The 57,671-nt window shown below is 40.3% G+C and carries 50 protein-coding genes and 1 other RNA gene (2 of these 51 cut by a window edge); 15 read left to right on the plus strand and 36 right to left on the minus strand.

The genetic code is table 11. From position 1 onward, the window contains the following. Both J3L16_RS08035 and J3L16_RS08040 read left to right on the plus strand, forming a co-directional pair. Positions 1-1,851, plus strand: partial view of an EAL domain-containing protein gene (locus tag J3L16_RS08035; protein WP_207612431.1) — the 3' portion only. 420 nt of this gene lie to the left of the window's left edge; the window shows 1,851 of its 2,271 coding nt (coding positions 421-2,271); its start codon lies off the left edge, out of view; its stop codon occupies positions 1,849-1,851. 369 nt (positions 1,852-2,220) lie between these two features. Beyond that, the gene (locus J3L16_RS08040) at positions 2,221-3,027 is read left to right on the plus strand and encodes a PEP-CTERM sorting domain-containing protein (RefSeq protein ID WP_207612433.1); all 807 of its coding nucleotides are present in this window, start codon (positions 2,221-2,223) and stop codon (positions 3,025-3,027) included. Between the two features lie 37 nt (positions 3,028-3,064). Here J3L16_RS08040 and recD read toward each other — a convergent pair whose 3' ends face one another. From recD to recC, 3 genes are read right to left on the minus strand one after another with little or no spacing between them, the layout of a single operon-like run. Further along, a complete protein-coding gene (gene recD, locus J3L16_RS08045; RefSeq protein ID WP_207612435.1) occupies positions 3,065-4,885 on the minus strand; it encodes an exodeoxyribonuclease V subunit alpha in 1,821 nt (606 codons plus the stop codon). After that, on the minus strand, positions 4,885-8,394 hold the full coding sequence (gene recB / locus J3L16_RS08050; RefSeq protein WP_207612437.1) for an exodeoxyribonuclease V subunit beta: 3,510 nt from the start codon (positions 8,392-8,394) through the stop codon (positions 4,885-4,887). Before recB ends, recD begins: the two co-directional genes overlap by 1 nt. 25 nt (positions 8,395-8,419) lie before the next feature. After that, positions 8,420-11,674 carry an exodeoxyribonuclease V subunit gamma gene (gene recC, locus J3L16_RS08055; protein ID WP_207612439.1) on the minus strand — a complete coding sequence of 1,085 codons (3,255 nt, stop codon included), beginning with the start codon at positions 11,672-11,674 and terminating at the stop codon, positions 8,420-8,422. 352 nt (positions 11,675-12,026) lie between these two features. Between recC and J3L16_RS08060 the strand changes: the two genes are divergently transcribed. Further along, a complete protein-coding gene (locus J3L16_RS08060) occupies positions 12,027-12,677 on the plus strand; it encodes a dUTP diphosphatase (protein WP_207612447.1) in 651 nt (216 codons plus the stop codon). Between the two features lie 61 nt (positions 12,678-12,738). Here the strand turns inward: J3L16_RS08060 and J3L16_RS08065 are convergent, their stop codons facing one another. Together J3L16_RS08065 and J3L16_RS08070 are read right to left on the minus strand one after the other, a co-directional pair. Beyond that, the gene (locus J3L16_RS08065; protein ID WP_207612449.1) at positions 12,739-14,526 is read right to left on the minus strand and encodes an alkaline phosphatase D family protein; all 1,788 of its coding nucleotides are present in this window, start codon (positions 14,524-14,526) and stop codon (positions 12,739-12,741) included. A 29-nt stretch (positions 14,527-14,555) separates the two neighbouring features. Next, a complete protein-coding gene (locus J3L16_RS08070; RefSeq protein WP_207612451.1) occupies positions 14,556-16,883 on the minus strand; it encodes a TonB-dependent receptor in 2,328 nt (775 codons plus the stop codon). A 243-nt stretch (positions 16,884-17,126) separates the two neighbouring features. Here J3L16_RS08070 and J3L16_RS08075 point away from each other — a divergent pair, with 243 nt between their 5' ends. Then, a complete protein-coding gene (locus tag J3L16_RS08075; protein WP_207612453.1) occupies positions 17,127-18,833 on the plus strand; it encodes a lysophospholipid acyltransferase family protein in 1,707 nt (568 codons plus the stop codon). On the opposite strand, the gene J3L16_RS08080 is transcribed toward J3L16_RS08075, so the two are convergent. The 6 genes from J3L16_RS08080 to J3L16_RS08105 form a co-directional block, all read right to left on the minus strand. Further along, a complete protein-coding gene (locus J3L16_RS08080; RefSeq protein WP_207612455.1) occupies positions 18,830-20,497 on the minus strand; it encodes an AMP-binding protein in 1,668 nt (555 codons plus the stop codon). The two genes, J3L16_RS08075 and J3L16_RS08080, sit on opposite strands and share 4 nt — an antisense overlap. A 67-nt stretch (positions 20,498-20,564) precedes the next feature. After that, positions 20,565-21,872 carry a ribonuclease J gene (locus tag J3L16_RS08085; RefSeq protein ID WP_207612457.1) on the minus strand — a complete coding sequence of 436 codons (1,308 nt, stop codon included), beginning with the start codon at positions 21,870-21,872 and terminating at the stop codon, positions 20,565-20,567. Between the two features lie 65 nt (positions 21,873-21,937). Further along, on the minus strand, positions 21,938-24,097 hold the full coding sequence (locus J3L16_RS08090) for a S46 family peptidase (RefSeq protein ID WP_207612459.1): 2,160 nt from the start codon (positions 24,095-24,097) through the stop codon (positions 21,938-21,940). Between the two features lie 29 nt (positions 24,098-24,126). Then, entirely contained in the window at positions 24,127-24,456 is a 330-nt protein-coding gene (locus tag J3L16_RS08095) for a DUF2750 domain-containing protein (RefSeq protein ID WP_207612461.1), read from the minus strand. A gap of 29 nt (positions 24,457-24,485) precedes the next feature. Continuing rightward, positions 24,486-25,223, minus strand: coding sequence for a 23S rRNA pseudouridine(2604) synthase RluF (rluF, locus tag J3L16_RS08100; RefSeq protein WP_207612467.1), 738 nt, complete (start codon positions 25,221-25,223; stop codon positions 24,486-24,488). Between the two features lie 18 nt (positions 25,224-25,241). Further along, positions 25,242-25,814: a GNAT family N-acetyltransferase gene (locus J3L16_RS08105; protein ID WP_207612469.1), complete on the minus strand. Its 573-nt coding sequence runs from the start codon at positions 25,812-25,814 to the stop codon at positions 25,242-25,244. A 168-nt stretch (positions 25,815-25,982) separates the two neighbouring features. Between J3L16_RS08105 and J3L16_RS08110 the strand changes: the two genes are divergently transcribed. After that, positions 25,983-26,261, plus strand: a complete 279-nt coding sequence (locus J3L16_RS08110) for a hypothetical protein (RefSeq protein ID WP_207612470.1) — start codon at positions 25,983-25,985, stop codon at positions 26,259-26,261. A gap of 13 nt (positions 26,262-26,274) precedes the next feature. Here J3L16_RS08110 and J3L16_RS08115 read toward each other — a convergent pair whose 3' ends face one another. After that, a complete protein-coding gene (locus J3L16_RS08115; protein ID WP_207612471.1) occupies positions 26,275-26,856 on the minus strand; it encodes a paraquat-inducible protein A in 582 nt (193 codons plus the stop codon). A 166-nt stretch (positions 26,857-27,022) separates the two neighbouring features. On the opposite strand from J3L16_RS08115, the gene J3L16_RS08120 reads away from it, so the two are divergent. Together J3L16_RS08120 and J3L16_RS08125 are read left to right on the plus strand one after the other, a co-directional pair. After that, a complete protein-coding gene (locus tag J3L16_RS08120; RefSeq protein WP_207612472.1) occupies positions 27,023-27,199 on the plus strand; it encodes a hypothetical protein in 177 nt (58 codons plus the stop codon). Then, entirely contained in the window at positions 27,178-27,744 is a 567-nt protein-coding gene (locus J3L16_RS08125) for a hypothetical protein (RefSeq protein WP_207612473.1), read from the plus strand. Before J3L16_RS08120 ends, J3L16_RS08125 begins: the two co-directional genes overlap by 22 nt. Here the strand turns inward: J3L16_RS08125 and J3L16_RS08130 are convergent, their stop codons facing one another. The 8 genes from J3L16_RS08130 to J3L16_RS08165 all read right to left on the minus strand — a co-directional run bounded on the left by J3L16_RS08130 (position 27,745) and on the right by J3L16_RS08165 (position 35,348). Beyond that, a complete protein-coding gene (locus J3L16_RS08130) occupies positions 27,745-29,505 on the minus strand; it encodes a DUF885 domain-containing protein (protein WP_207612474.1) in 1,761 nt (586 codons plus the stop codon). 47 nt (positions 29,506-29,552) lie between these two features. Next, entirely contained in the window at positions 29,553-29,912 is a 360-nt protein-coding gene (locus J3L16_RS08135; protein ID WP_207612475.1) for a RidA family protein, read from the minus strand. A gap of 46 nt (positions 29,913-29,958) precedes the next feature. Beyond that, the gene (locus J3L16_RS08140) at positions 29,959-30,897 is read right to left on the minus strand and encodes a DUF808 domain-containing protein (protein ID WP_207612476.1); all 939 of its coding nucleotides are present in this window, start codon (positions 30,895-30,897) and stop codon (positions 29,959-29,961) included. A 53-nt stretch (positions 30,898-30,950) separates the two neighbouring features. Beyond that, positions 30,951-31,811 carry a YHS domain-containing (seleno)protein gene (locus tag J3L16_RS08145; protein WP_207612477.1) on the minus strand — a complete coding sequence of 287 codons (861 nt, stop codon included), beginning with the start codon at positions 31,809-31,811 and terminating at the stop codon, positions 30,951-30,953. Positions 31,812-31,963: 152 nt separating this feature from the next. Further along, positions 31,964-33,871 (minus strand): matrixin family metalloprotease, encoded by a 1,908-nt coding sequence (locus tag J3L16_RS08150; RefSeq protein ID WP_207612478.1) that lies wholly within the window; start codon positions 33,869-33,871, stop codon positions 31,964-31,966. A 1-nt stretch (position 33,872) separates the two neighbouring features. Beyond that, positions 33,873-34,382 (minus strand): hypothetical protein, encoded by a 510-nt coding sequence (locus J3L16_RS08155; RefSeq protein ID WP_207612479.1) that lies wholly within the window; start codon positions 34,380-34,382, stop codon positions 33,873-33,875. Between the two features lie 193 nt (positions 34,383-34,575). Then, the gene (locus tag J3L16_RS08160) at positions 34,576-34,920 is read right to left on the minus strand and encodes an RnfH family protein (RefSeq protein ID WP_207612480.1); all 345 of its coding nucleotides are present in this window, start codon (positions 34,918-34,920) and stop codon (positions 34,576-34,578) included. Further along, on the minus strand, positions 34,917-35,348 hold the full coding sequence (locus J3L16_RS08165; RefSeq protein WP_207612481.1) for a type II toxin-antitoxin system RatA family toxin: 432 nt from the start codon (positions 35,346-35,348) through the stop codon (positions 34,917-34,919). Before J3L16_RS08165 ends, J3L16_RS08160 begins: the two co-directional genes overlap by 4 nt. A gap of 81 nt (positions 35,349-35,429) precedes the next feature. Between J3L16_RS08165 and smpB the strand changes: the two genes are divergently transcribed. After that, complete coding sequence (gene smpB / locus J3L16_RS08170; RefSeq protein ID WP_207612482.1) at positions 35,430-35,909, plus strand: SsrA-binding protein SmpB; 480 nt, start codon at positions 35,430-35,432, stop codon at positions 35,907-35,909. A gap of 66 nt (positions 35,910-35,975) precedes the next feature. Beyond that, positions 35,976-36,335, plus strand: a transfer-messenger RNA (tmRNA) gene (ssrA, locus tag J3L16_RS08175). Positions 36,336-36,453: 118 nt separating this feature from the next. On the opposite strand, the gene J3L16_RS08180 is transcribed toward ssrA, so the two are convergent. The 5 genes from J3L16_RS08180 to J3L16_RS08200 form a co-directional block, all read right to left on the minus strand. After that, a complete protein-coding gene (locus J3L16_RS08180; RefSeq protein ID WP_207612483.1) occupies positions 36,454-37,629 on the minus strand; it encodes a hypothetical protein in 1,176 nt (391 codons plus the stop codon). Positions 37,630-37,716: 87 nt separating this feature from the next. Then, positions 37,717-38,292 carry a DUF1554 domain-containing protein gene (locus tag J3L16_RS08185; RefSeq protein ID WP_207612484.1) on the minus strand — a complete coding sequence of 192 codons (576 nt, stop codon included), beginning with the start codon at positions 38,290-38,292 and terminating at the stop codon, positions 37,717-37,719. Positions 38,293-38,439: 147 nt separating this feature from the next. Continuing rightward, positions 38,440-38,970, minus strand: a complete 531-nt coding sequence (locus J3L16_RS08190) for an outer membrane beta-barrel protein (protein ID WP_207612485.1) — start codon at positions 38,968-38,970, stop codon at positions 38,440-38,442. 1 nt (position 38,971) lies between these two features. After that, entirely contained in the window at positions 38,972-39,190 is a 219-nt protein-coding gene (locus tag J3L16_RS08195; protein WP_207612486.1) for a helix-turn-helix transcriptional regulator, read from the minus strand. Continuing rightward, entirely contained in the window at positions 39,190-39,750 is a 561-nt protein-coding gene (locus J3L16_RS08200) for a DUF2975 domain-containing protein (protein WP_207612487.1), read from the minus strand. Before J3L16_RS08200 ends, J3L16_RS08195 begins: the two co-directional genes overlap by 1 nt. Positions 39,751-40,083: 333 nt before the next feature. Here J3L16_RS08200 and J3L16_RS16535 point away from each other — a divergent pair, with 333 nt between their 5' ends. Continuing rightward, entirely contained in the window at positions 40,084-40,926 is an 843-nt protein-coding gene (locus tag J3L16_RS16535; protein ID WP_207612488.1) for a LytTR family DNA-binding domain-containing protein, read from the plus strand. Positions 40,927-40,976: 50 nt separating this feature from the next. Here J3L16_RS16535 and J3L16_RS08210 read toward each other — a convergent pair whose 3' ends face one another. Next, on the minus strand, positions 40,977-41,477 hold the full coding sequence (locus J3L16_RS08210) for a hypothetical protein (RefSeq protein ID WP_207612489.1): 501 nt from the start codon (positions 41,475-41,477) through the stop codon (positions 40,977-40,979). A 109-nt stretch (positions 41,478-41,586) separates the two neighbouring features. Further along, complete coding sequence (locus J3L16_RS08215; RefSeq protein WP_242698749.1) at positions 41,587-43,452, minus strand: YHYH protein; 1,866 nt, start codon at positions 43,450-43,452, stop codon at positions 41,587-41,589. 273 nt (positions 43,453-43,725) lie between these two features. On the opposite strand from J3L16_RS08215, the gene J3L16_RS08220 reads away from it, so the two are divergent. Together J3L16_RS08220 and J3L16_RS08225 are read left to right on the plus strand one after the other, a co-directional pair. Continuing rightward, positions 43,726-44,028 carry a hypothetical protein gene (locus tag J3L16_RS08220; RefSeq protein ID WP_207612490.1) on the plus strand — a complete coding sequence of 101 codons (303 nt, stop codon included), beginning with the start codon at positions 43,726-43,728 and terminating at the stop codon, positions 44,026-44,028. Between the two features lie 229 nt (positions 44,029-44,257). After that, positions 44,258-44,830 (plus strand): nuclear transport factor 2 family protein, encoded by a 573-nt coding sequence (locus tag J3L16_RS08225; protein ID WP_207612491.1) that lies wholly within the window; start codon positions 44,258-44,260, stop codon positions 44,828-44,830. Between the two features lie 63 nt (positions 44,831-44,893). On the opposite strand, the gene J3L16_RS08230 is transcribed toward J3L16_RS08225, so the two are convergent. The 9 genes from J3L16_RS08230 to J3L16_RS08270 form a co-directional block, all read right to left on the minus strand. After that, positions 44,894-45,274 (minus strand): DUF3461 family protein, encoded by a 381-nt coding sequence (locus tag J3L16_RS08230; protein WP_207612492.1) that lies wholly within the window; start codon positions 45,272-45,274, stop codon positions 44,894-44,896. 129 nt (positions 45,275-45,403) lie between these two features. Beyond that, the gene (locus J3L16_RS08235; protein ID WP_207612493.1) at positions 45,404-46,363 is read right to left on the minus strand and encodes a sugar-binding transcriptional regulator; all 960 of its coding nucleotides are present in this window, start codon (positions 46,361-46,363) and stop codon (positions 45,404-45,406) included. A gap of 3 nt (positions 46,364-46,366) precedes the next feature. Further along, positions 46,367-47,080, minus strand: coding sequence for an HAD family hydrolase (locus J3L16_RS08240; RefSeq protein ID WP_207612494.1), 714 nt, complete (start codon positions 47,078-47,080; stop codon positions 46,367-46,369). 24 nt (positions 47,081-47,104) lie between these two features. After that, positions 47,105-48,580, minus strand: a complete 1,476-nt coding sequence (locus tag J3L16_RS08245) for a mannitol dehydrogenase family protein (protein WP_207612495.1) — start codon at positions 48,578-48,580, stop codon at positions 47,105-47,107. Between the two features lie 76 nt (positions 48,581-48,656). Then, positions 48,657-49,664, minus strand: coding sequence for a sn-glycerol-3-phosphate ABC transporter ATP-binding protein UgpC (ugpC, locus tag J3L16_RS08250; RefSeq protein WP_207612496.1), 1,008 nt, complete (start codon positions 49,662-49,664; stop codon positions 48,657-48,659). An 11-nt stretch (positions 49,665-49,675) separates the two neighbouring features. Continuing rightward, a complete protein-coding gene (locus J3L16_RS08255; RefSeq protein ID WP_207612497.1) occupies positions 49,676-50,506 on the minus strand; it encodes a carbohydrate ABC transporter permease in 831 nt (276 codons plus the stop codon). Between the two features lie 2 nt (positions 50,507-50,508). Further along, complete coding sequence (locus tag J3L16_RS08260; protein ID WP_207612498.1) at positions 50,509-51,381, minus strand: sugar ABC transporter permease; 873 nt, start codon at positions 51,379-51,381, stop codon at positions 50,509-50,511. A 63-nt stretch (positions 51,382-51,444) separates the two neighbouring features. Continuing rightward, on the minus strand, positions 51,445-52,752 hold the full coding sequence (locus J3L16_RS08265; RefSeq protein ID WP_207612499.1) for a sugar ABC transporter substrate-binding protein: 1,308 nt from the start codon (positions 52,750-52,752) through the stop codon (positions 51,445-51,447). Positions 52,753-52,837: 85 nt separating this feature from the next. Next, complete coding sequence (locus J3L16_RS08270) at positions 52,838-54,253, minus strand: hypothetical protein (RefSeq protein WP_242698750.1); 1,416 nt, start codon at positions 54,251-54,253, stop codon at positions 52,838-52,840. 396 nt (positions 54,254-54,649) lie between these two features. Between J3L16_RS08270 and J3L16_RS08275 the strand changes: the two genes are divergently transcribed. The 3 genes from J3L16_RS08275 to J3L16_RS08285 form a co-directional block, all read left to right on the plus strand. Then, positions 54,650-55,543, plus strand: a complete 894-nt coding sequence (locus tag J3L16_RS08275) for an ROK family protein (RefSeq protein ID WP_207612500.1) — start codon at positions 54,650-54,652, stop codon at positions 55,541-55,543. Positions 55,544-56,010: 467 nt separating this feature from the next. Next, positions 56,011-57,084, plus strand: a complete 1,074-nt coding sequence (locus tag J3L16_RS08280; RefSeq protein ID WP_207612501.1) for an efflux RND transporter periplasmic adaptor subunit — start codon at positions 56,011-56,013, stop codon at positions 57,082-57,084. Positions 57,085-57,098: 14 nt separating this feature from the next. Further along, positions 57,099-57,671, plus strand: partial view of an efflux RND transporter permease subunit gene (locus J3L16_RS08285; RefSeq protein WP_207612502.1) — the start only. Its footprint extends 2,748 nt past the window's final position; 573 of the gene's 3,321 nt are visible here — the first part of the coding sequence; the start codon lies at positions 57,099-57,101; the stop codon falls past the right edge of the window.

Raw genomic sequence — 57,671 nt, forward strand, 5'->3', positions numbered from 1 at the left:
CTAGAATACATATATAACCAATCACAAGACTTACTACAAATACTCGATCAAGCGGTCTCGACATTTGAAAATGCAAGTATACTTTCCGCCAAAAGAATATTTGCGTATCGAATCATTTTAGCCTTGTTAACTGTAGGAATAATGTTCTTACTTTACTATGTGATTTTAGCAAAGGCATTACGCAGTAATACACACGACGTTTTGTTAAAAGATAAAACCATTTTGCGCTTTAAAAAACTGTTTGACTACAGCCACGAAGGCTTAGTTATTTTAGATGATAACTGGAATGTTCAACACGCAAATCAATCAGCAAAAACCATATTAATGGAACATAATCCAGAATTTACTATTGACAACTTTTTGCAAAATACACTCAGCGAAGAGTTAAAAATCGGCATTCTTGAAAAAGTAAAAAAGGAAGGTAAATGGGAAGGTCAGTTCACTTCGCCCATCCAACAGAATAACGTATTTTTCCTTAGTATTTTTCAAATAAAAGGCGAGCAACAGCAAGAAGATTTGTATGGCGCGACGGTACGAGACATTTCCGAGTTAAAACAAAAAGAGAATGACTTGCACAACCTAGCTTTATTTGACGGCCTAACAGGGTTAGCTAATAGGCCGAATATCATTGAAAAAATCCGACTTGCTTGCGTATCACCAGATGAAGACCAATTTGCAGTTTTGTTTTTAGACTTAGATGGCTTTAAGCAAATCAACGATGGCTATGGGCACGAAATAGGCGACCGTTTACTTGCAGAAGTCGCTAGTAGACTCAACCAAGTGGTTAAAAAAAGCGATCTTGTTGCACGCTTAGGCGGCGACGAATTCGTTATAATGGCAAAAAACATAAACGATAAGAACTGCCTTATATCAATGTCTCAGCGCATATTAAAAGCATTTGAAAGTCCGTTATCATGTGTTGATTATAAACTGCAAACAACTTTGAGTATTGGTATTAGCCTATACCCTGAAGATGCTGAAAATCCGATTGATTTGCTAAAAAAAGCTGACTTAGCGATGTACTCATCTAAACAAAAAGGTAAAAACCAATTTTACTTTTTCAATTCAGCTATGGAGCTTTATCTTCAAGAACGGTTCTCGTTTGAGGAAGACTTAAAATACGGCCTTTTAAACAACGAGTTTTATCAAGTTTTTCAACCAATAATAGATACCAGCTCACAGAAGGTAATTGGGTGTGAGGCACTACTGCGCTGGAACAGTTCGCGCAGAAGCATGGTTTCGCCTGCCAGTTTCATTCCTATGTGCGAGTCGCTAAATTTAGTGCATCTTGTAGACGAGTTTGTATTTGATAAGAGCATAGAAGTATTGAATGTGTTGCCTCCGCATCTTTATTACGCCATCAACTTACCTGCAACTCATCTATATAATACGATAATGCTAGAAAACTTCTTAAAGCAATTATCATCCGTAAAAAATAAGAAAAGAATTATATTTGAAATTACCGAAACAAGCCTAATTAAAGACATAACGCGGTCTATTAAAATTGTTAAATTAATTAGAAATTGTGGATTTTCTGTAGCAATTGATGATTTTGGAACCGGTTATACTTCATTACACAATATTAAAATGCTTGATTTTGATATTATCAAATTAGATAGAACGTTTATTAGAGATTTAACTACTGATTCCCGTTCCAAAAGTATTGTTCAAGCCATGGTCAAATTAGCTCACGACATGAACATGAAAATCGTTGCTGAGGGTGTAGAAGATAAAGTGACTGATGAATATCTTCAAAGTATTTCATGCGACTGTAGCCAAGGCTTTTACCACTCTAAACCTTTATCTTTGTCAGATTTACAATATTTTATAAATCACGAAATCAATCTATAAACATTTAAAACCACCAATACCTTCATTGTCAGTTTATTTAACACTTGACGAAAAAGTAATGTTTCATTCCTAGCGTGTGCTTGCAGTGCTTTGTAAAGCTCTAATCTAGGTTGGCACTCTAACTCCTTATTTCTTTTGTGCCGCTTGGCGTCTCGCTGCTAAATATTAAATTTCTTATGCTTATATGAATACCGTTTATTTGTCTTTTTACATGCATTGTAAAGTGTCAGTTTTTTTTACAAAAAAACAAACTGGTCAAAAAAGATACACATAACTAATTGTAAAATTTATCATTTTTATTTTGGCCTAAGTTATGCTTGAGAAATATTGATATTTTTACAAAAAAAATTCTATTTAAGGATAACTAACATGAGCAAAAATAATAAACTTGCACTGGCCGCAGTATTAAGTGCCTTTGCTTTTGTAGGGTCTGTATCAGCGGCATCTATATCGTTCGGCGGAGTGGATGCTTCAGATTCATCAGGGTTAACAAGTCAGTTTATTGACCCTAGTGACGCACAAGGAACAAATGGTTTTTTCATTGAAACCTTTGACGGCCCCTTTGGTGATGTGTCGTTTAATGACCCGTCAGATGACCCAGATTTTGGCTTTGACAACGAGTGTTCCATTAATTCTATCGTCGGTGCCAGTCCTGTTGGATTAACAGCTGATTCTGACAACTTTGGAGTTAGAGCTGGATCTATTTCAGGTGTTGCTGCTGCCCCTGCTGAAGATGAAACCTGTTTTGGTTATGTATCTAACGGCGGCGTAGGTTCGGCTTCAATTGAGTTTGATTACTCAAACTTACTTGCTGCTAACAACGATACGGGTATCACCTATTTAGGATTTTATTGGGGATCTGTAGACACATTTAATAACTTTGAATTCTTTTCTGGTGGTGTACTCGTAGATAGCATTTCTGGTCCTGAATTACTTGCCGCATTAGATGGAACCTCTGGCGACCAGCTAGATCCTGGCTCAAATGCATACGTGAATATCAACTTTTCATTTGCTGAAGCATTCGATACCTTGGTCTTGACTACCACTGGAGTTGCAACTGAATTTGACAATATTGTTATCGGATTGAGTCTACGCCCAGTATCAGCACCAGCGACTATAGCGTTACTTGCGTGCAGCATGCTACTACTTAGTCTTCGTTCTCGATTCCGTAAATAGGATCACGTTTCGTATAAACAATTTAAAATCCCACAATTTAATTGTGGGATTTTTTATTTAAGCCTTCCGCAAGTCCAGACATGCGCACATGAGTTTGACTTAAACTGTTTGTGAATGCCCTTTCTGACGAAATAATACCAAGCTTACTTTTTGCTCTTGTTATCGCAGTGTAGATAAGTGCTTTAGAAACAATTTTGCTACTTTGTTCACTGACTTGAGTATCATCAGGAATAATTAACCTAGGTGAATCAAACTCCGAGCCTTGGGATTTATGAATGGTCATTACAAAAGCCGATTCCACATTGGGTAAGCGCGACAACGCAATTTGCTTATACTGACCTTCTCCGGCTTCAAAAAACGCACTTAAGACATTACGACTGTTAGTCCATACCAAACCAAGATCACCATTAAACAAACCACTACCCGCATGATTTTCCGTTACCATAATGACACGGCCTTTATAATGAAAAAGCATAGCATTGCTGCTTTTATCAGAATTCGACAACAGGGTTCTATTGTGTGAAAACACCCATTGCTCAATACATTGATTCAAGCTCTCTACGCCCCAATCGCCTTTGCGAAAAGGCGTTAACCAACGGTTTTTCTTTATTACAGAAAAAGCTTCGTTCAACGAGTTCGCACGTGTAATCGATTCAAAATCATCAATTGCCAATGGCTTTATTACGTCAGTAGTCGGTTTTGCTTTGCTCCATTCTAGGCAGGGTGCGGCTGATAAAATCGATACTGCTTTGGCTTTATTACCCTGTAAACATGCAGTGGAAAAATCTTTAAGTTCACCAGAAAAACGACGAGCGGTTGCTAGGGTAACCAAGGCTTCCGTACTCGATAATCCAATTACAACATCACTTAATATATTTCCAGCTTCCACTGACGGTAATTGTTCTGCATCGCCCATTAATATTAATCGTGTGTTGCTTGATACCGCTCTCAGTAAGCGCGCGAGCAACGCGGAATCAATCATAGACGCTTCATCTACCAACAATACATCGCAATGTAATGGGTTATCTTTGTTATAACGAGCTTGCACACTGGCTTTCTTCAACCCCAATAAACGGTGCAATGTCATCGCATCTGGAACTACAAGACCATCCATAGGTAAAACTTTCGATGCCGCTAAAAACGACTCTGTTAATCTTTGCGCAGCTTTCCCCGTAGGTGCAGCTAATTTCACAGACAACGGAGTATCGCCGCCATATAACAAGCCCAGTAAACACAACACACGGGCAGCGGTATAGGTTTTTCCCGTACCTGGTCCACCATTAATAACAAGGGTGGAATGCATAGCGCCTTTTAATGCGGCTTCTTGCTGTTTATCTGTTAAATTAAAACTAAATTCAGCGTCATTAAACAACTGAGGCCAGGCTTGCTGACAAGCAACTTGCTGCTCATTAGATAAAATAGCGCTATCTCGCTGCAACCTCTGTGCTAACCCTTCAATAATGTCTTGTTCAAAATGCCAATACCGCTGAAAATAAAAGCGTTGCTCTTGATAAACAAAACATTTATCGGGCATAAAGGCTAAACATGCCTTTAGCATTGCGTCTAAATAATGTATATCCGGTAATGTAATGCCTTTTAGCTCTTGGTCGCTGCCACCAGCGTCATCAAACCAAGTACTCATGGCTATTGAAGGAATGTGTAAACAGGTATGGCCGTCACGTAATGCCGCACTTGCCACGGCCACTAGGTTAAAAAAATCGTCTTTGTAGTTAACGGCATCGGTTTCTTTCAACTTATTGGCAAAATTCGCTGCCAATAGTCCATCAATCGCCAATAACGACGGGGTCTTTTTATGCTTTTCCTGATAAAGCTGATGAGACGCATCTAACCAATTCATTACTGTGTCTCCCCAGCAAAAATGCCATCTAGATTACGCACCACCTGAGCTGAAATAGGCAATAATGCAATACCTTCATTTTGGGTATTGTCGGCACTCATTCCTCTTAAATAAAGGTAAATTGCACCGCCAAAATGTAATTCTGGATCGTAGTCTGGTAACGACTTTTCTAAATACCTATGCAATGCAACACTGTATATGAGCGCTTGAATATCGTAATTATGCTCTATCATGTTAAGCGCTATTTTATCTGGCGAATAACTCGCTATAGTATTCCCCATAAAGGTAGATTTATAATCTGCGACATAGAATTTACCTTCGAATTCAAAAATCAAATCAATAAAACCATGCATCATGCCGTCTAAATCTGGCATTGGCTGATGTCGCGCCCTTTGTTCTTGTCGAAGATCGCGAATAATAGTGATGAAATCAGGCAAATTAACAGCATTTAGCGGATAATAAAATTCAGCTTCTTTTAATGTTTGATTTAACGCTAAGGTATTCAAACACAATGTAGCGCCAGACTTTAGTTGAATGGGCATGGCTAAAGCATCATCTAACCACGATAATACAGCTGGAATATTCTCCTCACTTTCAACCCCTCCAATACATTCTTGAGCTTGTTGTAACCATTCATCAGAACTAAAGTCTTTATGCTCTAACACATCGTGCAACACGTTGCCCGGCCCAGCGCCTTTGGGAAAGGTAAACCTTGAAGCAGTGGTAGAGATTTCATCGTCAATATTGAATACCAATTCATCGGCTCTCGCCCGTCGCCAATGATTGTCGGTCAATAATAGGCCGCTAAACGACAACAGTCGCCACATGCTGGTATTGATAGATGACGGCGCAGGTGCAATTAAATCAGAGGAACACGCCCTCTGCTTTTCACTTAGCTTTTGCTGGTATTGTTTTTGACCTTCAATATACGTACATGCTGCATTGCTATCGCAAAAAGCATTAATTGCAGATTGCCAATTATCTTCATTCCCTACGCTTAACGCTCTTCCTACCGCGCTACGAGCTGATTTATCAAAAGGTGATATAAGTAAATAACATCGGTGCATAGCGCGAGTTACCGCAACATAAAAAAGCCGCATGGCTTCAGCTTCACCTTCTCGAATCATCTTTTCGTGTATTTCACTGGTATCGCCAATCTGCTGTACTACTTGTCCCTTGCTATCATCATAGTAACGACAAAGGATCGCAGTGCTGTTACCCGCTTTTGATGCGTCTTTGTAGTCACTGATAAATGGAATAAATACAATGGGGTATTCTAAGCCTTTCGACTTGTGTTGAGTGACAATTTGAACGGCGTTCTCGTCTTTTTCCAAACGTTGAATACTGCTGTCATCGTTTGATTTAGGGTCTTCAATACGCTCTGCTAACCACATCAATAATTTTTCGGGAGAGCCCACGCCGTTTTGCTCGGACTGAGCTTGCAACAATTCCGCTAAATGCTGGTAATTGGTTAAAATTCTTTCCGCGCTTTCACCATTTAACAATAAATAGTCGTCAATCAATACTTGCAACAGCGGTAATACCCCTTGGTTTACCCAAATACGCTTTAATTTAGTAAACTCAACAAATATGTCGTCCCATGCACTGTCGTTGTCCTCTACATATAAATGGTGCTGTTGCGCTGCACTCTGCCCCAACAAATCCACCGTGGTCGCCGCACGCACAAAATTATGCTGTGTATTGTGAAATATACCCCTTAACACAATTAATAGATTATAGGCTTCAAGACTTGCGTAAACGCTTTTTTGATTACTTAAATAAACGTGGGTAATACCAGCCCGACGCAGTGCCGTTGCAACTGACGACGCTTCATTTGCGCTTCGAACCAAGATTGCAATATCTTTACTTTGTACAGCCTCATCACCCAGTCTGGTTTGCTTAAATAAACGAAGGATCTCACTCGCTAGCCATTCAGATTGACTCCGCCTATATTCAGCCTTGGTGACTTTCTCTTTACCCTCACTATCGCCATCGCAATACACAAATTGCATAGCGCTGACATGAGTGTTTTCATCCCTTAACGGTGCATTATTTGCTTTTGCACTGGGTGCATGAGCCACCGGCAAGTAGGCAATATTAAAATCGAAATCAGCTTGGTTAAAGATCCCATTGTATGCAGTAATAGTGTCTTTTGTACTACGCCAATTGGTGTCCATATGCCAACGATAATTGGCTTGTTCGCTGGCCTTTAAGTACGTAAAAATATCCCCTCCCCTAAAACCATAAATAGCTTGTTTAGGGTCGCCAATCATCATTAATGTGCTGCTATTTTGTTTATTTGTATAAATATGCGCGAGCAAACGATATTGAGCATCATCAGTATCTTGAAACTCATCCACTAAGGCTACTGGGTACTTCGCTTCCAATTCACTGGCAAGACTCGGGTTTTGTTCTACAGCATCGGCAAGATTAAGTACTAAATCATCGAATTCTAAAATCGAAAAGGTATTTTTATAGGTTTTTATTGTTTGTTTTATCGTTTGAATACCGCTAAACACCAAACTCAATACAGCTTGTTGGTTTGCCTGACGATCTTGGTTTTTGGTCAGTGCATCGAGGCTTTTTTTCACATCATCTTTAAGTGACTTAATCGGCTCCATTAAACTTTTTACACGATCGTTTTTTGAATACCTACGACCATGGATAATGTTATCAACCAACTTACTTTGTTTTTCAGGTACACCAGCGTCGAGCCAGCGACAGAGTTCCGCCCATTCTGCTTCTTGTTCGGTTTCTTTTTTGGGGTCGCTACTTACCAGTTGCGCTTTTAACACATCTTTGTTTTCGCACAGGTGTTGAAAAACGAACTCAAAACGGCCAGAAAATGTATGCTGCAGCGCTTTTTTTGCTTTTTCAGGCTCTGCATCTACGTCTTCTTCGCTTCGACAGAAAACGGGTATAGCAGTGGTGATCCCACGTTCAAATACCCCTTTAAATCCGTCAGGCGTATGCCATCCATATTCAGCTAGTAACAAAAGCTCGTCTGGTTTATTGCGCAAAGACCGCAACCAGTCTTTAATTGCCTGCTCAACATAATCTGTGTTGTCTTGACGCAGCTCTGCTTTAGTACTGACACCAGTGTCGAATGCATAGGTTGCCAAAACTTGTTGGCAAAAACTGTGGATAGTGTAAATAGAGGCTTCGTCGATAACTAAAACCGCGGCCTGAATACGCTGTAAATCTTGTTGTGTGGAAAACTGGTCAAACAACGCCTGATACACAGGGTCATCAATTGCCGTTGCTTCCCCATTAAGCTTTGCGTGCCAAAACTCAATAGCCTCATTCAAGGTCTCAGCCACGCGACCTCGAATTTCTTCGGTTGCAGCCTTTGAAAACGTCATAACCAATATTTGTTCTACTGGTAGGGCTTTTTCTAATAAAGTACGTAAGAATAAACGGGTTATATTGAAAGTTTTACCTGTACCTGCACTGGCTTCAATTAAATGCTTACCTTCTAACGGCAAGGTTACCGGGTTCAATAAATTCATTGGTGCCTCCTTATTGATAACCCGTTCATAACGCCACCTTTTTATCTTTCATATTTGCCGTCATCGGTTTATACAACGCCATTATGTCATCCAGCCAATCTTCTAAGGTCGGTGTATCTGTGCACAACCACTTAAAATAAGGGTCATTTACAATGCCATCGAGCTGATCATTACCTTGCAAATGGGTATTCCACGGAGAGCTTGGCGACTTGGCGCTGGCCACAGCTAACCCCATTTTTGCATGGTATAAAGTGGGCTGATTCAAGCTCATTAAAAGCGCAATCACAAAGGTATTTAAATTATCTAATGCGCTTTCTTTATCTATTTCATTAATGCTCACACACTTCACAGTAGGCGAGTCTTTCCAGTCGATATAATAGGTTTTCGACACAATTGGTTCTGGAGAACTCGCACTTAGAATAAGGTGACGAAGCCATTGTACGGTTTTACGTTTCGCGGTTTGCTTCCCTAAGTGGTAATCAATGTGTTCGTTCCCACGCATTCTCGCCTGAGCAGTCAATACACGGTGCTGGCAATCAAGGCGAACCGTTTCCCAGCCAATATCCTCAATGTCGTCAGGCAATACTTGAATGAGCATGTCAATTCCCATTTCCCACTCGTCATACACCGAAGTAGCAATAACAGAATCCGGCATTTTTCCACTGTGTTTTACCAAGGTTAAACTGGTATCTATACCTTGTTCGACGGCATCGGTTAACGTCAAGTATTGAGTGAGATTATTAACCCCAAAAGGCTCGTCGTCTTCATATAAAACATGTTGATGACTTAGGTTTACGTCAAGTCGATATTTTGCAAAATACTCAATGGGGTTTTGTAAACACTGGGCAATCTCATTTACCGTCCACTCATTGGCAATATCTTGGGTAAAAGAATCTGCTGAAAAACCACCTTGAAGTTTATTACTTGGCTCATCACTAACACCGAGATTTTTCGACGCCAATGCCTTTGCCAAACGAAATCCACCTTTGTTAATTGCATTTAGCGGCGCACGATAATTCTGCGCGCTGAAGTGATGTAATGGATAATGAATAAACTTGGCAGAATCCTCACTTATTGTTCGTAACTCTTGTTGGAATAAGGTTAAAACGGTACTTGGCTGACGCTCTGAGTTATCTCGGCTGTTAGCCCCTTGAAAACTCAAATACAAGGCCTCTCGTGCCGATAATATTGCTTCTAAAAACAAGTAACGGTCTTCTTTTGAACGAGAACGATCACCGGGTTCAGCTTTCAACATAGACATAATATTTACGCTTTGTTGATTCGTTTTACGAGGGAAGTGACCGTCGTTTAACCCAAGTACGGCAAGCGTGTTAAAAGGCACACTACGCATTGGCATCATAGAACAAAAAGTCACGTGTCCTGTTAAAAACTGGTTCCGCACATCTGGCGATGAAAATGCCATACTCAGCAGCTCTTTCATTTCAGCAACGGTGATCTCATTGTCAAACTCAGCTTGCTGAGCCTGAATAGCAATATCAGAAAGCGCAGCTTGTATGGTTCTCACACCCAGCTCGTTGTGAATATGCGCGGGGAAAAGAGTCTTACACCCGTCACTTAACAGGGTTACCCAGTGTTTAATGGTGCGATTTTTTTGTAACTTCGCCATTACGCTTTTTAAATACACCAAAAAGCTAACCAGCTCGCCAAACACCACACTGTCTAGCCCTTCTACATCGGCAACGGTAAGTAATTCGTCGATTAGCCTTGATTCATCATCGCTAACAATACCAAGTAAAATGCGCTGTAGTCCCCACTCCCAACTGTTTTGCTCACTTGCTTCATCAATACCAACAAGTTTAGCTTTATGGATGGCATTCAAGCCCCAACGAATAGCAGCAGCCTCTAGCCATACACGAATACTATCTAGGTTATCTTCAGACAAATTAAACTGGCTAGCAATATCAGCGTTGTCTAATAACATCATTATTGAAGAGACGCTAAATCGGCTGTCGGGTAATGCCAATAGCTCCAAAAAAGCACTAATATGAACATTAGTATCTAGCATATTTCTATCGGACACTGAGCAAGTGATTTTGTCAGTTTGTGCTGAACTCTCTTTCGTTGGCTTAGCAAATACCGAGTACACATAAGGCGCGTAATCTTCTATTGCCGGGCACAAAACAATAACGTCTCTACCAAGTAATGAAGGGGCTTTGGTCATTCTTTTTACTAAGTAATCATGCAGTACTTGCAACTCACGTAATGCCGTATGGCAAGATACCAAGGTTATGCTGTTGTCTTGCGCTAAATTCAGTTTAGCATTGGGTATGCCTTCGTATATTCCATGCTGTAACTGCCCCAATACACTATTGCTAGTTTTGTTATCCTCAATGGGAGATTCAAACGCACTGATTTCAAACGTGTCTAGTTGCAGTAACCGGTTAAGCAAATCACGTCCATGTTGTCCCAAATTCGCTAACAAGCGGTTTTGCTGTTCGTCAGATGCGCTGCGTTCAAACCTGTCTTGTCGTAAAGCTAAGGATTGGGCTTTGTCACTTTGCACGTCGCCCCAAAAGCTCATACTGGGATTTAAGTAGAAAAAGTGAATATCACAGTGATGACCAAGAGCATCAAAAAAATGCAATAGCGAGGGTGCTAATGCGTTAACTGCAAACACTATAATTCGACTAGGAATACCCTCTATGCCTGCGTCATGTTTTGCGCTTTCAAATAAGGAATGTGCCGTTTTCTCAAGTAAATTTGCCGGATGCCAAGGCTGTTCATCAACCAGTTTTCGCCATAAAACGGACTGCCATTCACTAATTGCGCTGCCTATAGGATCTTGGTTTTGCTCCCATGCAGACAACCATTGTGGCCTAAACATTATATATTGTTCAAAGGCATCGGCAGTTTCCACCGCCAGGGTCATTTTTTTTATGTCTTGTTGTTCGTCGTTTTCATTTGACCAATAACGAGCAACTGATTTCATGCAAGTTGCGCTGCAAAACTCTGTGTCATTAAACAATGCTAATATGCGAAAACGCAACACTTCTCGACGATAAGGCGACTGTGCAGGAATAGCATCATCGCCCAATACAACTCGAGCAATATCCCACACAAATCGCGTTGTCAGGGGATAACTTAAGTTCATGCTAATGCAATTTCGTTTGGCTAAATCCAAATTAAGCCAATGCTGCATGCCAGGGTTTTCAACCAAAATACTGTCGGGTTCAAATACCCCTGAAGGCTGTGCGTTCAGCAAACCATTTAATAAGGTACTTAAGTGTTCTAACTTGTTCGAAGGGTAAAGAGAAATCAAACCTAGTCTCGGCTTTTTTCTTACATTGTAAGGAAGCAATAGGAAAAGATAAAGAAACCTGTACCAGCGTCAGGACACAAGACGCTGGTACAGGGAAGCCAACACACTTAATGAAGCCGCGCACCCGAATCGCAACCGTATATCTCATCAAGTGTGATACTCAACAGAGTTTCTATAGCACTGTTAATGCCAGTTTTATTTATCATTAAAAATCAATAGCTTAATTGATTATTAGTGTATTTTGATTTTCGTTCCTAAATCAGTAATGGTGCAAACGCACCGATTTAGCTCATTGTCCATTTGTATCAATGTTCTGTACAATAGTGCAAAAAATACAGGAGCAAACTCACACATGCTGACGCTAGTACAAATCAATACCATGCTAAAACTTCAAAATGCCATGAATGAAAAAGTGAATCCTCAATGGCTAGATGCAGGATATGCATATTTGCGAGCAGCAATGATGGAGTCTGTAGAAGCCATAGATCACCACGGTTGGAAATGGTGGAAAGCGCAGCATAAAGATTTACCTCAATTGCAAATGGAAATGATTGATATATGGCACTTTGCATTATCTGATTACTTAATAAAGCATAAAGGCAATCTCGACGCCGCAGCCAACGATGTTGTTGCATCTTTAGAAGGTAAAAATACGCTGACCTTTGATGGCACAGATTACGATTACAAAAATTCAGATTTGCTAGCTAATTTACAGTTGATGACGGGCCTGTGTGCTGCTAATCGTTTTAGCTCTGACTTATTTATGCAAATTGCAACTCAGTGTGAATTGTCAGGTACCACTTTGTACGAACAATACGTTGGAAAAAATGTACTCAACTTTTTTAGACAAGACAACGGCTATAAAGACGGTAGTTATATAAAAGTGTGGAATGGTAAAGAAGACAATGAGCACTTAGTCGAAGTGCTTTCTAGTTTAGACATAAACGCAGATGATTATTCTGATCTTATTTATTCAGGTCTTGCCGCGCGCTACCCCAAATAGAGAATTAAAAACTAGCCACAGTGAAATACATTGTGGCTAGAGCCTGTTCCAAGCACTGAATTTAGACTAGCTTTATACCCAACGAATTGGACATTGATTCCACAGTTTGCTCTCTGCTTTTCAGTTCTTTATAAGACTTTGATAAAACCGTATCCACATAATGCCATTTCGACGTCACTTTTTCTTTGGTAAAGGTTACCGTCATAAAGCCTCTGTTTGCCGCGTTAAAGTACTGTAAATCGGTAATTAACTGGGTAATTGCCGCTTCTGTAGGAGCAAAATCTTTTTCCGATAGTTTCAAGTAATATTCAAATCCCGGAGACGTCACACCCGGCGTGGCAAACTCCACCGCAGCAATATCACCTTCGTGAGTACGAATATTATTTGCCCACGCATTGTGGGTATCACCTGCTAACACAACGAGATTCTTTTTCAGCTTAACCCCAGCTTGTAAAATAGTTTCACGCTCTTGTGTGTAACCATCCCATGCATCTAAGTTGTAAGGGATATTAGGCAACGCAAGTAAAGCCATTACTTTAGGCGTTAACTTATCTTTGTTCTTACTAAAGTAAGCCCATTGTGCTTTTGTTACTGTCTCATCTTTTGCTTTAATTTTAGATGCAATAAATGCCAATTGCGCATATTCAGCGTATTGCTCTCTGCTAAGCTGCTGAGTCACTATAGCGGCGGGCAATAGCATTCTGCCCATTAATACCTGCTGGCCTAATACCGACCAAGCCCCATTTGACGACGCTAACTCATCAAGTAACCAGCTACGCTGTGTTTTACCTAATAAGGTACGCTCTGTATGACTCACATCTGCAGTAAACCCTGAAACATCAAATGTACCTTCACTATCAAAGTAATCGCTGTAGCTCAGCTGTTTATCTCTGCCCACTACCCGAGTATCAAGCATAAATAAATCGACTAAATTACCAAATTTAAAGGTACGATTAATAATTTCGTTGTTTCCTTCAACCACTGGGCGAATAGGCATCCATTCAAAATACGCTTGTAATGCACTTAATTTACGCTGCCCGAAATCCCCTTCATCATCTTGATGGTTTTCCGCACCATCAACATAAGTGTCATTCGTAATTTCGTGATCATCCCATACACAAATGAAAGGCGCAGTATTGTGCAGCGCTTGTAAGTCTTTGTCTGTGCGATACTGAGCATAGCGAGTGCGATAGTCATTAAGTGAAATTATCTCACCTTCAGGTAATACTAATCGCTCTAATTCTTCTGCATGTTCTGTGGCATAACCATCGCGACCATATTCATAAATGTAATCACCTAAATGTAAAACAGCGTCGAAATCGCCTTGCTTCGCAGCGAGTCCATAAGCATTAAAGAAGCCTGCGGGGTAATTGGCACAAGAAAACACCGCTAATTTCGCTTTTTCAATATTTCCTTTAGGTAAGGTTTTCGTTTTACCCGTCACCGAAAAGTGAGTACCACTGCTAAACCGATAAAAATAAACCGTTGCAGGGTGTAAACCAAGGGCATCAATTTTTATGGTGTAATCGCTTTTTGCACTGACTTTTGCGTTGCCGTTGGTAACCAAATGTTTAAAGTCCGGATCCGTTGCCACTTCCCATGAAACAGGAATGTCAGTGGTAATTTTGGCATTTACCGGACTCACTCTGGTCCACAATATCACCGCATTTTGTGTGGGGTCGCCACTGGCAACACCATGATTGAATTCAACGGGAACACTCGCCTTATTTGCAGACAAGGCTGCATTGACAACACCAGAACCTAACACGCCTTGGGAAACTATCGCAGCGCCAATGCCTTTAGATGCTAAGGCTAAAAAATGCCGTCTAGTTAAATTATTTGTTTTCATTATTTTATTCTCACTAAGAAGATCATGGACTACTGCTGACCGAAGCGCTTAGTTACTTCGATACCGTAAAATCTAGGCGCGCCGGCAACAAAAGTTGGATTACCAAATGCCCCGCCTGTATTGCCGCCATCAACAAGGTATTCCTTATCGAAAAGGTTATTGGCAAACAAACTGACATTCCAACCTTGAGTAACCGAGCCAATACCAATACGAGCATTAACCAAACTGATGCTATCTTCACCCACTTCCAATCCGGAAATTGGCGCATTTTCAGGCTCAAAAAACACATCCGAGCGATAGGTATAAACAAACGATCCGGTTAAATCCAAGTGCGAGTTGATAGATTTACTGTAAAAGGCACCAATACTGCCTGAAAACTCCGGTTGTAAACGAAAGCGATTACCCGCTAAATCGCCGTTACTACTGTCGTCATCAATTTCAGAATCGATATAGGCAAAGTTTGCAAACAACTCAATATGTTCACCTACTAGCGCACGAATTTCTGACTCCACGCCTAAATTGGTTGCTGAGCCAGCGTTCGTTGTAAAAAAGTTACCCGCTTCGTCTTGTAAGTTAACCTGAAAATCAGAGTAATCTTGGAAAAATACGCTAAATGAATAATCCAGCTTACTGTTGAACTGAGACCCTTTAATGCCCGTTTCAAAATTCCATACTATTTCTTCCGGAATTTCAGTGATATCGGCAATAGGGTTACCTTCACTATCTGTTGTAGACGACACATCAATGACATCGGAACGACGACCTTTTGAAATAGTCCCATACACATTGGTCTTATCATTTAAACGGTATAAAAGGTTGAACCTTGGTAGTACACCGCTAAAGTCATCACTACTTTCAAATGTTTCGCCATTCGTGTCGACAACAGGTAACAATGGGCCACCCGAAAGTACACTATTGGGAGAATCAGCAATAAAACCACTTGTCCGATCTTCTGTCACATAACGAACACCTGCGGTTAATTCAAGTTCATCACTAACTAAATAGGTGACATCAGCAAACACTGAAAATGAATCATTGTCACCAAAGTTAGTAAATTCAGCCTGATACGGAAGCACACTCAACGCGCCTTGAGTTAACAGTGGCGTAAGTATGTTGACTGAACTATCTTCGTTCACACAAGGGGCATTGAAGTCACTAAGAAAACCAAGACAATTTAAATAAATTGATTCTTCCGTAGAAAAAGGTACCGCTTGGCTACCGTCTTCAGTGAAATAGTTAGCGCCAATGATTGTGATCAGCTTATCCGTGCTGTGTACCGCTCTTAACTCTTGGCTAAATTGTTCGCCTTCAGCTTCTTCAGCAAACTCAAGAAAAAATGCTTGTGAACCATCGGCGTCAAATACTTCTAGTGAATCAAAGCTTCTAAAAGCAGAAATAGAGGTCACCGTTAGGTTTTCATTTACCTGCCATTCGGCTGTTAAATTAATATCTTCGACTTCACGCTCAATGCCCAAATCAGGCTTGCCAAACACCTCTTCAGCAAAAGGGCTGCCCGAGAGTTCAGCAAAGGAAAACGGGCTTGTATCTCCTCCAGTAGCGGGAATTAAACCATTAACAAATGAAGTACCTGTGTCGTCGTCTTCTTCATAGGAGTAAACTAAATCTATGGTCAAGTCATCATTGGGAGTAAAGCGCAGTGAAGGTCGAATAGCAAAGCGTTCGATGCCATTTAAATCTTCTTGATTAAATCCACCTTCAGACTGAGAACCAGCCTCTCCCGCAATATTACGGATAAAGCCATCCCGCTCGCGATAACTCAAGGCTAAGCGCCCTTGAACTTTGCTATTTCCGCCCGTGACAAAGCCTCTTAACGTACGAGCAGAAAAATTCCCAAACTGTGCAGTAATTGCTGCGTCGAATTCTTCTTGAGGTTTTGCTGTGATAACACTGATAGCACCAACAGACGCCGCTGTTCCAAATAAGGTCGCTTGTGGGCCTTTGACGACCTCGATACGCTCAATATCAAACAATTCAAAGTAAGAACCACGAGAACGAGAGACATCCACACCGTTATAATAAACCGAAACACGTTGTGCTGTTTGAGATGAACCGCTATCGGACGTAATTCCGCGAATAACAAAACCCGGATTGTTGGGGCTTTGTTCTTGAATGGTTAATCCTGGCGTAATGTCTGACAAAACATCCAGTTCATTAATACCTAAGCGTTCCAAAAATTCACCACCATAAGCGGTAATTGAAACTGGAATATCTTGAATTGTCTGTATGCGTTTTTGTGTCGTAACCGTGATTTTTTCTATTTCTTGTTCATTAGTTTGAGCGAACAATTGTGGACTTAACACCAGCGCAACATATGCTGCAACAGAAGAATATTTCATTTTATTTACTATGCTATGTGAGTGTAGACACATAAAAAGTAAAGGTGATTTAAGACGAAATGATTGCAACTTTATTGCTAATTTGTGACCGTTTTTAGGTGTAAACTAAACTGTGCAGTTAATACTTAACTAAAATTATGGCTCTTAATTTTTGTCATAAAATCGCCATTTTTCTAACGTAAAAATGTCACGTTAATTTCATAGGATTTTATAAATTTTTATTCATTAGTCGAAATTACTGTCATGTTTTCTGTGTCTGATGTTATTGAAAAACACTACCCCAGTATCACCGAAAAACCGCTCTTGTCCAAAGCTCTAAGGTTCACTTTAAGACACTTACTACACGAACGTGAACTACAAGAGTTCTCTCAAGATTACCCCCATTACCATGGGTTAGATTTTGTGGAGCAAGTACTGGAATATTTCAATATCAGCTATTCAGCCAGAGACGTTGAAAAAGACCGTATTCCTAGCTCAGGTAAATTAGTTTTAATCGCAAATCATCCAATCGGATCCCTTGACGCTTTAGCGCTCATAAAGCTTGTTAGTGAAGTAAGAAAAGACATAAAAGTCATCGCTAACCAAATGCTGCTAGCTATCACGCCTTTGCATCCATTATTACTGCCGGTGAACAATATGGAAGGTGGGACACCAAAAGCCTATATCCAGAATATTCAACATCACCTTCAACAAGATGGCGTTGTTATTGTTTTTCCTTCCGGTGAAGTCTCACGATTACGCCCTCAAGGGGTAAGAGATACACGTTGGCAAAGTGGTTTTTTACGCATAGCGAAACAAGCGAAATCGCCTATTTTACCTGTGTTCATAGAAGCCAAAAATTCACCGCTGTTTTATGGTTTATCTATGTTGTACAAACCTCTTTCTACTGCGCTTTTGGTCAAAGAAATGTTTAAACACAAACGCCAGCACTTACCCATGCGTGTGGGAGAACTTATTCCTTATGAATCATTTAGCAACAGTAAAATAAGCCGAAATCAACAGGTTTCCCTATTTAGAAAACACTTATATAAAGTGGGGAACGACAAACAAGGTATATTTAAAACCCAAAAAGCCATTGCTCCTGCGGAAAACCGTGCTGAATTACAAGCCGCACTGAAACAATGCGAGGAGCTAGGCCAAACCAGTGATGGCAAAATAATATACCTTTATCAACATTCGGCTAGTTCTCCCATAATGAGAGAGATTGGTCGTTTACGAGAGGTGGCATTTCGGGCTGTAGGTGAAGGCACAGATAAACGCAGAGATATCGATGCTTACGATAGCCATTATTATCACTTAGTGTTGTGGGATAAGGACGACTTAGAAATCGCCGGTGCGTATCGCTTTGGCGATGCTAAAAAGATTTTAGATGGCAACCTCGGTAAAGGCTTGTATTCCGCAAGTCTATTTCACTATACGGACAGCATGGCACCCTATTTTGAATCAGGGTTAGAGCTTGGAAGAAGCTTCGTTCAGCCTAAATATTGGGGAAAGCGAAGTCTTGATTATTTATGGTTTGGCTTAGGTGCGTTTATTCAAAGACACCCTCAATATCGTTACTTATTTGGCCCAGTCAGTTTAAGTGACCATTACCCAAAAGCCGCGAAAGACCTGCTAATACACTTTTATTCCCTTTACTTTGGTACTACTGAACCTGTCGCTACAGCTAAAATACCTTATATTTTGCCAAAGGATTACAAACACTACTTTGGCGGTGACGATTACAAAGAAGACTTTGTACAATTGAAGCACATGCTTTCAAGCATGGGTATGGCCGTACCTACCCTATTTAAACAATACACCGAAACCTATCAAAAAGGTGGTGTGCATTTTATTGATTTTAATATAGATCCTGATTTCGGTCACTGCGTAGACGGGTTAATGCTAGCGGATTTACACGCATTAAAACCCAAAAAGCGTGCTCGTTACATGCCAAATCAAACAAGTTAAGGTAACCGAACCACTTCGTCGATGTATTGCCCTTGAATCGCTTGTGCTAGTTGCCTTTCCAATTCATGCCGTCTTACTTTCAGCGTTGGTGTAAGCAAGTGATTTGCAACAGTCCAAGGTTCATTGCAGATCAGTATTCTGTCGAGTTTTTGATGGCTTTCTAAGCTTGCGTTTATTGTTTCCAATTGGTCTTCCAGCTTAGCATCAATATGTGCAAGATTCGCATTATTGGCTTCTTCCGATAGTACCACCAAGGCAATGGGCTGAGGTAAACAACTGCCAGTAACACAGACCTGCTCAATATCTGAATTTGCCATTAAACTGGCCTCAATAGGCGCAGGCGTGACATATTTTCCTTTCGATGTTTTAAAGATGTCTTTTAATCGTCCAGTAATTTTTACATAGCCGTCGTTGTCTAATTCACCTTTGTCACCCGTACAAAAATACCCGTCTTCAGTAAAGGCTTTCTCCGTGAGGTCAGGCTCTAAGTAATACTCAAGCATATTACACGGTCCTTTAACTTGAATTTCACTTTCATCAGAAATACGTAAATCTATGCCAGGATGAATACGCCCAATGGCCCCAATTTTATCAACACGAAAAGGTATACACGTGGTGCCGTAAGCACAATTCTCGGTCATCCCCCACCCTTCTGTAATATTAATACCAAGGCTGTTATACCATTGAATAATTGCAGGAGATAAAGGCGCTGAACCACTGCCAAAAAGACGAGTTTGGTCAAAGCCTAAGCCCTTTTTGATTTTATTTTTAATCGCATTGCCAATCAATGGTAATGGGAGTAATACGTTCAATTTAACCTGAGATAACTTAGCCAATATTCCCAATTGAAATTTAGTCCATAACCTTGGCACGGAAACAAACACCGTCGGCCTGCATACTTGCATATCTCTTTGAAAGGTATCTAGGCTCTCAACAAACCATATTTGTTTACGGGAATAATAACTGGCTATTTCGACTAACGCTCTTTCAGTAATATGAGCTAGCGGTAAATAGCTCAATACTCTGTCTTGCTCAGTAAAACTAAGCACGCCGTTCATTTTCTCGGCTGACCAATTAATACTGCCATAGGTATGCACTACCCCTTTAGGTTGCCCAGTACTTCCCGAGGTGTAGATGATAGTACTAATATCTTCTGACTGAGGTAACGGCGAGCCACTAAAACAACGGTCACTTAAAAAGTTATCCCAACTCATTTTTGCCGGAACATTTGGATAAGGAAAACCAACAGTAGTAATAGTATGAGGAATTGCTGCAACTTGGTTTTTACTGTCATCGAGCTTGCCAACAAACATCAATTGGATATTTGCATGCTCGCATACGTATTCTATGGTTTCTTTACCTGCAGTGGCGAAGATTGGCGTGCTGATGTGACCCGACAACATTATGGCAAGGTCGCAAATAAACCACTCAACACAGTTTTTAGACAAGATGCCAATTCGAGAGCCCTGTTCTAAACCCAACTCATCAATACCTTGTGCGATCTTTCGCGCTAAATCAGCATACATGCCCCACGTATACGTATTGACTTCCCCATTCACAGGCTGATGTAAAAAAGGTCGATCAGGGCAAGTGCTTTCCCACTCATAGAACTTTTCAAGTACGGAGGTAAATGTAGCGTCTTTCTTTTGGGCAATGTCTGACATAAGCACTCCTTTTACATATTTCCAACAAAATATACACATACCTAATAGAGTTAGCCAGTTTTCCGCTTTAATCTCTGCTTAAAACAATGCGCCCCGCATGTATAACCCCTCTTTTAATACTAGGCTGAGGTCGCAAACGAAACAAATCGCCATTCTTGCCAACAAAGGTTTTTCGTATTCCTTGAGACTTTGCAATATCGGCATGGGCTTCCATATGCCTATGTTCACCATGAGTAGGAATAACCATTTCAGGTTGCAGCCATTGATAAAGCTGAACAAGTTCATCGCGATTGGGATGACCGCTGGCATGAATCGGCAGATTGTGTGTTTCAACTTGTATGGTTTTCACCTTCCTTGCATTGAACTGACTCACTATTTTTTCAATGGCTTTTTCATTACCCGGAATAATGATACTGCTAAAAATAACCACGTCTTGTTCATCTAATGTCAGTAAACGGTGTGAATCTGCAGCTAATCGTCCTAACGCAGCCCGCGGCTCTCCTTGAGATCCGGTAGCAACCAACAGCACTTCATGTGCGGGTAAATACCCAACATGCTGAGGGTTTACTAGTTCTACATCATCAGGCCAATACCCTGTCAACCTAGCTGCACTGACCATGGTGTCCATTGAACGCCCCAATACACACAAATATCGACCGGTTTCCTGCGCAATTTTGGCCAAGCTAATAATACGGGCTATATTGCTTGCAAAACAGCCGACAATAACTCGCCCTTGCTGATGTCGAATGGTCTCTCGTAATCCGTGATAACAGGTACTTTCTGAACAAGACTGCCCAGGTTTTGTCGCGTTAGTTGAATCCCCTACAACGGCTAGCAGTTCCGATTCTTCATTAATAGATTTGATTTTTTTTATGTTAAAACTTTTCCCTAACCCCGGAGACATGTCTATTTTCCAATCAGCTGTATGAAAAACCGTTCCTAAAGGCGTCCTAATAATTAACCCACTGGGCTCGGGCACTGAATGAGTCATAGTAATCCATGAAATATCAAAACACCCTACAGTGTGATCGGAATCAGTGGGAATGATATGAACCGGTGCTTTTCCTTCCAATCCTCGTTCAGCTAATTTTCGGCGCATGATTTCAGCGGTAAAGGGAGTCGCATAAATTGGCGCTTGTAAACGGGGCCACAGATCAGCTATAGCACCCACATGATCTTCATGAGCATGAGTTATACAAATACCTACCAAGGTATCTTTTCGCTCTACAATAAATTTGGGATCAGCGCAAACAATGGGGTGATGTGATGTTTGCGCAGTTTCGCTTTGGTATTCAGGAACAAGAGGTTCATCAAATGAGACTCCACAATCAACCATTAGCCATTGATCGTCGTGCCCATATAAATTGAGGTTCATTCCTATTTCACCGGTCCCTCCTAAAGGAACAAACCAAAGGTCTTTGCGTCCAGGTTGCAAATTATCTATCGTACAATCTCCATTTCATTAATTAGGTTCACTGCACCGTCTACGTGTTCCATCACCCATAACATATAGCGGGTATCAACATGAATGGTACGTGTTGTTTTAGGATCAAAATCCCAATCTGAATTAACACTTTCAAATGTGCCGTCAAACAACAAGCCAATAAGCTCTGCATTGCTATTTAACGTTGCAGAACCACTGTTACCGCCTGTTGAATCAAGGTCGGTTAAAAAGTTAACAGGAACCGTTTTTAGTAAAGGGTCGGCATAACTGCCATAGTCTTTATCGGCAATTAAACTCAATTGCTTTTTAGGAGAGTTAAAAGGTGCGTTACCCGTATCTTTTTCTACAATTCCTTCGACCCGAGTAAAAGGTTCATAAATTAACCCGTCTTTCGGTGAACCACCTAAAATTTTACCATAGGTAACCCGTAACGTGCTGTTTGCGTCTGGATAGGCTATTTTACCTTGGGATGCTTGCCATGCGATGATGGCCTTCATGTATTCAGGCTCTAGCTCTAATGACTTTCCTTCGAGCGTTTCTAGTTCGTCTTCAATTTGTTTGTCTGTTGCGTATAAAGCAACCGCCATTTTAATAAAGGGGTCATTACTATCTTCAAGCTCTTTCTTAGATGCTTTTAATAATGCCAAACGTTGATCTACATCGGTTAATCTAGTTTTGACGTAAAAGTCATCTAATCTATCGCCTAACGTAAGTGACGATGAGCCGATTTTTAGTAGCGCATTGTCAAATGCATCAACTTTTTCAGAGTCAGGCCGTGACATATACAAATTGATAAAGGACAACCATACCGCTTTATCAACATCAGCATCGAAACGACGGTCTAGTCTTAGCATTTGTTGTTGTAAACGATCGAGATCTCGTGATTGAAAACCGAAATCTCTTTCTGCATCTGGTTTTTCTTGTTCAATTGCATTTTTATATAAGGTTATTGCCGTTGACAATAACGCTGAACGTTTTGCATTTTGATACCAAAACTGCTGGCGACTTACACTTGCGCGCTGTTCTAAAAGCAGATCTAATTCAGCAATGGCGGCTTTCATAGACGTTCGAGTAGAAGAGCCATTTAACCACTGAGTAAGCGCTGCTTCTCGTTCTAACCTGCGGTTTTCCAAGCCAACTCGCTTAGCGCCGGCAAGTTGCCCTTCAGTATTTTTAAGAAAGTTATTTAGTCCCGCTAGACTCGCTTCGTATTTCACTCTAGCATCGCTACCTTTAGGTGCTGTTTTTTCTATCAATTCAATCCATGAAGAAACCATATCCACATAGGTCGGATACAACCAACTAAAAACATATTCAACCGACGTAGAACGGGTGTATCGACTGGTTGAACCAGGATAGCCAGCAGCCATCACAAAATCACCTTCAACTAGTGGTTTAGCAGAGACTTTTAAATGGTGAGGTGGAGTAAAAGGTACATTATCTTTACTGTACTCCGCTGATTTTCCATCTTTACTCACATAAGCGCGATAAAACGCGAAATCTCCGGTATGTCTTGGCCATATCCAGTTATCGATGTCACCACCATATTTACCTACTGAATCAGCGGGTGAATAAGCTATACGTACATCTTTAATTTCTAACTGTTTAATTAACTTATATTCAAGACCAGAAAAAAACGAAGGCACGCGACAACGATGGCCTTCATCCTGCTCACATTGGGCAATAATGGCTTTTTGATTCGCTTCAATAACATCGTATCTCGCTTTACCCGTTAACCCTTCAGCGCCGTTCAAAACCTCAGCGGTTACGTCTGAAAAATCAGTGGTAACTAATATATGCGTACCCGGAGCTGCAGGTAACTCTGCTTGTTGATTTTTTGCAAGAAAACCATTTTCTAAATAATTGTTGTCAGCAGTACTGTTAAATTGTACGGAACCTCTTGCGCAGTGATGGTTAGTAACGACAAGGCCCTGTTCGGAAACAAAAGATGCAGAACACCCTTGCAGGTCTACAACCGCTCCCATGGGGAATGATGTCAAAGAAGACAATGACTCTGGAGAAATTTTTAGTCCAGTGGCTTGAAGATCACTACTAATAATAGGCAATTGTTCTGGAGTAAACATACCTTCTTTAGCAAAAAGAGATGGTGACACCGCCAGTAATACGAGGCTAGTCCCTACTATTTTTTTTATCATTTTAGCGGTTCCGTCGTGAATAGTTTATTTTAGTTATTTAGTGCTTCTTCAAACTCGGTGGGCAAAAGCACAATACCATTCTCTTGTAATTCCGATGGATTTACCATGATCGTAAGATCATCTTCGGTTAATCCCTTTGTCCACTTTTCTTGCCATGTTTTAAGTGAAATTGAAATGGCTTCGCAATGGGACCAGTCTTCATTAGCCCACGCAGAAGCATCGGCTTTAGAGCACCAAACCGGCACACCATCTTCGTCTTCAGTGGTTAACATGACACAACCGTGCTCGTCTTTTAAAATCCACAATTCATTCGCATTTTTTATTTCATCAATTATTGCTTGCGTGTCTTTATCTAACATATTTATCTCTATAATAGGGCTGAGTATGATCAACTTGCGGTTTTTGACGAATGAGCCACAGCGTGATTTAGCTGAGCTAACTCGTCTTGAGTGAGGTGTCGCCATTGACCTAGTTTTAGGCCTTGCAGTGTTAAGTGCATAATGCGCTTTCGAACAAGTGTGGTAACTTCATAATCCAAAAATTCACACATTCTTCTAATTTGTCGGTTTAAACCTTGGGTCAGTGTAATATCAAAACAGCGTTGGCTAATTTGCTTCACTTCACAAGGCTTGGTTACTGTGCCTAGAATTGGAATACCTGAAGACATTTTCTTAACAAACCTGTCGGAAATAGGTCTATCAACAGTAACTCGATAGACTTTTTCATGGGCATTTTCTGCACGAAGAATTTTATTTACAATGTCACCATCACTGGTCAGCAAAATTAAGCCCTGAGACGGCTTATCTAATCGACCAATAGGGAAAATACGCTTCTTAAAGCCAACTGCTTGTATAATATTATCTTTAACTTTTCGCTCGGTTGTACAGGTAATCCCTGTCGGTTTGTTATAAAGAATATAAACCCGATCACTTTTGTCTTTTTTAACAGCTTCGATTACCTTGCCATCAACACTGACACTATCAGATTCTATTACTTTAGTACCTAATTCTGGCGTTTTGCCATTCAGTAACACCCGTCCTGCATTTATTAAGGCATCTGCTTCTCTGCGCGAACAGAAACCTGAATCACTGATGTATTTATTCAGGCGTTTACCTTCTACTGCCATATTACCTTTACCTTGTGTCTAGCGAGCATGCCACTGTTTATTCAGCATAGAATACATAGCAATGTCGTGAAAATCATCGTTCCAATAGGTTTTTCCTCGCATTACTCCATCAAGAGCAAAACCGAGTTTCTTTACAAGCTGAGCAGACGGTTTATTTTGCGGCAAAATTAGAGCTTCAACCCGATTCACATAAAAATAAAACGATTTCGCAAAAATGAAATCCAATATGGCCGAAACCGCTTCAGATGCATAGCCTTTGCCCCAAAACTGAGGAGCCAACTCATAACCTACTACAGCACAGTGATCATACGGGTTCCACGTATTAAAACCACAACTTCCGATTAATTCCCCTGTTTGTTTATCTCGTATTGCCCAACGTATCCCAGTGTCGCTTTCAAACCTGAGATAAAAATAGTCAATTAAGCCTTCCGCTTCGCTGATATCTTTGAATATTTGCACGTCGTAATTTTTAATCACTCTTGGGTCAGAGAATATAGCAAATACGTCCTTCGCATCTTTCATTGTCAAAGGATCAAGTAATAACCTAGAGGTCGTTAATTTGGGAAACTCGCGATTTTCATTATTTTGCATTGACTGAAGCTTTTTATTGGACCATTAACTAAAAATACCTGACTACAGCAGAAATACAAAATAAGTTTTAATTACAATAGCTTTTCAAGTAAAAAGCCGTCTCTCGTGCATAGTGTAAAGAGAAAAGTGATACAATAGACGTTCCATTTATTATTGAAGTGTTTAAGCATGGCAAAAACTGACGTAGACAAATTATTGTCTGAACATAAAAATTTGGTTCATTCGGAAAATTTAAAGGTCAGCAGCCATGTACAAAGAGAAGATGATGACTGGCTAATAAATACCATAATGATTGAAGGCTATGACGTGCCTTTTAAATTCCGCCGTAAAAAAACCTATCGAAACTTAAAAGGCGCAAGAGTTAACTTAACCTATTATCCAGTATCCGAAAACATTGCGGGAATGGAGTTCGAAACAATGAAAGTAGTTCGTATCAAAGTCGCTTAACATCCCCTATTCATTAACTTATTTTTTCTCTAGCTGATTTTGAATTTCGATGGTACGAAATCAGTTGAGATCCCAATAAGGACGCAATGCAATAACCTAAAAAGTAGTAAAACCCAGCCCCCACTGAAGACAGGGTCTGAGTGCTAATCAGCACATCCAATTTAAAGCCAAAGATACTAAAGGTTTGAGAGTTTGCAGTTTCACTATGCTGAGTGGACAATACAGCTAGAAATATGGCAACCACAAAGACATCGGCCATAGACCACTTGCCTATTGCGTTAACAATACCAATGGCCGTTTTTCGCACTCGACTATTCGATGAAAACGCCCCTAACGCCACCGCAGCTGATTTCAATAAAGGAATAACCACAGAAAATATAAAAATAAGGGCAGCAACCAGATAACGCTTGTCTGTCCATAGCTTTTCCACTGTACCCAAAATAGACAGCTCTTGAGAAACCAAAGCCGCATCAAACTGGGTTCCAGTGACATTAATCATCATATCCATATTCAAATTAAACATTGGAAGGATAATGCCAGGAACAAAAATACCTAAAGCCACCAAGCTAAAAAACAAACCTAAATAACGGTACATAACCCATTCAACCAGACAATTTATTTAATCAACAACTTGTATTGTATAGTAATAAAGGAGCACACTGCAAAATGCACATACTGTATAAAAAACCTGAACTTAATATAAATAAATCGTTTTTTGATATTGATATAGTATGTAGACAACTAACAAATAAAGGTTGAATATGAAAATTAAGCACGCGCTAGCTGCGCTATTGGGTTGCTTTGCGTTATCGAACGCCCATAGCCAACAAGCATTACCTATAAACGAAATTGTTATAGAAAAAGTTGTAGCCGAAACACAGGTTCAACCAGAAATTGCGAATAGTAACCATGTTGCTTGGGTTGGTGGATCCCAGTAGAGTATTGGGGGGCGGCATTTGCAAACGATCCCAACGTCACAGAAGCTGTAAAAAAAGAAATTCAAGATACCTTAAATGGCTATGCCATTTTAGGCGTGGTTCAAGCTGATGTGTCGTCGCTTGGTGCTATGAGCTTTTACTCAAAAAGTAAAATAAGCCAATCTTTCACGCTAAAGTATGAAAACGAAGACGGAAAAGTCATCGACGTCCCGCCATTAAAAAATGTCCCCAATAATGTCTCTTTGTTTTTACAGCAGCTTACTCCAATATTAGCGGCAGCTATGGGCAATATGGGGCAAAATTTCAATTTTATTGTCTATGACGATGTTGATGCAGACAATAAACGCTTACTCGATCCCTACAAGAAAGGGAAGCTGCTACTGAATTTCACCGCATCATTACCCGATTCAAGTACTACCATTAGTGCAAATGCTGTTATCGAAACACCGCTTGATTCATTCCACCGTGCTCGAATTTGTCCTAATGGCAAGCCCGCTCATGTTTCATGGCGTTTTTGCCCTTGGTCAGGAGAAGCGCTGAAGTAATCAGCGCTTTTTATGTTGAGCGTTAATCCAACGCTCAACATGTTCTTCCAATACACTTAAGGGTATGGCACCGTTTTCTAAAACCGTATCGTGAAATGCTCTCAAATCGAAATCAGTTCCAAGAGTGCGTTCGGCTCTGACTCTCAATTCTCTGATTTTTAGCTCACCCACTTTATAGGCTAATGCTTGTCCCGGCCAAGTAAGATAACGGTTTACTTCGGCATCTATGTTTGCCTCAGTTAATGCCGTATTTTCAAGCATATAGTTAACCGCTTTGGTTTTGCTCCACCCTTTTGCATGTATGCCCGTATCAACTACCAAACGTACTGCTCGCCACATTTCATAAGACAGTCTTCCCATTTGCTTTGCTGGCGTGTCATACAGCCCCATTTCAATACCCAAGCGTTCGGAATATAACCCCCAGCCTTCCACAAATGCGGTGAAAAAGGCGCCTTCCGCTCGAAATGGGTGAATATCCAACTCTTGCTGTAGAGCTATTTGATGATGATGGCCCGGCACCGCTTCATGTACACCTAATGCAGGCAATTCCCATAGCGGTCGTTGCTCTAATTCCGTGGTATTAATTCGGTAAATACCGGGTTGTCCTGTTTTAAGTGAGCCCGGTTCATAATAGGCTGTAGTATTGCCTGGTGCATTGGCCGCAGGTATAGGCTGCACAGTATAAGGCTGGCGGGGTAAACGCCCAAATAGAGTTGGCATAAAGCCGTCTATTTTCTTTGCCAACGCAGCTACATAAGTCACATATTCATCTGCATCAGTCATGTAATATTGAGGGGCTGTGCGCAAATGTTCAATAAACGATTCTCTACTCTTAAACCCAGCTGACAATGCAACGTCTTTCATCTCGGCTAATATGCGAGTGACTTCTTGTAAGCCTAGTTGATGTACATCATCAGGTGTCATATCCGTAGTCGTAAAACTCTTTACTCGGTATGCATAATAGGCTTGTCCGTTTTCAGTACTTCCAACACCGGGAACACCTTTACGACACTTAGGTTGGTATTCCTTGTTATAAAAATCTAAAAAGGTTTTAAAACTAGGTATAACCGACTTCTCTATAGCGCTTCTTGCTTGCTTTTGCAACGACTGCCATTGCGCTGATGTGAGCGAAATCGGCTTTTCCTTTGCAAAAGGCGTCCAAAAATCAGAGTCTTCTACGTTTTCGACTAACTCTCGAGAGAAACGAGTTTCAAAACCTTGCATTGGCTCGCAAGGTTGGGTTAACCCCAGTTCTATCGCTTTTCGACTTCGATTAATACCTTGTTCATTCAACGCACTATACGCGCTTAAACGATCGACATAGCTTTGGTAATCAGTAAAAGAAAAGAAAGGCGAGCGGTAAGGTAAAGAAATAAAATTCGAAAACCACCCTTCCCTATTGGTAAATAGCACATACCGGGTATGATCGAACCCAGCCCCATCAACATAATCACTAAAGTGCCTTTTTAGCACTGCATAATCCACTTGCAAATCAACAGGTAAATCATTGATGTCTATAGCATTAAGTTGATTTAAAAATTCGCCAGCCTGACTGACCAATGCGTTATAGTTTTGTAATGATAAATCTTCTAATAACCCGTTTCCTCGACTGTCGCCCAATGACGTAGCCAGTACAGGGTTCGTATCTAGTTCAGACTGCCATGCTTTTTCTCTTAATGCTTTATAAGCTTCAACGGTTCCCGCATTCGCAGAACCAATCAACATCAGACCTAAAGCAAGACTTAATCTAGCTATTTTCATTTAATCTATCTCTTTCAATTTCGCTGTTTTATTTTAATTCTTCTAAGTTAACTTGCAGCTTGCACTGTTATTTCAACTAATATATTAGGGTTTCCCATACTAGCTTGAATGCAAGTTCGCGCAGGAGGAACGCATTCACTGAGCCATTCATTCCACAATGCGTTGACGTGTGGAATGTACGCCGTGTCTTTTACTACCACAGACGCATATAGCATTTTACTTTTATCTGTTCCCGCTTCGCTAAGATGCTCATCGATTCGCGCTAGTACGCCTTTTGTTTGAGCTTCAATATCGCCTTTATGATTATTGTAATGCTCATCAACTTGCCCACATAAATAGACAACACCGTTGTATTTCACAATTCTACTGAGCTTTTCATTACTTCTTAAACGGGTAATCTGTGTCATTTTTACTACTCTTTTAAAGGTGACAAATAAGGAGCCAAATAAACGCTTACTTGGCTTTTGTCGGGATCATTTTTTTAACTATTTTAATGCCGCCAAATACGGCACTGCCGGCCAATATGCCAATAACAAGGGTTGTTAACAGAGGCAAAGTTAAAGAGGCTATTGAGTGTGCATGTTCTGCCCAGTGCTCCACCTGTTCATAAATAACATGAAGAAAGTGAATATCATGGGCTAAGATCCCACCGCCCACCAAAAACATAGCGGCAGTGCCGATAATAGATAGGCTTCGCATTAACAAAGGTGCAGATTTCAATATGACTCCGCCCAATTTACGCAAAACATCATTGCTGTTCTTTAGGCCTTTGTTATGTAAATACAGACCCAAATCGTCTAATTTTACAATTGCGGCAACCAGCCCATATACCCCAGCAGTGAAGGCAATAGACAACAATGACAACGTAAGCACTTGATTCAAAAAAGGCTCATCTTTTGCTGTGCCTAAAATAATAACGATGATTTCAGCTGATAAAACAAAGTCGGTGCGAATAGCGCCTTTTATTTTGTCTTTTTCAAACTGCTCTAAATCAACGTCACTGTCTGCTAGCTCTTTTTCTAAGTCGTTGTCTGAGACAGTGTTTTTATTGTCCTTGCTGTGAGTGAGCTTATGAAATACCTTTTCAAAACCTTCAAAACACAAATACAAGGCTCCTACAACCAACAAGGCGACAATTAACGGAGGGTACACCACCGAAATCAATAATGCAGAGGGGACTAATATCAACTTATTAAGAAAAGACCCTTTTGCAACAGCCCACACTACAGGTATTTCTCTTTGCGCTTTTACACCAGATACCTGTTCAGCATTTAATGCTAGATCATCACCTAAAACGCCCGCGGTCTTTTGCGCCGCAACTTTAGAAATAACCGCCACATCATCAAGTAATGTTGCTATATCATCGAGTAATGTAAGTAAACTTGTTGCCACAAATAGAGTCCTTCATTCTGTCTTGATTAAATAAACGTCATTGTGCGTTTTAACTAGAAACTAAACAACTTCACTTCAGTTTCTTTCTTCCAACGGTTTTTAGCCGCAATTTGGCTATTGCGTTTATTGGCTTCGAAATGCCAATTTTTACTTGCCAAATCACGAGTGGCTAATGGTTGAGACAACCACGCGTCTTTGGCTTCATCAGCACTAAATAAATACAATTTCTCTTCGTCTATAATATACAAAGAAGGATCACTTGGAATTGGCGCACCTTGTGACACTGAATGTGAGCAATAGCCCTCATATTGAGGTAAAAAACGCTCTGGTTCAGCAGCAAACTGTTGTTGGTTTTCCTGACTCACAAAGAGGTAACGCTTACCATTGAACACGGCTTGGTAACGCTCATTACCTTTAGCAATATTGCCACTCTCATCAAAGTAGGTAGTAACATCGAAACCTTGTAGCGCTAGAGGCATTAAACCCACTTGGTTGCTGCTAATATTGGTAGGCCATTGGCTTTTCGCCACTTTACTACTAAAAAAATACAGCTTACCTTGATCAACTGTGTAAATAGACGGATCGCCAGCTACAGGGCTTTGCGCCGTAGCAGAGTGAGCACAAGCACCACCGTATTGAGGCAAAAATCGCTCTGGGTGTGCAGAAAACAAGTTCATATTATCTTCATTAATAAACGTATAACGTTCACCCTTGTATTCTTTTTGATAGTCAGCCTTTCCTGCGACTGCTTTTTCATTGGTGAAATAACTAATGGGATCATAGCCATCTAATGCAATAGGCATAACGTCACTTTCATCTGCCCAAAGCAATGAAGACGCCACCCCGCTCAACAAAGCAAGAAAAGACAATAAAAATATAGCGGTAGGTCGAGATGGAATTCTAAGTGAGTGCATTATTCTTCTCAATATGAGCCTAATTAGTGAATAGGCTATTTATATGGAATTGAAGAATAAAGTAATATGACGAATGAATAAACCCTGCTTTGAATTTGTTTTACAACGAAAAAGGAGCCAGAAGGCCCCTTTTTTATATTCACTTGAAAACCTTACTCTTCAGTAAATCGCAATTGTATAGCGAAATTCAAACCTAGAGTGGGGTTAAACGCGCCTCCATCAGTAGACAAGAATGAGTTACCAAATGGACCATCTGTATCAACTGCAACAAGAGGTGGCAAGCCTGAAGCTCCTGTGGGCGCATTGTCATCAACTTCGACAATTAAGAATAAGTCAGTGTCAGGCGAACGGCTTAAATCATTCAACAAACGATTACTCAAACCTTCTGCACCATCTAAATAAAACGGTGTTTGATCTGCGTCTTGAGCGGCAACATTTTGCTTAGAGCGGTATGCAAATCCAGTGTTAATATTAGCAGTACCATCTTCAGACACAGTACCTGTCACCAAGGCAAAACGCTTAAACATAGGAACAACTGATGCGTCTAGCACATTTGTTTGTACTAAAGCCGTGGTCAAGGTTGCGCCATCTTCTAGCAAAGCAAGCACTTCGCTGTTGCTAAAGCGCGTCGCATATACAACATTTGATGGACCGATAGCAACACCTGAACCCACGAAATTAACAGTTTCAAAACTTGATAGAGCAACATCATCGTTAACGACAAAATCTAAATCGTTAAACGGTCTGTTAACCAAAGCTGGAACGAAACGTCCACGGCCTGGCTCAGTCTCAACTGCTAGTTCCTGAGAACTTTCACTTAAGAATTCTTCAGGAAAGGTTTGCTGTCCATATAAGAAACCAACATTTGCAGTAAGTGAAACACGGCTACCGTCAAATGGCGCTCCATCAAGAGCTTGTACCAAAATACGGTAGTTGTCGTTGCGAAGTGGAATTTCAAAGTCACCATCAACAGCACCTAGCGCTTCTGGAGCTAGAAGTAAATCGCCATTAGCGTCACCAAGAACAAGAGCTTTACCTGTGTTCGTTTCAACCATAACTTGTTCATTATTTCCATTCCCAGAAATAGCAAGTACGCTTGCGCCTAATACAGGCCCACCAGAAGAGTTAGTAACGCTTCCTGTTAGCACGGCATAAACTTTGTCAAAAGCCTGATCGCCTGGTTGTAATGCAGCAATACCTTCAGATTCAGAACCTTCTGGATAAGTAAACGAAGACCACGCAATATCATCTTCATGAAGAGTACGTGTGGCAGCCTCTGCTACACTGTCTCCCGTATCGATAAAGGGAAACATGGTAGAACCAGTACCATCTTGTGCAGAAATTACATTAATTCCGGCATGAGATAAACCGTGAGAATGTCCAAATTCATGAACTGCTATCGCTTGAATGTCAGCAGATGTGTCATCATCGGCCAGCGTAGACCACAGAACAGTTTCAGAAAACTGTACATCGTTGTCCATGATGGTCCCTGCGGCATAGAAGCCCGCAGGGAATTCAATATCTCCATCATTATCAATGTCAGTACACTCATTAATACCTTCAACTTCCGGATCAAACACATCACTATCGCCATCGCCATCGATGTCATCACCAACGACAAAGGTTGCATCCGCTTGCAGACTGGTTGAAGGTGACGAAGCTAATGCAGTAAAGTTGTCTGGCGTTTCAAAAGTAAGCTCATTAATGAAATCAAAACTACGGTTACCATTACCAATAGTCCGAGTCTCGGTGATATTCATATTGATATAAGATGTTGGAATTTCATTCCAAGAATCAAGCGCAGCTTGTAGCTGGTCTCGTGTATCATCAATACTAATTTCCGCTGCTGTACCAGCATTAGGTAATACAGTATCAAGGGTATAATTTACATTGGCGCAACGCGCATCCCAAAAAATAGGAACCACTTCTACATCTTCAAATCCTGGAATTGTACTTTGACCTGTGAAATTAGAGGTGTCTAAGTTTCCGCCCGCATTCGCTAGGGATGAAGCAACCAAACTTACCGCAAGCATACTTAATTTGAATTTATTCACTAACATCTTATAGCTCCCCTTCACTGTCTATACGTGTTTTCATTTCTTTCATAGACACAGCTTCACCATGAGTTAGCATCCCTTTTACCATTTCTTTATTGTCATTGGATTCAATGGTCAAAATACCTTGGTTAAAGCCAACAACTTGATACACACCATCGGTATCTGAATCAGATAAAAAGTACATGTTTTTTTGATTTACGAATGCTTGAGGAACACCAGCATAGGTTTCACCAACGCGAAAACCGTTTGACGAATACGAACCACCTGGCAATGCAATTGTAATAATGCCAGAAGCTTTACCTTTTAGCGCATCGGTGACTTGAACCGACACAAGTGTTTGAGTACCGTTTCCACTTGTATCAACTTTCGTACTCATCACTTCTCCAGCAACAATAACGCTAGAGGCTGTTGTTGCGTCGGCTAAATCAAATTCTTTATTAATTGTTGCATGTGCGGTAGAAAGCGTAAAAACGCCCGCCAAAGCTATGCCCAATAGATTGGGTTTTATTTTCATTATTATATTCTCCTGATTGGATTGTCGTTAGGTGCAAAAGCACGACATCAGAATAGGACGCTAAATTGATTAGAAGCAATAGAACTGCTGTATTTGTGATGAAATTAGAATGTATTTGTAATACTATAACATTGAATAAATTCAATAAGTTAAATGATAAATAATACTAAGTGAGCGTGCTCCCTCCCTTAAGTCAATCCTTTGTCTTGGCCCTATTAGGCCGCCCTCCAGTAACCTTATCCGCTCTTCCTTCTTCCACTGCTTTTTCTGCTCGGCGACGACGTACTTCTTTGGGGTCGGCTATTAATGGACGGTAAATTTCTATTCTGTCATTTTGCTTCAGCATAACAGAAGGACGAACGGTTTTATTCCAAATCCCTACTTTTGAGGTAGCGATATCAATTTCCGGGTGTAGTTGCAAAATTCCCGACAACACAATTGCATCGGTAACTGTGGTATTTTCTTCTACTGAAACTGCAAGTAAAGATTGAGATTTCGGTGTACCGTATACCACTTCAATATCTATCATTTTGGTCATGAGTACACCTCTTTGGCTCGTTGAGTAAAGGCATTAATCATAGAGCGGGTAATCGATTCAAACACCTTACCAAATGCGGCTTCAACTAACCTGCTTTCAAATTCAAATTGTAAATTCAATTCAATTTTACAAGCCTTTTCATCAAGGGCAATAAATGTCCAGCCGCCCTCAAGAGACTTAAACGGCCCGTTCACTAACGACATACCAATTCGGGTGTTTTTTTCTAATGTATTGCGGGTACTAAACCACTGGCTAATGCCGGCTTTTTTTATTAAAAGAGATGCTTGCATATGCGTATCAGATTGTTCGTCAATACGGCTGTCGGCACAACCTGGAAGAAAGTCGGCATAGCCGTCTACATCATTCACCAAGTTGTACATAGATTCAGCACTAAATGGGACCAGTGCAGTACGTTGAACATGTGCCATAAAAAATAAAGTGGGATCCACTGTTGAAAACACAATAGTTTAACACGACTTATAGGCTAAGGTTGAGGTATAATCAGTGATATGAAAAAGTCTAAAAACAAATCAAACACTAGTGGCACCATAGCTTTAAATAAAAAAGCACGCCACGATTACTACCTTGAAGACAAATTTGAAGCAGGTATGTCTTTGCAAGGATGGGAAATAAAAAGTATACGCGACGGTAAAGTAAACATTACTGACGCTTATATTATTTTGCAAAATGGCGAAGCCTATTTAGTTGGATGCCGTATAACACCGCTCACACAGGCATCAACCCATGTGATTTGCGAGCCTGAACGAGCCCGTAAATTATTACTTAGCCGTAGAGAGCTCGACCGCATGATTGGCGCACGAGATCAAAAAGGTTATTCCGTCGTTGCCACCGCCATGTACTGGAAAAAATGCTGGGTGAAATGTGAAATTCACCTAGCAAAAGGTAAACAATCTCACGACAAGCGCGACACAGTAAAAGACCGAGATTGGGCACGTCAAAAAGAACGAATGATGAAGCACAGTGCTTAAACGCGTTGAATTAAATAAAAATAGTATGTGTGACTAAGTTAGAGTCATGCTAAACTAACCCAATCTGGGGCTGATTAGGATTCGACAGGATCTTGGACGCTTTAGGTGCATGCAGAGGTGCGGCTGGCCTCTTAAAAAAGCCGCATTTAAATAGTCGCAAACGACGAAAACTACGCACTAGCCGCTTAATAACCGGTATAGGCCCTTCCACCTCAGTCTCTTTCTACTAGCGGGGATTCGGAAGGTCATCTAAGTAGGATAGCGAGGGAAACTTGTCTAAGGTTGAACCGCGAAACAGTATTAGGCCAGCCTCAAGGAAATCCTGTTTGTCGGAGTTCCAAGAGGTTAAATAAATGACAAACTAAGCATGTAGTACCGACGGTAGACATTTTCTGGACGCGGGTTCAAATCCCGCCAGCTCCACCACTTTGACATTCAAGGGCGTTCTTTACGCCCTTTTTTGTGTCTGCAATAACCATAAATAACTTGTAAAAATACGGCTTGATTTAATAGTTTGCTAATAAACAATACTTGCCCGTTAGAACTATTCACCTTCTCGCTCAGCCCTCGCTAACACTAAATATCTCCAATAAAACACAGGAATAAGCAACGTTGTAAAATACAGTATTGTTGAACGAGTGTGCTTTAGAAATTCTCCCCACTCTAGTGAATAAATATTTGCTTTCGCAATAACCCCTTGAGAAATAACCACTCCAGGAAATGCTATGGTATTGAGTACATTAATTATTTGGTAATGATATAAAAGAGCTAGACTTATTGCTTCAACAATAAAAGGGCTAAGTAAAACGAATGCCAATTCATGAAAACTTCGGCGTTTATTCACCAAGAATATACCCAGCAACAAGGGTAAAAGTAACATATTGGTACTTGGGCTAACGGTCAACCCAGTGCGCTGGTTTACGTTAACTTTCCTTTGCTCACCGGCTTCAGCAATAGCGGTGCGAGAAGAAAAAATACTATTACTTATCACCAGCGTATCGGTTGTTTGATTCAACCTTGTTTCACTCTGCCAATTAACATTACTGACCTGCACAAAAAGCGACGTAGGTAAGTAAAGCAAATGTTTAAAATAAGGTTGAAGAAAAACCGAACAAACTATAAATAACACAACAGCTACACTAGCGCACTTTGCGCCGTTAATAACATTGTTATTGCTGTTAACTTCATTTTGTTCTAGATGATGCCTACCAAGCAGATAAATACTTGAATGCGTTTTACTAATCCAGCGCCAATAACAAAACACCACCAGAATAAATAAACTAGCAGGAAAATAAATATCATGAATTACATTAAAGGTAGGAGGTGATGCATACACCCTTGCATAAAACAACAGACATAAACGCAAAAGATTCAAGGCTTCAACAACCACAAAGCCTATAACTATGGCTTTAAGCTTATTACCGACAGAAACCTTTTCTACCAATATTAAACTAACAACAGTTAGATACATAGGCAACGCCGAACAAGAAGGTACCACATTAATACCGTATTCAGCCGTACCCAAATAGATGCTATAGCGATTTAATATTATATCTGCATTAAAAAGGTGCACCACAGAAAAGGTAGACAAGGCTAACGTATGGCAAACAACATCAACAAACACTTCTGCTTGAGGGCTTTTTAGCAAGTAGAAAAACCCTAACAATAGAGGCAAGCAAAGAGAAAAACGAAAAATAGCGGGCAGCATTAAACGAGACATTGCTGTACACCTAGGCAAGTTAATTGATTTATAAGGCAGCAAAACGGCCACCTTATAATATTGCGATAAAACCCACTACTAGGTTAATTACCACTCAGTTAAACCCGTACTTGCACTAGCCCCAGCAGGTGCTGTGTAGGTAATGCAATATAGCGAACTACTCTCATTACATGAAGATACATTTCCACCGATATATATATTAATTTTTGCAGAAGCAATTCCTCTCTCCCCACTTTCTGAATTGCTAGCACTGTTCCAATTATTACAACTCGAAGTGTGAGAGCCAATCGAATCAGAAGCAGTCCAAATAAATCGCAGTGTCACACCGATGGAGTTCGTTAAGTCTACTGTATCCGCGTTAAGCAAAGCGGCAAAATTGGGGGCTATTTGTGTCGTCCCGTCTCGCCTAAAAATCACCTCATTAGTAGGAATGTTATATAAGCTTGGCATATCACGAATTTCATCTGCAGCACTAACAGAAATAAAGGCTCTAGTTGTGCTAGAGGCTACCGCAGGCTTATTAACATCATCATCACATAACTCATCAGCCCCTGCTCTGCCGCCAATATTGCCAGCAGTCGTTGTGCTAGGCACCCATAAGCGCACGTCGGCCAACACAGGAAGAGAGAAAGAGAAAATAATTACAGTCAGTAAACGCATCATCTACAAATCCTTTTTATGTAAGCATCTAAAGAAATTATAGATAATAAACTTGATCTTTCAAGAATCACGAATCATATCAAACACGGTTGTGTGACAACCCGAATTAGCTGATTGGTATTACGTAAGAGAGACATGTAGACAACCGCTCTAATTAATATCATCAATATCGTTCGTTCCAAGGGCAAAAGACAACTTAGCATCTTTTGAGACGTCAAACTCTAATCCCACTAATGCTCGGGTACCCGTGGCCCATCCACTTACATTGTTTTCATTGTCGCTATATTGACCATATACCTTACCAGCCCCTAGGCTGATAAATGGCCTTATGGTGTCGGAGAACCCACTATAGGCGAGTTTGTTGTCGAGCCACAGACCAATGTTTTCAATCTTTGCGTTATTAGCTGCGTCCTGACCTTCAATATCAAAACTATTGGAATATGCGTAGGATGCAGTGGCAGTAGCCGAGAATTCCCATACAGGTGTAAGCAAGGTTTCCCATCCAATCCCTAATTCGAATTTAGGAATGAAAGCATCATCAATTGATATATTTGACGGTGTGGCTAAGCCATTTTCATTAATAACGCCTAGACCAAGGCTAAAAAAAACCGGCTGCTGATCTTCAGCAATAGCCTGTGTGATAAACAAGCTTGTTACAGCCACAATTATTGTTCTATACATTCTAGTCTCCAGACGTATTGGTATTATGTTTTAAAATGTCGCCGGGCTCACACTCCAGTGCTTCACAAATGGCGTCTAATGTGGAAAACCTAATTGCTTTAGCTTTTCCGGTCTTTAAAATTGAAAGGTTTTGTGGGCTGACGCCCACCGAAGCTGATAAATCATTTAAGCGCATTTTTCGCTTTGCTAACATCACATCTAAATCAACAATAATCGCCATTAGATAACAAGCTCTTGTTCGTTTTTCAAACGCGCCGCTTCAGCCATAATTGAACCAATAACTAAAATTATGAAGCCTGTTGCTATTGCTTCAAAACTTTCGATGGTTATGCTAAACGATATCTCTCCATGTTCTAAAAAGCCCAGTAACTTAAGAATTAATATCAATGCGCTGGGGTAAATAAGTTGTACAAGGGGCCAAAGTAGAACACACAAACCTAGCCGTCTTATTTGAACAACCGAATTAAACGAAAAAATATGCCCTTCTTTGTATTGTTTAAAAAGTAAAAACAACATTCCGTAAATAGCTAACTGGTACAGTAATTGATGTGTGGTTAACCAAAACGCGGGACTCAGCCCGACTTCTTTTAATTGCCTTACTTCTGATTCAAATCCAGTAAAGTTAAACAAGAAGTTAAACTCTGTTTGGCCAGTATCGACAATAGTTCCATGATCTAACTGACTAAAAAAAACGAGGTAAGCCCAAATACCAATATGTACAAAAGACGCAATGACAAAAACAACACACAGAAACTGGCTAAGAGTAGAAATTTTTTTCATGAACTCATGGTTACTAAATAGAACACACAAACAATGTAATTAAAACAAACATGCTTATCAAGCATTATTTAATGATAAACATTAAATAATGCTCACCATTCCAACAAATCACAACCTAGATAACTGTATTTAAATCCAACTATTTGTTTAAAACCTTGTTATTTCATCTCAAAACAAAAGCCAAGCTCCACAGCCAATCAATACCATATCGTCTTACCTGTATATCTTGCGTCATGGTATTCTCTTAAGGTAAATAACTACTTATCATGATGACGGTAAGACAGAAATTAAAATACAGCAGAAGGCTTGTCTGACGAATGCTAAAGGCGAACGGTGAATAAAAGGGATAAACATAAGAAAGGCTATTTATTTCTTTTAGTCGCTATCTACCAATTCATTAACAATACCATTAACGCCAGCTCTAGTTGGACGGAAACTAATAGAGATGGTAGCCCAGAATTTCGTTTAATTGAGCCCTTTATTTGGGAATATTCCAGCGCCTTAAGTATTTTATTGTTGTTACCTTTTATGGTTGTGTTTTGGCGCAAAACTCCGCTGGATATAAGCAAAATAAAAACCCATCTGGTTAAGCATCTATTGGCGTCACTACTATTCTCCATCTTGCATGTTGCCATTATGGTTTGGCTTCGAGAATTGTCGTATTGGTTAATGAACAGCAATTACGATTTTGGACCAATAGCGAGGGAATTCATTTATGAATACCGTAAAGATGTGTGGGGATATGTTTTCTTTTTCTGTATGTATCAACTGTATGAATTTGTTTATAGCCGTCTAAAAGGTGAAGCAAACCTTATTAGCCAAGAAGTTGAACCCAACCAAGTACAGAAAGCCCCTGAGCATTTACTCGTCAAAAAACTCGACCGTGAATTTTTAGTAAAAGTGGTAGAAATAGAATGGATGGAAGCGGCAGGAAACTATGTCAACCTGCACAGTGGCGGTCGTATTTACCCCTTGCGTTCAACCTTAGCTGACTTGTGTGAGCGGGTGAAAGAAAGAGGATTTTGCCGTACCCATCGTTCCAACGCAGTCAATATTAATGCAATTGACCATATCAGTTACCTGCCTAGTGGCGATGGAGAAGTACACCTTAAAAGCGGCAAAGTGGTTAACTTGTCTCGCCGCTATAAAGAAGACTTTAAACAGCAGTTTGAGTAAAGCGGGCTATTTCAACACATAAGCTAAAAGGCACATTAGTAGACTGACTCCTAATGATGAGCATGTTTTTTTTCGATTGGCTGAGAACTAAAATTATGTAGGACAAACTGGTCTTTAGATAAGTCTAAAAAGATTGAACTCATTATATTATGTTCATTCGACACCCAGTTTTCGTGTTGGTGACTATTTAACGATATAGCCACCTGATTCACACCGTCCTTGAACCAACTTTGAGGTATATGGATATCTTTTCCATACAACCTTTGGCGTTTAGTTCCATTAACAAATACATGGGCATGGCCTTGAAGTAGGCCTTTATCAGAAACAAGAGATTGGGTGGCCAAATCAGGAGCATTCAACACATAGTTTGCAATTTCAACATGTATATTAACCCCATCTATTACATCTCTAAAAGCGGTTAACTCAATTTTAGGAATAGGCGTATCAGCTCCAATATCTCTGGATTTGTGTTGATGAATTTCAATGTTTGCAGCAAATAAAAATGGACTTAAAAACAATGAAATAAGATACACACATTTTACAATTTTCATACTTATGTCTTTATTTCTATGAGCTAGCGCATAAACATAAACTCACGCACTGCATCTACCAATAAATGGCACCATAAAATAATGGTGCCTCTTCTATTAACAGTAATGGCTAAGGCGGAGGTCCCATCATGGCACTATCACCAGTATCGCAAGAAGCAACTGCATTATCTTCTAACTCTCCCGCAAAACGTAAACCAATCACATAAGGAAACGCGGGGGAATAGGTGCCATCGCCATCGTCACTCAGCGTAATATGATAATGATAGCCTCGTTCATCGTCAGAATGTGCATTGTACTGGTCAAGGTATTCACCGCCTAAATCCGTTAAGTCGCTATTCCAATAATAATCATCGTAATAGTAACCATTGACTGCCACCAGCTCATTTTGCGAAAGCGTGGTAACTGTTTCATCAAAACCCGGCCCTGCGGTTGATGTTTCTGTCCCAAGAGACACATCATATTGGTCAACCATAGTGCAACTTCTTGCGCCATCATCGCAGCCAGTTTCTGAAGTCGAAGACGAATAATCACGAGTCGTCCAAGCACTTACAGCCAAAACGCCATCTGACTCCCAGGGACCATATATAGGGTAGCCATCGGCTGCATAGCCATATATTGGAGAATGAGCCGTACCGTCATCACCTAATAATGTCGCCAAACAACTAGTGTAAAAGTGGTGGTGATAATCACCATTTGCAGAGTGTCCACCGCAGATATCTACGTCGTATTGTTCTGCAACAGGTGCTAGATTTTGCCATGTGCCATCTTGAGCATAACTCATACCGTCACCCCAGTTGTAAATCGAGCTACCATTAACCATCAAACCAACTTTGCCTAAGCCGTTTTCACATACTTCTGTTGTTGGCGTAGGTTCAACAGGGAAATACACCTCTCTTTCATCCGCTTGTGGGCAAGCCGGGCCTTTTGGCCAATAGCCAAAACCACCAGTAGTATCGCAGTTATCTCCAGTACTAATGAAGCCGATATCATCACCAAACCCAACAACGTCACCTGCAACTGCCGTGGTCGCACCATCAATAAAATCAGAACTTGCTTTAGGACGAGCATTTAACGAATCAACCAAATCTTGAGTAATAGTCACGTCATATTCTGGAATACCTTGCGTCGAAACCACTGTATACGTTACACCATCAATAGTTTCTTCTGCGATTGATTGAACATCAACTAATATCCCCTCACCCGTACTGGCATCAGTGATATTCTCTGATACTGCATCCGTTTCGTTAATGATCCAGATATTACTAGTAGACGTGTCGGATGCGACTTCCACAATAATAGACACCGAATCCGTTACAACGGCATTAATGCCGTCATCCACTGAAATTTCAAATACTAGGGTTTCGTCTTCGCTGTCTGTTGGTACGGTAAAAGTAGTACTCTCAGATGTAGAGTCACTTAAAACTACATCAGTGCCAGCCGTTTGTATCCAAACAACAGTATAATTTGTATTGTTATCAGAAACGCTAGCGGTCAATGTAACCAATGTACCAGGTTCAACTGTTTGGTCTGCTCCAGCGTCTACAGCTAATGCTGAAGCTTCAGTATCTTGAGCATTAACGGAAATTGTCACACTATCGGTGACAACAGCGTTAACCCCATCGTCTACAGATACTTCAAACACTAAATCTTCTGCTACATCATTGTTTGGCGCAGTAAAGACAGGTGAAGCCAATGTACTATCACTTAAGGTTACACCTGTACCAGATAGCTGGACCCAACTAATAGCATGGCTAGTATCATCGTCTGTAATTGTTACCGCTAAAGTAACGGTTGAACCAGCATCTACAGTTTGATCTGAGCCTGCATCGATTGAAGGCGAAACATTCTCCTCAACCTCCTCAACTACGATCTCACTATCGTCATCGTCTGCTGAACCAGACCCACAAGCCTCTAGCATCAAACACAAAATCATCAAAAAAAACAATTTCGTGAACAAAGATATTGGGTTGTTCATTTTTCAACTCCCTTGGCACACTTTAAAACATTAGTATAGCTAACTTTAAAGTAATCAAATGTGGAAAACCTGCGCAATTTTTCCTATCGAAATAGCCAATATCTACCGAAGATTTCAATTCAAAAACCACCAATCCAAATTATCGATTAAATCAATCTACTTTAATCATTTTTAATCATCACTCTACTCCACCATAATTCCAACCAAGCAATTAGCCGAGTACAAAACGGTTAAAAAACACATTTTAAACTATGAAATTATTGGAGATTCAAAATGAACATCAAAAACCTATTACTTATTACTGCAACTGTTTTTAGCGTATCAACTATGGCTAATGCTGAGTCATTTGGTTTGGGCTTTAACACGTCAGATAGCTCAGACATAGTTGAAGTTGAAGTTCAAACTGAACAGTTGCCTACTAAAAACACATCTACAGATTTAGTATTGGGCTTTAATGACGTATCTAAATCAGTGGAAAGTAAAATTGACCTTGCTGTTGAAAAATCCATTATCGCGAATAATGAAATATTGGTGAATAAAATAGCAAATGGTTTTCAGATTGGTTTTACATCTTAGTTTGCCCCTGAAAAACACCTTTATTTAGAACAAAATATCTACAAAAAAGATTTACAGGGCCTAGTTAGAGCCGCATTTGAAAAGAATTTATTTTTATTTTGGTTTTACATCGAAAAGGGCTGTATTCCTTGACGAAAAGAACATAAGCTGTGGGAATAAAACATCGTTAACAAACGATTAACTATAACCTGTATAACCAAATTCAGTTTGTGAACTGCGGAGTCTAATTATGAAAAAAACAGTTTTGTTGTCACTGCTATTTGCATCAACCCTATCAGTCTCTGGAGTATCTTCAGCTGTAGGTTTAGCTCAGGCATTACAAGAGCCAACCCACAAAGAAAAGAAAGATTTTTCTAAATCGAGCATAGGTAAAAAAAGCCGCAGTACGGCGTCATTAGAAGGCACTTTTGCTGATTGGGTAGAAGCCTTTAATAACAAAGATATTAATAGTTTGATGTCTATCCACGGACCAGACGCACTGTACGCCAGTGAAGATTCCGGTTTGATAGAAGGCGCTGACGACCTTGAAGATTTTTATAAAGCACTGCTGCCAAATGCAAATGGCGAATTGCGTTATGTGGTAGAAGCAGCCACAGTAAAAGGCAGCTTGGGTATTTTGGTAGTTAACTTTGGCAGTTCGTCTGAACAAAACGGTAGTATTCAGGTGGTTACCTCTAACCGTGCAATGTTTACGTTTAAAAAGGCGCTGTTTGGTAAATGGGAAATGGTTTATGGTATGGAGCAAACGGCTACTGAAGTATTGCCAGTTGTAGGCTCAAGTTCATTAGGGTCTTCATATTAACCTCGATTAAAATCAACCACTTTGGCCTCGCTCAATATGCATTAAACGAGGCCATTTTATAGGCTAGTCCATTGCTTCAATTTTACTTTTAATCTCACTGATTTTACTACTGACCACTTTTTCAAGATGCGTTAACTCAAGTAACAAGTCATCCTTCGATGCTTTAACTTGGTGTTGCTTACCCACAATAGATTCCAATTCTTCCATTGCTGCCAGTACTGTTGTTGAAGGCTCTTGAATACGTTCGTAATTTTGTCTACCGCCATCTGTTAATACGGTTTTGCTAGAACGCCCAAATTTAAATTTCTTACTTTTAGGAAGTAAAGACCCTTTGGCACGACGGTAGTTAATTTTTAAAACATCTTGGTCATTTTCATAGCGTAACGAGAACTTTTCAATATCATCGATACTGGTAACTCCCATTGACTGTAGTGTTGGATACATAACTATTTCCTTTATTCATTGGTCATTGCATATGTAGGGTGATTGCCTAAAAAATCAGGCCTACGCCGAAATCACTTTTTGTCATGTTACTTAAACCTCTAACCTCTTCGCCGTGCTGGTAACGATTACCTAATCAATCATTAATAAGCGTTCCGCTGTGTACTCATTGGTAATAAGCCCATTAATGAACTTAGATCTTAACGCGCCCAGTATTGCGTAGACCTTCTCTTCACCAGCAGCTATGGCATAAACAGGTTTACTAGGGTTGGCAATAAGTGGTGTACTTGCGACTCTTTCGTTCACTTCGCAATCAATCAATTGTCCATTTTTATTGAACACCCAACCAATAATTTCTCCCACAGCGCCCTGCTGCTGTAGCTTGTTAATTTCATCAGGCATAACAAAACCGTCTTGATGAAGAGGCGAATTGAGTCCTAAATTACCCACGCCGACAAAAGTGACATCAGCTTGCGCTGCCAATTCTAAATTTGCTGCAATGTGATGCTGTTTGTGTAACTGTTCTTTGTCTGCCTTATCTCTAGATAAAACAGGCAAAGGCATAGGGTAATGTTTCGCTTTAATATGTTCTGCCATATGCATAACCACATCATAAGAAGAGGCAGAACCGTTTGAATCCATATTGCCAAGCAATGCAACAATTTGGTGTTGCTCACACTTCATAATAGAAAGTTCATCGACACAAGCGCGAAGTACCCTTCCCGTCCCCATTGCAAGTACTTGGGGTTCAGCAGAACGCAAATGTAATTCAATAACGCTCGCCCCGGCTTGTGCAAGACCCAAGGTCGACGTAGGTTCCGCTTCAATACTGGGTACGACTCGGCAAAAATTCAGTCCAAAACGAGCTTTCAATTTAACTTTAAGGTCCATACATTTTGCGATTGGATGCTCCAACCTAACTTTGATTAACCCTTCGCTAACCGATAGCGCAACCATGCGCTGTGCTGATTGTCTTGATACATTTAGCTTTTTGGCGATTTCCTCTTGGGTTTTCCCCCCAACGTAATACATCCAACCAGCTCTCGCTGCATCGTCTAACTTTCTTGTTTCTACATTTGAACGTTTGGGCAAGGCTTACTTCTCCATATTAAATGATGAATTAAGAGAGGGATATTTAATAAATAACTGCCTCCAATGGCTAATCTTACATATATCACCTAGATAATCAGTGTCATTTACATCTCTATCTTTCAGATGACTTGCACCAACATAACGTACGACATTCATATTTGCTGCAATTGCTGCTTCAACGCCTGTTCGAGAATCTTCGATAACCAAGCAGTTTTCTGCCGCTACTCCCATGTTGTGTGCTGAATGCAAAAATAAGTCAGGCGCTGGTTTTCCCTTTTTCACTTCGCTAGATGTAAAAACCTTGCCTAAAAAGTAGGCACTAAGCCTTGTAGTTAAAAGTGAATTTGTCACTTTCTCAGGGCTTCCGCTTGTTGCGACACAACTTTTTATTTGCAATTGAGATAACATATCAATCACACCAGTCGTTGGGACCAACTCAGAATGAAACACCTCTTTCAATTTATTTCTAAAGGTATATCGGAATTCTGACGGTAAACTAACTGAAAAATCCTGTTTTATTTTGGCAGCCACATGTTCAAAGCTGTACCCCAAAAAATGAGTATAAAAATAGCTGCTGGATAAACTAATCCCATAAGGCTCCAACATATCAGTCAGCACCCGTTGACTCAGTACTTCGCTGTCAACTAAAACACCATCGCAATCGAAAATGATTAGCTCGATTTGCTGTTGTGAATGTAGCATGCACGGATTTGTCATCCATTAATCCCTTATAGCGTAATCTTAATACTTATTACTCGTATAATACTTCAAAGTGTTTTGAGGATCAGACTTTCCAAGCATTGTTGACCAAAATGTGAAGTGTTGCTTGAAAATATCACTGTCGCTAATAACGCCAAATACATCTTTCATTTGTAAAAACACTGCGGGGTCACTTTTTGCTAATCGCGCTTGCTTCATCAATCTATCAGCTTGAGGGTCGTCAAGCACAATCCCACTTGTGTTATCGCTACTGATAAAACACAAATGACTCCATAGCGCGACGACGAGTGCCAAGCCCTTACAACCTTTTCCGTGTTCTAAATTTGCAGTAATAATAGGAAAAATAAATTTAGGCAAACGATTCGACGCATCTTGGCAAAGGCGTGAAACCGTGTCTCGTACTTCAGGGTTAGAAAAGCGAGTTTCTATAATAGAAATATAGTCATCAAAATTCACACCCGGCACAGCAGGCAAAGTGGCAATAATTTCTTCTGTCACTAATTTTTTGAAATACGCCCGAATTAAAGGCGTATTCATAACTTCATGTACAAAGGAAATACCAAGAAGTGCCCCCGGATACGCAATAGATGCATGACCGCCGTTTAATACCCTCAGTTTCATTAATTCATAAGGCGCAACGTCGTCTACAAATTCAACTCCAACGTCTTCCAAAGGAGGCCGACCATTAACAAAATTATCTTCTAGCACCCACTGCCGAAATGGCTCACAAAATACAGGCGCTTGGTCTTCTATATCAAATAATTCCGTGAGTCGTTTTCGCTCTTCTTGCGAGGTTGCAGGTGTAATACAATCAACCATAGAATTCGGGAAACTCACATTGCTTTCAATCCAACTAGCCAAGTCTTTATCAAGCACTCTTGCCATTTCGAGCACTGCCCGTTTAGCAACATCACCATTGTGTGGAATATTGTCGCACGACAACACAGTAAATGGCGCTATATTGTGTTCACGACGATACTGTAAACTATGAATGATTAAACCAAAAACAGTCAATGCGTGTTCAATATCGTTAATATCAGCCTGAATGTCTGGATGAGTGAGATCGAAATCCCCCGTTTCGCCATCCATAAAATAACCACCTTCGGTGATTGTTAACGACACAATACGAATATTCGCACGTGCCAGTGCCGTCATTAGTGAAGGTCCATCGTTTTCAATAAAATCTATCATTGAAGCACTGATATCAGCTGTTAAATTATTGCTGTCTAGCTCAACAACTGTTGTTAACCAGTCTTGTTGCTGTAATTTAGTTCTCATTACCGCATCATAAGATTTAATTCCCGCCCCTCTTATTCCCCAATCTAATGCTTTCCCTTTATTAAAAAGTTTATGCATATACATTGCTTGATGGGCGCGGTGAAAATTTCCAATGCCAATATGGATAATCCCAGCACTCAAAGAATCTCGAGAGTAATTCGGTGTTTTCACCTTACTCGAAAGTTGCTCGATGGATTGGTTACTCAATTTTATTGCCATTTTCATTTACTCATTTCAACTGACGCATTGCGCAGTGCTGCGCAAAGCCAGTTTGTGTAAAGTTAACCTAATCGGGCTAGACTTTGTTAATTGAAACTCCGTCTTTATCAAAATGATGAATTTTGCTCGGGTCTGCTGACAAATATATTTTGTCACCATAGGCTAAAGTACATTCTCCATCTGCTCTTACTGTAAAGGTGCCAGCACCGTCTAATTGAACATGTAGGAAGGTTTCAGAACCAAGATGCTCTGTCACCCCTACGGTGCCTGACCACATACCTTTTTCTGTAGAAATTTGCAGATGTTCAGGACGAACGCCTATGCTAGCTACCTTGTCATTATCAGGTGATTTCGCATCGATAAAGTTCATTTTCGGCGAGCCAATGAAACCGGCAACAAATTTGTTATTCGGCTTATTATAAAGCTCTAGAGGGGTGCCTACTTGCTCGATAATACCGCCATTAAATACGGCGATGCGATCAGCCATGGTCATTGCTTCTACTTGATCATGAGTCACGTAAATCATGGTAGTAGCTAAGCTTTTATGCAGTTCCGATATTTCTAAGCGCATATTTACACGCAAAGACGCATCTAAATTGGATAGCGGCTCATCAAATAGGAATGCAGAAGGTTGACGCACAATCGCTCGTCCTATGGCGACACGCTGGCGTTGCCCACCTGATAGTTGGCCCGGTTTACGATCAAGGTATGAATCCAAATTGAGTATTTTGGCAGCATTTGCAATTTTCTTATCAATTTCGGCTTTGTCCATTTTTGCCCGTTTAAGCGGAAACGCAATGTTATTACGCACACTCATATGGGGATAAAGAGCATAAGACTGAAACACCATTGCCAAGCCTCGTTTTGCCGGCGGCATATCTGTGGCATCTTGACCATTAATTTCGATGTTACCGCTTGTGGTGTCTTCTAAACCGGCAATCATTCGCAATAATGTAGACTTACCGCAACCGGAAGGCCCAACAAAAACAATAAACTCGCCATCTCTAATTTCTAAATCAATTGGTTTAATAACATTCACATCACCAAAACTTTTTGTTACTTGCTTTAATGTAATATTACCCATTTGAAAATCTCCTATTTCACTGCGCCGAAGCTTAATCCACGCACTAATTGTTTTTGACTAAACCAACCAAGAATTAAAATTGGCACAACGGCCATTGCAGAAGCTGCGGATAATTTGGCGTAAAATAAGCCCTCAGGACTTGAGTAACTTGCAATAAAAGCAGTTAACGGCGCAGCATTTGCCGCACTAAGGATAAGTGTCCAAAATGCTTCATTCCAAGACAGAATGACATTGAGTAATAATGTCGAGGCAATACCAGGCAAGGCGATAGGTAACAGCACATAAAAGATTTCGTCCCCTATAGTTGCTCCATCCATGCGTGATGCTTCTAATACTTCATTGGGTATTTCTTTGAAGTAGGTATAAAGCATCCACACCATGATAGGTAAATTAATGAGCGTCATCACAATCACTAATCCCGTTTTCGTATCGAGTAAGTCAAAATCTCGAAACAACAAGTAAATAGGGATTAGCACACCTACAGGAGGTAACATTTTTGTAGATAGCATCCACATTAAAAGGTTTTTAGTGCGTTTAGTCGGCACAAACGCCATTGACCACGCGGCAGGGATCGCAATTAATAATCCAACTAAACTCGACCCTATTGAAATAACAATGGAATTCCAAAAATGGGTGAAATAAGGCGATCTCGATAACACTTCTTTATAATTTTCTAATGTCCAATCAAACATAAATAAACTAGGGCTAGCTGATATTGCTTCAGCCTCAGTTTTAAAGCTCGTTAGCAATGTCCACAATATTGGAAAAAATATAAGACCACCAATGGTCCAAGCTAAAAAGGTATAAATGATTTTTGACTTATTACTACTGTTAACAGCCATGATTAGCCCTCCAGGTTTTTGCCAATTAAGCGCATTAAGAAAATAGCGACAATATTGGCAATAATAACTGCAACAATGCCTCCGGCAGAGCCACCGCCAACATCAAACTGGAGCAATGATTGGGTGTAAATAAGATAAGTTATGTTGGTCGATGCGTAGCCTGGGCCACCGCTTGTTGTTACTAATATTTCAGCAAATATTGATAGCAAAAAGATAGTTTCAATTAAAATTACTGCGGTAATTGCCCGTGATAAATGAGGTAATACCATGTAGAAAAACTTACTAAATGGCCCCGCTCCGTCCAAATCAGCAGCCTCTAGTTGTTCCCTATCAAGAGATTGAATAGACGTAAGTAAAATAAGTGTGGCAAAAGGCAGCCACTGCCATGAAACAATAAAAATGATAGATAGCAAAGGTATCTGCGCGAAAAAGTCCACAGGAGTAACACCAATCCAACTAGCAAAATGTGCAAACAAACCATTCACTGGGTTCATTAGCATGTTTTTCCAAACTAGCGCCGATACCGTAGGCATGACAAAAAATGGCGCTAACACCATGATCCGTACATAGTTTTGTCCCCAAATCGCTTGGTCTAGTAATATCGCTAAACCAATACCACCGCCAAGAGTAATAAGTAACACACCACCCACTAGCAACAAGGTATTAAAAAATGATTCGATAAACGCGGGATCCGTTATGAAAAACTCGTAGTTAAGAAAACCGATAAAAGGGTTATCGCCCGGAATAAGTAAATTGTAATCGAGGAATGAAAAGTACAGCGTCATACACAGCGGCACTATCATCCATATCAGTAGTAACACTACTGAAGGAAATAACATTAATTTAGCTAGTGAACGTGAATTTGTCGTAGCCATTTGATGAACCTTATATAAGTACTAAAAATGGGTAAACACGATTTGTCTACCCACCACCTCAGCTTATTTCTTCGGATATCTAGCTTTACGCATAGTGCGCTGAACTAGGCGTTGTGAACTAGATAATGCTTGCTCAGCCGAGACTCTTCCGGTTAACGCCGCCGAGAATTGTTGTCCCACCGCAGTCCCTATCCCTTGGAACTCAGGAATAGCAACAAATTGCACTCCCACATAAGGTACTGGTTTCACCGTCGGGTTTACTGGGTCAGCAGATTGAATAGAATCTAATGTAATTTGCGCAAATGGTGCAGCGTTAATATATTCGTCATTTGCATACAGCGACATACGAGTACCTGGAGGTACTTTGGCCCAGCCTTTTTTACTTGCGACTAAATTTGAATATTCTTTCGATGTAGCCCAACTAATAAATTTAGTTGCAGCTTCAGATTTTTGGCTGCTCGCGGGAACAGCCAATGTCCACGCCCATAACCAATTACCACGTTTACCTAAGCCGTTATCTGGTGCGAGAGCGAAGCCAACCTGATCGGCAACTTCTGAATCGTCTTTATTTGTGACAAATGCACCTGCCACAGTTGCGTCGATCCAAATTCCACATTTACCTGTTTGGAATAACGCTAAGTTCTCGTTAAACCCATTTGCTGACGCACCTGGAGGACCTGATTCTTCCATTAGATCAACATAGTAGTTCAGTGTTTCATTCCACTCTTTGCTGTCAAATTGCGGCTTCCAGTTCTCATCAAACCAGCGGGCTCCAAAAGAATTAGACATAGAGGTAATTAATGCAATGTTTTCCCCCCAGCCTGCCTTACCCCGTAAACAGATACCGTAAACCCCTGCTTCCTTATCTGTCATCGCCTTAGCAGCTTCTCTAATAAATGCCCATGTTGGCTCTTTAGGCATATCTAGGCCCGCTTTTTTCATCAAATCTTTGCGGTACATCACCATTGAACTCTCACCGTAAAATGGCGCAGCAAATAGCTTCTCGTCAACAGTTAAACCACTTCGAATAGCAGGTATCAAGTCGTCTAAGTCATAACTGTCATCAAATGACAATTCTGCTAGCCACCCTTGCTTACCCCAAATAGGAACTTCATATGTACCTATTGTCATTACGTCATATTGGCCACCTTTCGTTGCAACATCTGTGGTGACTCGTTGGCGTAATATATTTTCTTCCAACGTAACCCATTTCAATTCAATATCTGGATTTTTAGCAGTAAACTCGCCACTGAGTTCTTTCATGGTGATCATGTCACCATTATTCACTGTGGCGATAGTTATAGTTTCTTTAGCAAAAGTCGCACTGGATAACAGAGCCCCACATGCCAACATCAGTATTTTCTTCATCATTTAATATCCTTCATGTAAGAATTAAAGTCTCAAAATACCGTCTATTAGCTTGAGACTACTGTTAACCTTTTCTTTGATTTTCTACTTAAAACTTGACTGAAATCTCAGACGTGAAACCATCAAAACCTGCGCCTATTTGGCCTCCAGAATTAATACCTTCTTCTTGATTTACATATTCAACTTTTAGTAGTGTTTTTTTACCGAACCAGTAGCCCGCAGAAACTTGTATTCTTTCTACTTTATTGTCGGTTTGGTCTATAAGATCAGACGTGTTTTCAGCTTCGGCATAACGCGCAGCAACATAAAGTTTATTCGGAATAATATATTGCTGGGCTTCAACAGTGAAAAACTCAACTTTAGAATCCCCTCTAACGACTTGATTAGAGTCGAATGTTGTACCTTGGAGGTTTGCTACACCGTTCGAATCACCAAAATAGGTAATACCTGCAACTGCATTTCCGGCAGTATCAGCAAACGTAAAATCATCAGTTGATTGACCAAGCATTAAGATAACACTGGTATTCGCAGAAGGTTGGTAGGCTAGGTTCAATTGAATAATAGATTGCTCTAGTCCTGGTAAAGCCCCTACGTGAGTATCACGTTCACTCGAGCCTGAAGCTGAGAAGTTGTAATTTTCACCATCCCCAAAACGGTAATTGGTAGTAGTTACCCCATCCAAACTGGCCGTGCCATTTTGAAATCGTAACTGGTCACCTTGATTTGCCTGAAAGAAATTGAGTCCAGCTTTAAAGCCACCAGCAAACTCTACTGTACCTTGCAGGCGATAATTAAAGCCTCTATCTTCTTGAAATGCCTCACCAAAACTTGATGTCGTGATGTGCCCTGTCACATTATATGCCTTAACTAGACCATCTTTGTATGATTGGCTGTAACCAAGCTGAACGCCATTTTCGGCTGTAGCATAATCGGTAATACCATTACCAATCAGCGCATTACCTTGGTTATCAGCACCGTCTTGGAAGCCTTTAAATTGGAAAGGAGCAGCACCTATATTACCTAAACGCAATGTTAAATTAGCATCATCACGTCCTCTTCCAGTTAAACCCAATAGTTCAAATTCAATACCTGCAAAATCTTGGTGGAACGAGAAATCTCTGTCTCCGTTGTTTCCAAAATCGTTCGGTTCTTCGGCAATATCCACATCAGCACTGATATGTTCGTTTATGTAAAATTTCAGTTGTAAGTTTGCTCTGAGTCGTCCAAAACCTGACGATTGCTCTTCATCCGCAGGCCTAAATGCACCTTCTTTTGCTTGAATTGATTGGTAGTTTTGCAACGCAAGGAAGTTTATCTCTGCACGACCGTCCAAAAATTCTACAGCGTGTGAATTAGTGGAGGCAGCTCCCACAATTGCGGTAATCGCCAGCCCCAACTTATTCAATTTAAGCTTGTTAATTTTCTTACTAACTGAAGTACCAGCAGTAATTGAATGTTTTCTAGCAATTAACGAAGTGAGCGTTCTTTTTGTTTTAGTTAACATAGCGGTCCTTCCTTCTTAAAATGTGTTTATTGTTAATGCTTAAGTATTTAAATTTAACAAACGATTTACAAAAAATATCACAACTATAACAACACCTCAATAATTATTTTGCAAAAAACCAAAGAATGGGCATACGTCCACCGTTAGTCATATGCTCAATATCGAGATATATGCCCAGATTGATTTTTAATCAAAACTGAAAAGTGGATTAAATATTTCTTCATAAAAACAATTAAATAAAACTATTGAATAAAAATTAACCAATATATTTTATTTCGTTAAATCAATAGTAATTTTAGCAAACATCGATAATTTATTTGATTATTAAGAAAGAAAGTGAGAAGTTGCTCCGCAATTGATTTATAGCTCTAGCCATATATTCGGAGAAAGATGTATATGCAGACACCAAAACAAGCCCCTTATATTGCAGCCATTGAGGCAGGTGGCACAAAATTTAACTGTGCCATTATCGATTCCGACAGAAACATTATTTCAACAAAAAGAATTGATACGACAACACCAGAACAAACATTGGATTTGGTCATTGCCTTTTTTAATGAGCAAAAACTGGCGGGCTTTAACTTTGAAAAATTGGGACTAGCCTGTTTTGGGCCTTTGGATTTAAATAAACAGTCTGCTCACTACGGATCAATTACTGCCACGCCGAAACCTGATTGGTCAAACACCCCTATTACATCTATTTTAGAAGCTGCTTTAAATTGCACAATTTTTCTCGATACCGATGTGAATGCCGCAGCCTTAGCAGAATACAAATGGGGAAATGCAACCAATGCCAGTGTGGCAATATATATAACCATAGGCACAGGTGTGGGTGGTGGTGTGGTTATCAATGGTCAACCTCTTCACGGACTAATACACCCTGAAATCGGCCACATGATTATTTCGCCCCCAAAAGGTATTCAAGGCGTATGCCCTTTTCATGGAAATTGCATTGAAGGTTTAGCCGCTGGACGTTCAATGGCGAAGATCTGGAACCAACCCGCAGAAACGTTGCCTGACGATCATCAAGCTTGGGACATACAAGCACAGGTTTTAGCGTCACTGTGTCACAATTTATTACTTAACTTTAGTCCAGAAAAAATCATATTGGGCGGTGGTGTTATGAACAAACCAGGGCTATTAGAAAACATTATCAACTATACCCAAGAATCGCTAAATGGGTATATTACCTTACCTGAATCATTAACTTTCGCCGATATCATATTGCTCCCGGGGTTAGATCAACATTCGGGTTTGTTTGGCGCATTTGCGTTAACACAACAACAATAGCTATCTGCAGACAAAAAACGTAAATAATAATGTTGGAACCAAACTCTGTACTGAAAACACAGAGTTTGTTTTCGAACATGAAGTTTCAAAAACCAAAGTTATAAGTGCTTTCTAAGTGCCAATCAATCACCATAGAAAATAAAAGGTGAATGGTTCTGTGAATCCGCGGCACTAAAAATATTGAAGCTATTGCAATTCATGTCTCTCCCACCCATGCAATCTTAATATCCGTTAATATCGGTTAACATTACCGCTATACCCAATATGGTATTTATGAGCCTAACTTCATATGGGCCATGCATATTAATTTAAACCAAAAAATAGTGAAATTAACCATCTGTTTTAATAAAGCAAAAACAAACAAAACTCAACCTATTGATTTTTATCAAAATATTCACTTGGCGTAAATAATGCTAAGAATTCATAAAATTCGAATTAACATTATTAAAATTACCTAGGGGAATAAAATGGACCGCCAATTACCACCTTACCTAAAAGTGCTTACGCTGAGCAGTGTGCTATTACTGAGTACTACATTAACAGGTTGTGGCGAAGCAGAAGCTATAGCAGATGCAGAGGAAAAACCTGAAGTTATAACAATCCCTGTGGAAGTTGCTGAATTAGCTAACGGCGACATTTCTTCAAACTACGCAACGACAGCGGTACTTGAAGCTAAAGATGAGGCCTTTGTGGTTCCCAGAGCTCAAGGAATCATAAACGAAGTGTTTGTTGAAGAAGGCGACTATGTTGAAAAAGGTCAAATATTAGCAAGCTTGGATCCTGAGCGGTATGAACTGAATGTCCAAAAAGCAACAGCTGATTTAACAGGCATAGAAAAAGAACTGACAAAAATTGGCGAAGTTTATAAAGAGAAACTCGTCAGTATTGATACCTTTGATAAACTCACATCACAATATAAATCAGCCAGTGCATCACTACAATTAGCTAAATTAGATTTGGCTGAAGCAACCATTAAAGCGCCCATTTCTGGTTTCATTGCTGAACACAATGCAAAAGTTGGGAACCTAACAGAATCATTTCAGCGTGAACGTATGTTCTATATTGTGGATCAAAAGGAACTTTACGGTATCGTACATTTACCAGAAAAAGAGCTCTCTAGAGTTCACAAAAATCAACAAGCGACGCTTGCTCTGACAGCAATCGGAGATCAAGAAATTAAGGCTTACGTTGAACGTATCAGTCCCATTATTGATTCGACAACAGGTACATTTAAGGTTACTTTGCGCGTACCCAATGAAGCCAATACGCTAAAAGCGGGTATGTTTGCGCAAGTTAAACTGAATTACGACACCCATAACAATGCAACTCTCCTCCCTCGTAAAGCACTCTTGTCTATTGACGATAAAATGAGTGTTTTCGTTATTGTTGATGGAAAAGCACAAAAAGTGACGGTTAAGACGGGATATCAAGAAGGTGAATTTGTGGAAATCACCGAGGGCTTAACCGGTGAAGAAAAAGTGGTAATAACTGGCCATCAAAACTTGAAAGATCAAGCACCTATCGAAATAGTTAACGGTTAAAAAAGGATTTTATCATGAATATGGTCGATATAGCCGTAAAACGGCCGGTTACCGTGTGGATGTTTACCTTTGCAGTATTATTGTTTGGGTTTGTGTCATTGTCCCGTTTAGCGGTAGATTTGTTACCCGAATTATCTTACCCAACACTGACGATCAGAACCAATTATACAGGTGCTGCACCTGGCGAAATAGAGCAGCTTGTCTCTAAACCTATTGAAGAAACCATCGGTGTTGTTAAAGGTGTAAGAACAGTAACGTCAACGTCAAAAGCAGAACAGTCTGATGTTGTTCTAGAATTTGAATGGGGTACAGAGATGGACATAGCGAGCTTAGAAGTTCGCGAAAAACTGGATGTACTGCAATTACCTTTAGATGTCGAAAAGCCTTTATTACTAAGATTTAACCCGAGTCTTGACCCCATTATGCGATTCGGATTCGGCGCTATCGCTGCAAAAGAGGCATCTGATTTTATAGACCTCGATGTCAACAGTATGAAAAAGTTGCGCGTGTACGCCGAAGAACAAATAAAGCGTAAATTAGAATCGGTTAAAGGTGTTGCGTCGGTCAGAATTGGTGGCGGCCTTGAA

Origin of the sequence: Alteromonas sp. 5E99-2 (assembly GCF_017368475.1) — a bacterium.
GTDB lineage: Bacteria > Pseudomonadota > Gammaproteobacteria > Enterobacterales > Alteromonadaceae > Alteromonas_F.

Coding starts and splice junctions, on each gene's coding strand:
- J3L16_RS08070 (WP_207612451.1), bottom strand. CDS start 16,883: ATGAAATATTCTTCTGTTGCAGCATATGTTGCGCTGGTGTTAAGTCCA.
- recB (WP_207612437.1), bottom strand. CDS start 8,394: ATGAATTTATTGAACCCGGTAACCTTGCCGTTAGAAGGTAAGCATTTA.
- J3L16_RS08270 (WP_242698750.1), bottom strand. CDS start 54,253: ATGTTAACTAAAACAAAAAGAACGCTCACTTCGTTAATTGCTAGAAAA.
- J3L16_RS08110 (WP_207612470.1), top strand. CDS start 25,983: ATGGCAAAAACTGACGTAGACAAATTATTGTCTGAACATAAAAATTTG.
- J3L16_RS08230 (WP_207612492.1), bottom strand. CDS start 45,274: ATGTATCCAACACTACAGTCAATGGGAGTTACCAGTATCGATGATATT.
- J3L16_RS08225 (WP_207612491.1), top strand. CDS start 44,258: ATGAAAAAAACAGTTTTGTTGTCACTGCTATTTGCATCAACCCTATCA.
- ugpC (WP_207612496.1), bottom strand. CDS start 49,664: ATGGGTAATATTACATTAAAGCAAGTAACAAAAAGTTTTGGTGATGTG.
- J3L16_RS08080 (WP_207612455.1), bottom strand. CDS start 20,497: ATGTCAGACATTGCCCAAAAGAAAGACGCTACATTTACCTCCGTACTT.
- smpB (WP_207612482.1), top strand. CDS start 35,430: ATGAAAAAGTCTAAAAACAAATCAAACACTAGTGGCACCATAGCTTTA.
- J3L16_RS08265 (WP_207612499.1), bottom strand. CDS start 52,752: ATGATGAAGAAAATACTGATGTTGGCATGTGGGGCTCTGTTATCCAGT.
- J3L16_RS08215 (WP_242698749.1), bottom strand. CDS start 43,452: ATGAACAACCCAATATCTTTGTTCACGAAATTGTTTTTTTTGATGATT.
- J3L16_RS08165 (WP_207612481.1), bottom strand. CDS start 35,348: ATGGCACATGTTCAACGTACTGCACTGGTCCCATTTAGTGCTGAATCT.
- J3L16_RS08160 (WP_207612480.1), bottom strand. CDS start 34,920: ATGACCAAAATGATAGATATTGAAGTGGTATACGGTACACCGAAATCT.
- recD (WP_207612435.1), bottom strand. CDS start 4,885: ATGAATTGGTTAGATGCGTCTCATCAGCTTTATCAGGAAAAGCATAAA.
- J3L16_RS08120 (WP_207612472.1), top strand. CDS start 27,023: ATGAAAATTAAGCACGCGCTAGCTGCGCTATTGGGTTGCTTTGCGTTA.
- J3L16_RS08200 (WP_207612487.1), bottom strand. CDS start 39,750: ATGAAAAAAATTTCTACTCTTAGCCAGTTTCTGTGTGTTGTTTTTGTC.
- J3L16_RS08190 (WP_207612485.1), bottom strand. CDS start 38,970: ATGTATAGAACAATAATTGTGGCTGTAACAAGCTTGTTTATCACACAG.
- J3L16_RS08240 (WP_207612494.1), bottom strand. CDS start 47,080: ATGACAAATCCGTGCATGCTACATTCACAACAGCAAATCGAGCTAATC.
- J3L16_RS08280 (WP_207612501.1), top strand. CDS start 56,011: ATGGACCGCCAATTACCACCTTACCTAAAAGTGCTTACGCTGAGCAGT.
- J3L16_RS08095 (WP_207612461.1), bottom strand. CDS start 24,456: ATGTTAGATAAAGACACGCAAGCAATAATTGATGAAATAAAAAATGCG.
- J3L16_RS08135 (WP_207612475.1), bottom strand. CDS start 29,912: ATGACACAGATTACCCGTTTAAGAAGTAATGAAAAGCTCAGTAGAATT.
- J3L16_RS08150 (WP_207612478.1), bottom strand. CDS start 33,871: ATGTTAGTGAATAAATTCAAATTAAGTATGCTTGCGGTAAGTTTGGTT.
- J3L16_RS08040 (WP_207612433.1), top strand. CDS start 2,221: ATGAGCAAAAATAATAAACTTGCACTGGCCGCAGTATTAAGTGCCTTT.
- J3L16_RS08255 (WP_207612497.1), bottom strand. CDS start 50,506: ATGGCTGTTAACAGTAGTAATAAGTCAAAAATCATTTATACCTTTTTA.
- J3L16_RS08155 (WP_207612479.1), bottom strand. CDS start 34,382: ATGAAAATAAAACCCAATCTATTGGGCATAGCTTTGGCGGGCGTTTTT.
- J3L16_RS08065 (WP_207612449.1), bottom strand. CDS start 14,526: ATGAAAACAAATAATTTAACTAGACGGCATTTTTTAGCCTTAGCATCT.
- J3L16_RS08195 (WP_207612486.1), bottom strand. CDS start 39,190: ATGGCGATTATTGTTGATTTAGATGTGATGTTAGCAAAGCGAAAAATG.
- J3L16_RS08075 (WP_207612453.1), top strand. CDS start 17,127: ATGTTTTCTGTGTCTGATGTTATTGAAAAACACTACCCCAGTATCACC.
- J3L16_RS08145 (WP_207612477.1), bottom strand. CDS start 31,811: ATGCACTCACTTAGAATTCCATCTCGACCTACCGCTATATTTTTATTG.
- J3L16_RS08130 (WP_207612474.1), bottom strand. CDS start 29,505: ATGAAAATAGCTAGATTAAGTCTTGCTTTAGGTCTGATGTTGATTGGT.
- rluF (WP_207612467.1), bottom strand. CDS start 25,223: ATGGCAGTAGAAGGTAAACGCCTGAATAAATACATCAGTGATTCAGGT.
- J3L16_RS08275 (WP_207612500.1), top strand. CDS start 54,650: ATGCAGACACCAAAACAAGCCCCTTATATTGCAGCCATTGAGGCAGGT.
- J3L16_RS08115 (WP_207612471.1), bottom strand. CDS start 26,856: ATGTACCGTTATTTAGGTTTGTTTTTTAGCTTGGTGGCTTTAGGTATT.
- J3L16_RS08245 (WP_207612495.1), bottom strand. CDS start 48,580: ATGGCAATAAAATTGAGTAACCAATCCATCGAGCAACTTTCGAGTAAG.
- J3L16_RS08220 (WP_207612490.1), top strand. CDS start 43,726: ATGAACATCAAAAACCTATTACTTATTACTGCAACTGTTTTTAGCGTA.
- J3L16_RS08090 (WP_207612459.1), bottom strand. CDS start 24,097: ATGATAAAAAAAATAGTAGGGACTAGCCTCGTATTACTGGCGGTGTCA.
- J3L16_RS08185 (WP_207612484.1), bottom strand. CDS start 38,292: ATGATGCGTTTACTGACTGTAATTATTTTCTCTTTCTCTCTTCCTGTG.
- J3L16_RS08260 (WP_207612498.1), bottom strand. CDS start 51,381: ATGGCTACGACAAATTCACGTTCACTAGCTAAATTAATGTTATTTCCT.
- J3L16_RS08060 (WP_207612447.1), top strand. CDS start 12,027: ATGCTGACGCTAGTACAAATCAATACCATGCTAAAACTTCAAAATGCC.
- J3L16_RS08210 (WP_207612489.1), bottom strand. CDS start 41,477: ATGAAAATTGTAAAATGTGTGTATCTTATTTCATTGTTTTTAAGTCCA.
- J3L16_RS08180 (WP_207612483.1), bottom strand. CDS start 37,629: ATGTCTCGTTTAATGCTGCCCGCTATTTTTCGTTTTTCTCTTTGCTTG.
- J3L16_RS08085 (WP_207612457.1), bottom strand. CDS start 21,872: ATGAACCTCAATTTATATGGGCACGACGATCAATGGCTAATGGTTGAT.
- J3L16_RS08105 (WP_207612469.1), bottom strand. CDS start 25,814: ATGCAAAATAATGAAAATCGCGAGTTTCCCAAATTAACGACCTCTAGG.